A 55,812-nucleotide genomic window follows, 5' to 3' on the forward strand; every position below is an offset into this window, starting at 1 on the left:
CGGCCCAAACACCCATCACCTGATCGGGGCTCAGCAGCTTGCGACAATGAAGCCGGAAGCCTACCTGGTCAACACCGCCCGCGGCCCGATCGTGGACGAGGCCGCACTGGCGCAAGCGCTGCGCGAAGGCGCCATCGCCGGGGCCGGCCTGGATGTCTTCGAGAAGGAACCAGCGGTCCACCCGGAACTGCTGGAGCTGGAAAACGTGGCCCTGATGCCGCACCTGGGCTCCTCGACCGTGGAAACGCGCACCGCGATGGCGGTGCTGGCCAGCGAGAACACGCTGGCCGTGCTGCGCGGCGAGGACCCGGTCACCCCGGTGAACTAGGCGCCGTCCCCGCAGGGACAGCGCCATGGAACGCAACAGCTCGAGGACATCGGTGCCGATGTCCTCAAGCTGTTTAAGCAAGCGCTCCCGCGCAAGTTCCTGAGCAAGACCTGACTGCCATCCTTCATCCTTGAGGGCCATCACTTAGGCTGGCGTCATGACGGCCAACAGCAGCATTGATACCGCACAGCGCTACCAGCTAGTGCTATTCCGAGATGATCTGCGGACCGTGGACCATCCGGCCCTGCTCGCCGCCAGCGAAGCCGGACCCGTTGTTGCCCTTTATATCCTCGATGAGCAATCCCCCGGGATCAGGCCCCTGGGCTCGGCGGCCCGCTGGTGGCTACATCATGCACTGATCAGCCTGCGCGCATCGCTGCAGGAACTCGGCATCCCGCTAATCCTGCGCCGCGGAAACAGCCTGCACATCATCGAGGAATTCACCGGCCACGGCAACGTCGCCGCGGTACACTGGAACCGGCGCTATGGCCAGGCTGAACGCGCGCTGGACACCTTGATCAAGGACCACGTGCGCGCAGCGGGAATCCACGCGCAAAGCCACGCGGGCGCGCTGCTGCATGAGCCCTGGGAACTGCTCACCCAAGCGGGCACCGGCTACAAGGTCTTCACCCCGTTCCACAACGCCCTGCGCAGCACCGAGATCCGCCAGCCCCGCCCCGCGCCCCAACCGCAATCACCGCCACAACTTGAACTGCCCGGCAGCGATGCGCTGGCGAAATGGGAGCTGCTGCCCAGCTCGCCCGATTGGTCTGGCGGGCTGGCGGATGCCTGGACCCCCGGGGAACCCGCCGCCCAGGAACGCCTGGAGCAGGTGCTCGACGATATCGCGCAGCACTACGCTGACCGGCATGACCGCCCGGATCTTGACGGAACCTCGGCGCTCTCCCCGGCGCTGCGCTGGGGCCACCTGAGTCCCCATCAAGTGTGGAAAGAGCTCAGCGCCCTCGCCAGCAGCACTGGGCATGGAGCTGAAGGCGCGCTGGCCTTGCGCCGCCAAGTCGCCTGGCGGGATTTCTGCTGGCACCTCTACTACCACCACCCGCAGCTGCCCACCGAGAACCTGCGCTCGGAATTCGACGACTTCGACTGGGCTTGGCCCGATGACTCGCCTCGCGCAGCCCATTACACGCGCTGCTGGCAGCGAGGCCGAACCGGCTTCGGATTGGTGGACGCCGGAATGGCCCAGCTATGGCAGACGGGGTGGATGCACAACCGCGTGCGCATGGTCACCGCGAGCTTGCTGGTCAAGAACCTGGGGCTGCACTGGAAAGTTGGCGAACAGTGGTTCTGGGATACCCTGGTCGACGCGGATCTGGCCTGCAATACTGCCAATTGGCAATGGGTCGCGGGCAGCGGAGCCGACGCCGCACCCTATTTCAGGGTCTTCAATCCGCAACTCCAGGCCAAGAAGTTCGATCCGTCCGGCGCCTACGTAGCCCGCTATGCCCCCTTGGCGGCTGAGCCGGTGGTGGATCTGAAGGAATCACGGCAAGCGGCCCTCGATTCCTATCACCACATGAAATCCGGTCAGCGCCCGCATTCCCCGGGTACTGGCAGCTGATCATCCGGCGCCTGCGCGGCCCCAGCCAGCAGCCGACGCCATGACAGCACAAGCCGCCGCAGCATTGATCTCCAAATCAATGCTGCGGCGGCTCTTTGGACAGTATCCGACCAACAGATCCCATATCACCACGTCGTCGGAAAAGCCCAGATCTTTTCATTGCTGCGCCTGGCACCGGCCGTTCCAGCATCCTTCGCAGCCCGGCGGACTGGTTTGCCCGCCAAAGCCGAACCTGAACGCTGGCGTACTGCTACCGGCATGTGGTCATGGGCTCTCCTCTCCACATGATCGACTCGCAAACTTTCGCAGCGGCCTGCACGGTATGCCATATGAGCAGCGCTGTGGTCACCGTGCCCACGCCCCCGGGCACCGGGCTGAGCGCGCGCACCTTCGGCTGGACCGACGCCGCGTGCACGTCTCCCACCAGCTGCCCTGCTTCGTCCACGTTCGTGCCCACGTCGATGACCACCGAGGAATCGGCGACTTCTTGGGAGGTAAGCAGATTGGCACGGCCAACGGCCATGACGGTGATGGCCGCAGGCCTGGTGAAATCGGCCAGCTGGGCAGTTCGCGAATGGCAGATGCTCACTGTCGCATCGCGCTGCAGCAGCAGCTGGGCCAAGGGCTTGCCCACCACGGCAGAGCGGCCCACCACGGCCACATGCTGGCCAGCGATCGGAATCCGGTAATGCTCCAAGATTTCAACCACCGAACGCGCGGTGGCGGGGGCAAAGGCGGGTTGTCCTACGCTGAGCCGGCCAAGGCTCAATGGATTGGCTCCATCGATGTCTTTGGCCGGATCGATCAACTGCACCAGGGCCGCGGTATCCACGCCTTCGGGCAACGGAGTCTGGAGAATGATCCCGTGCACGGATTTGTCTTCATTCAGGGCCGTGATTGCCGCCACCAGCTGATCCTGGCCAGCTTCAGGCATCTGGAGCACCTGGCATTCAACGCCCTGCTGGGCTGCGGCCCGCTCGATGGAGCGCACATACCAAGCGGTGGCTTCGTTCTTCGTGGCCAGCAGAACGGCAACCTTGGCCTTGAAGCCGTCGCGGTTCAGGTTTTCAACCATGTGGGCGGTCTTGGCGCGGATCTCGTCAGCCACCGGTTTTCCGCTCAAGCGCCGGGCCGTCATGCCGAGACCGCCGAACGAACCGCGACGCTGAGCTCTTCTGCGTGGTTGATCATTTCGCTTGCCTTGGTGGTGGCTTGGCCCAGCCGTTCGCGCTCAGTTTCGTCCTTGATGGCAGCGATGTTCATTTCCAAGGTGGCCAAAGCGGTGCCCAGCGCGGCACGGGCCGACTCCGCCGCGGCAGCCACGTCGCTGCAGACCGAGCGGTTGCCAATAGGCAGCAGTTCCTGGGCCAGCGTGATGACCGCGGATGCCAGGTCAACGGTCGATACCAGCGGAGCGGCAGCCTCGATGGTGGCATGGCGGATGGCTTCGCGGCGGCTGGCCTTCTGCTCTTCGGTGTCCTTGGACAGGGCGTAGGCTGCACTGAGCAGGCCGAAAAGCCGCTCATCTTCCTGGGCCGCAAACAGCGCTTCGCGCATCAGCTGCTTGGCATTTTTCGCGATGAGCTGCGCTTGCTCTTCGACCTCGGCATACCGTGGGCCGGAGGTGAACTCGGCAACCATGGACACCAGTGCCGCAGCCTGCGCGGCGTGCAGCGCGGCCGCCGCACCGCCCCCGGGCGCCGGGGCTCTTGAGGCGAGGCGCTCAAGATAGCTGGTGACGGTTTCGGTAGTGATCATGGGAATTTTTCCTCGCTCAGAATTCGCGACAAGACAGTCCAAGGCCAAGGGAAGTCGGCGAGCTTCAGCAGCGCTTCAGCTTGCCAGCATGTGGGAGGCGGGAAAAATTCACCAACCCATTCCACTTAGTATCCACTTGGTATATCAGTTTATATTGAAGCCTAGAACACCACCTGAGCCGGGTCAAGGTTTTTGCGCCCGCCCGTCGCATCGGGTAATTTCAGGCGCGCTCGATAGCCAAGGAAGCGAGACACCCGGATTAGCTGCTCGCGCTATTCGATCCAGGTCTTACCCATGTCGACGAGCAGCGTCTGGAAGGCATTTTCCGCCGGCGCGCGGACTCGATCGCGGCGCTGGGCCAGAACGACGCTTCTGGCTGCCGCGCCCGGGCCCAAAGAAAGGATCTTGACCCCAGGGTGCGGATTCATGACCGCCGACTGCGGGGCCAGCGCGATGCCCAAGCCCACCGACACCATGGCCTGGGCTTCTTGGTAGTCGTTGGCCTGGAAGGAAATCTTCGGCGAGAAACCCGCGGCGTTGCAAGAACGCTCTAGCAGCTCGGCCACCGGATGCATATTCGCCCTCACAATCCACTGCTCGCTCGCAGTGGCAGCCATATCCACTTCCTCGAATTCGGCCAGCGGATGATCCGCGCCAACGACTAGAACAGTGGGCTCGGTGAACAGCGTGGTGAGCTCGAAGTCCGCCCGGTCCAGCGGCATCCACTCGTACTCCCACAGCAGGCCAAGAGAGATTTCCCCTCGCGAAAGCAGGCCCATCAATTCCTGCAAGCGGGTACTGCGCACATCCAGCTTGATTGACGGGTAGAGCTTGCGGAATTTGCTGATCACCAGCGGCAGGAAGGAGCTGCCAAGGGTCGGGAAGGTGCCCAGGCTCAGGCTGCCGCTTTTCAGTCCCGCCAGCTGGTCCAGGTCGGCAATCGCCGCGTCCATCTGCCGCAAGATCGAGCGGGCATGACCGGCAAGCACGTGCCCGGCATCGGTGGGCACCATGCCTCGGGCGCGGCGCTGCAAGAGCGGCTGGCCGACTTCTTCTTCCAGCTTGCGCAATTGCTGCGAAACACCCGACGGGGTGTAGAAAAGCTCATCGGCCGCGGCAGTCACCGACCCGCCCTCCACGACAGCGAGCAAGATCTGCAATCTTTTTATATCAAGCATAGCCAAACCCTTCAGTAAAACTTCACTACATTTCAGGAAGCTTACACTTCATGGATTCTCTTGAATACATTGAGAAGCATCAAGGACTTTCGAGCCGCTCCACATTGCTTTCAATAACAGTTCTGGCCTAAATGATCCTATTTGAAGCATTCCTACATTCCAATGCATTTCTTGTAACTACTAATAAAGTGACTGTTCGCGGATCATCGATAGCAGGCTTATGTGTCAACCGTCACATCTGACGGAAATCGCAGTTATCATAGATTGGTCCAGCCCAATGAAACACACAGTTAAGGCGACTTGGATGCGCGGGGGTACCAGCAAATGCTGGGTCTTCGAGCGAAGCGAACTTGACGTCCCAGGATTCACCACCGATGAGGTCCTGCTTCGGCTTTTCGGTTCCCCAGACCCACGCCAAATTGATGGAGTCGGCGGTGGAAGCTCAACGACGAGCAAAGCCGTCATCCTGCAACCCAGCGACGAGCCGGGCGTAGATGTTGAATACACCTTCGCACAGGTCGGCATCGACCAGGCGGTTGTCGACTGGGGAAGCAATTGCGGCAACTGCTCTGCCGTGATTGCCCCGTACGCGCTCAAGCACGGCTGGGTGGATCCCGAAGACGGCATCCTCACAGTCCGCATCCGCAATACCAACACCGGTCAGATCCTCGTCGAGCGGATGAACCTCGACGGTTCCGAAGCCGAAGTATTCATCCCTGGCGTCCCTTTCCCGGGACAAGCTGTGGACATCGGATTCCTTGACCCAGCCGGAGCCACCACTGGCTCGCTGTTCCCGGATGGCCAAGAACTATCGACGCTGAGTGTGGAAGATGAAGACCCGCGCACCCGCAGCGACATCTCCGCGACACTGATCGATGCCGGCGCTCCGGTAGTCATCATCGACGCCCAGTCCGCCGGACTGGACAAGGTAGATTTCAGCGATTGGCTCACCGAGTCCCTCACCGAGATGCCGCGGCTCGACCGCATTCGCCGCGCCGGCGCCGTCGCCATGGGCCTGGCCGCCACCGAGGCCGAAGCGCAACGCGCGATCCCCAAGCTGGCGATCGTTTCTGCCGCCGAGCTTGAAGACGAGGCCGACATCAAGGTCATGATGCTTTCGATGGGAGCACCGCACCCGGCGCTGGCCATCACCGGAAGCGTCGGACTGACCATTGCCGCGCATCACCCCGGAACCCTGCTGGCCCAGAAGCTGAGCAGCACCCCGGACGGAGCGTTGGCTCTGCAGACCCCGGCAGGGCTGATCACCACCTGGCAGCGCGAGATCGACGGACAGCTGGCCGTGGGCACGACCCGCACCGCCCGCGAGCTGGCCGAAGCAAGCTTGAGCTTTGATCCGGTTGGCGACCGTTCCGGCGACCCGACTATCACGCTGGCCGAAGGCTCGGCCAGCGACGGCCACGAACTCGAACCGGATCCGCAGCCGCATAGCCGGCGCACGGTGTTCGCCTCCGTGGCGGCCTTCGCGGTGCTCGGCCTGGGAGCCACCCTGGTCGGCGGCGGACTGCTGAACCCGCCAGCGACCACCGCCGACGGCGACTATGAGGGAGAGACCCTGGAAGTCGTGATCCCTCTGGCCGAAGGCGGCGGCACCGATACCTGGGCGCGCTTTGTCGGCCAGGAACTGGTCCACGATATTCCCGGGCAACCCGGATTCGCGCCGATCAACGAGACCGGCGGCGAAGGCATCACCGGCAGCAACCGCTTCGCTTCCTCGGCCGCCGATGATGGCACCGAACTGCTGGTGAGCACCGCGACCACCGTGGTGCCGTGGGTGCTGGACCGCAACGTGGTGAAGTATTCCTTCGAGGACCTGGAGCCGGTACTGGTCAACGGCACCGGCGGCGTGATCTACGCGCGCACGGCGGCCGGGGTCCAAAGCCCCAAGGACCTGATCGATCGCAAGAAGCCGCTGGTCTTCGGCGGCATCTCGGCCACCGGCCTGGATCTGACCACGCTGGTTGCCTTTGATCTGCTGGAAGCCGATATTTCGGCGACCTTCGGCTTCGAAGGCCGCGGTCCGGTGAACCTGGCCCTGCAGCGCGGCGAGGTGGATATCGACTACACGACCACCTCCTCCTACCAGTCCGCGGTGGAGCCCATCGCCAAGGAAGGCTCGGCCGAGGTGCTGATGTCCTTCGGCCAGCTTGATGGCAGCGGCAAGGTCGTGAGGGACCCGAATTTCCCGGACACCCCCACCGTGGCGGAGGTGTACAAAGACCTGCACGGCAAGGAGCCCAGCGGCCCGAAGTTCGAGGCCTACAAGACCCTGCTGGGCCTGACCTACACCTATCAGAAGGGTTTGTGGGCTCCGAAGGACGCGCCTGAAGAAGCAGTGGACCTGCTGCGCGATTCGGCCCATGAGCTTTCGGGCGACAAAAAGTTCAACGACAAGGCCGCCGAGGTGCTCGGCGGGTACCCGATCGTTGCCGACGAGAACCTTTCCCAACGCGTCAAAGACGCATACACCGTGACCGATGAGACCAAGGGCTATGTCACCACATTGCTCAAGGAATCCTACGGCATCGAACTAGATTAGGAGGCACCGCAATGTTGGATTCCGCACTGGCCGCATTGGCCTCGCTGGCCGATCCGAGCATGCTGCTCATGCTGTTGATCGGTGTTGTTTCAGGATTGGTCATGGGCTTGATCCCAGGCTTGGGCGGCACCGCAGCCGTCGCGATCCTGCTGCCTGTCACCTTCGGCATGGAGCCGGCCTCCGCGCTGGCCTTGCTGATCGGCGCCCTGGCCGTGGTCCACACCTCGGATACCGTCTCGGCGGTATTGCTCGGCGCCCCGGGTTCCGCCTCGGCATCGGTCACCATGCTTGATGGCTACGCCATGGCGCGCAAGGGCCAAGCCAAACGCGCCCTGTCCCTGGCCTTCCTCTCCTCCATGGCTGGCGGCATCATCGGTGCCATTGGCCTAACCCTGGCCATCCCGCTGGCTCGCCCGCTGGTGCTCTCCTTCGCCAGCCCGGAACTGTTCATGCTCACAGTGCTCGGTGTCGCGCTGGCCGCGGTGCTCTCCCGCGGCAACGTGATCAAGGGGTTGACCGCCGGCCTGGCCGGCCTGCTGGTGGGCATGATCGGCACCGCTCCGACCACCGCCGAGGAGCGCTTCACCTTCGGTTCGCTCTTCCTCGGCGACGGGCTGTCTCTGGTTGCTGTGGCGCTGGGCATTTTCGGCCTGGCGGAAATCGCGTCTCGGGCCAGCCAGCGCCGTGGCGATAAGCAGTCGGTGGAAGTCACCGGCGGCTGGGGTTCGGGCATCCGCGAGTGGCTGGGCCACTGGTCGCAGGTGCTGCGCGGCGGCTTGATCGGCATCTGGGCCGGCGTGCTGCCGGGCGTGGGCGCCACCGCTGGCACTTGGCTGGCCTACGGCCAGGCCGTGGCCACCGCCAAGGACAAGCGCAAGTTCGGCAAGGGCGACCCGCGAGGCATCGTCGGACCGGAAAGCGCCAACAACTCGGTGGAAGCCGGCGACTTGATCCCTACCTTCCTGTTCGGCATCCCAGGCGGCGTGCCTTCGGCCATGCTTCTGGGCATGCTGCTCACCTATGGCATCCAACCAGGACCGAGCATCATCAACGAACACCTTGATCTGATGTACATGATCATCTGGGCTTTCGCCATCGCTTCGGTGCTCGGCGCGCTGTTCTGCTTCATGACCGTGCGCCCGCTGTCCTCGCTGACCAAGGTCCCGTTCTCCATCCTGGCCGCCGGCCTCGTGGTGATCATGCTGCTCGGCTCCTTCCAGGATGGCGGACAGCTCGGCGACCTGTGGGTCATGCTCTTGCTGGGCGTGGCCGGCTGGGTGCTGAAGTCCACCGGCTTCCCGCGAGCGCCGTTCCTGATCGGCTTCGTGCTGGCCATCCCGATGGAACGCTACTACTTCCTGACCGACAGCCTCTACGAAGGCTTCGACTGGATGCTGCGCCCGGGCACCATGGTATTCATCGCCATCCTGGTCCTGCCGATTCTCTGGAATGTGTTCAAGTGGTTCCGTGCCCGCCGCCAGCTGGGCGCCGATGACGATCCGAAGTCGGACAGCGCCCCGGACGCCGAGGCACCGCTGAAGAACTCCGTGTGGTCGCTGGGCGCAGCCGCTGTCCTGCTGGTGGTCTTCGCAGGTTCTCTGGTGCTCTCCTCCAGCTACTCGCCGGATGCCAAGCTGGTTCCGCAGCTGGTCGGCTGGGTCGGAGTAATCATGTCCCTGCTCCTGCTGCTGACCGAGATCCGCACGCGAAAGCAAGCGGTCGCCGCATCACACCGCGTTTCCGTTGACGCCACAGCGTATCTGAGCGAGCAGCCAGCTCTTGCACCTGCCGGAGGGACTGCTGCCCAGGCCGGATCCGATTCGGCGGGCAAGCACGTGGCCATGGCCAATCAGGGTGCAGCCGGTGCTAGCGGAACATCGACGGGGTCCAGTGATGGTCCGATCCGGGGCCTGTTGGCAGCCGGCCTGGCCGCGGGCGGCAGCACGTGGGGACCGAAGTGGACCGCTGATGCTTCCTTTGCCCTGCGCACCTTTGCCTGGATGGGCGGATTCCTGATCCTGACTGCCTTGCTCGGATACCTTGCGGCGATCTCGATTTTCCTTCCGGCCTTCTTGCTGATCGTGGCCCGTGCCAAGCTCAAGACCACCATCATCTACACCATCGTGTTCTTCGTATTGATGCTGGCCCTTCCGTCCCTGCTACCGATTGATCTTCCCCAGGGCCTGCTGGCCTCGTGGCTCTGATCCAGTTATTACCTAGGAGAATTCCATGGCAATCCTCGCTTGTTTCAGCGATACCCCCGCGGGCAAGGCGGCCATCCGCCGGGCCTTGGCCGAAGCCCACAAGGCCCAGGACTCGTTGCTGATCGCTAACCTCGATCGGGAACCCATCACCGAGAAAAACCTCGGCATCGATATGAATGCCTTGCTGGATTTCGGGGTTCCGCTGCAGATCCTCTCGCAATCGGGGACCGTTCATGATCCTGCCGACTTTGTCCTCCAGTCGGAACAGGACCACCAGGTCTCGCTGATTGTGCTGGGGCTGCGCAAGCGCTCCAGGGTGGGCAAGCTGCTGATGGGAAGCATCGCCCAACGCATCCTCATCGAGGCTGACTGTCCGGTACTGGCGGTGAAGGCGCAGGACTAGGCCACGCTCATCGGCGAAAAATAAATGGCAGTTAAAGGTTCCGCATCTATCCGGTCTCATCCGGATAGATGCGGAACCTTTGCCATGCCCCGGGAACCTGCCGTGAGCCATGAGACTGGATTTCATCAACAAACTTGTACAAGTTAATTGTATTCTATAGCTATGCAATATTCTTCGGCGGGCGATGACGTACCCCAGCTCCTCTTTGACGCGATATTCCCCCTGCTGGGAATTGTGCATTCAGCAAGAACCATCTCCTCTGGAAAGGTCGGCATCCTGCGGGCTCTCGCGGCAGAAGAACACGTCAGCGCCACGCAACTGAGGCGGGCCATCGGGGTCAGCCAACAAGCGATCTCACTGACCACCAAGGAACTGGAATCGCTCGGATTCATCGAACGCCACAAGGATGAATCGGACCGACGCAAACTCTGGTTCCATCTCACCGAGGCCGGGCGCCAGAAGCTGCACACCGAAATCGCCCTCGGACGCCAAGCGCTCAAAGATGCAATCGGCAATGAACTCAGCGATGCGGAATTGAAACTGGTCCACGACGCCATCCCCGCACTGGCAAAAATCAGGAAGGCGACGTATTAATGAACCAAACAAGGCAAAAAGCGCTGCTTCCGACCCTGGTCTTCGCCGCTTTGGCCACAGCCATCGTCTCCTCGCTGGGAATGCTGCTGGTCCCCTCGATTTCTTCGCAGTTCAATGTCGACGTGGCCACCGCCCAATGGATGCTGACGGTCAATCTGCTGGCCGGCGCCATTGCCACGCCGATCCTGGGCCGCCTGAGCGACGGGCCGCATAAGAAGCGCCTGCTGATGGTTTCCCTGGGCACCATGTTCGTTGGCTCCGTCCTGGCTGCAGCGGCGCCGAACTTCCCGCTGTTCCTCACCGGCCGCGCCTTGCAGGGCCTGTCCTACGGCATCGTGCCCATCACGATTTCCATCGCACGCAGGTACATCGAGCAGAGCAAGGTCCAGCCCGCCATCTCATCGCTGTCCGTGACGGTCTCCTCCGGCATCGGCATCGGCTACCCGCTCACCGGCATCATCGCCGGACTGTTCGACTACAGCTTCGCCTTCTGGTTTGGCGCGCTCTTTGTCCTTGCCACTATCATCGTTGTCTGGAAGGTCCTGCCCTCGGGGCCGGATACCCAGGCCGCCTCCCACCGGTTCGACTATCTGGGGACAGTCCTGCTGGCCATTGGCTTGGGCTCCCTGCTCTTGGCCATTTCAGAAGGCCCGAAGTGGGGCTGGGGTTCGCTGCCGATTTTGGTGCTCCAGGTTGTCGCCGCCGTCATCCTGGCCGTCTGGGTGCTGGTTGAAAACAAGCTGGATCACCCATTGATCAACATGCGCACGCTCAAGCAGGGCGATGTCCTGCTGGCCAACATTTCTGCCATCGCGCTCGGCGCGGCACTGTACATCGGCATGTCGGTGGCCTCCCTGGTGGCCCAAGCCGAAGAATCCACGGGATATGGCCTGAGCCTTCCGGTGCTCTGGGCCGGGTTTGTCATCTTCCCGCTGTCCGTCGGAAGCTTCACGGCCAACCGGGTCGTCCGGGTCTTGGCCAAGAAGGTGGGCATCCAGATCATGCTGCCCATTGGCGCGATCATCATGTCCCTAGCCGGCACCCTGCTGTGGCTATTGCACTCGCAGCTCTGGGAGATCCTCTTGAGCATGCTGGTCTTCGGCCTTGGCATGGGCGCCAGCTACGCGGCGATGCCTGCGCTGATTGCCCGCAGCGTCGCGATCCAGGAATTGGGCAGCTCGGTCAGCTTCAACCAGGTGTTGCGCACCGTCGGCTCTTCCTTCGGCACCGCGATCTCGGCAGCCATCATCGCCACCCATGCTGGATCCAACGGAACTGCCACCCCTGCGGGCATCAACATGACGTTCATGATCGGCGCGGTCTTGTGCATCATCCTGGGCGTGGCACTGGTGGTCCATTCGATCATCCGCGCGTCGAAAGCCACCTATTCGGCGCCGTTGCGAGTCGACTGATCACGCCCGGCTTGTTTTCAGCCCGTTTTAGAGCTCCACGATCTCGAATTCCATCAAGTCCGCACCGTGGGCAACAGGCTTTTTGCCTTCGCTGCCTGCGTGGGCGGCACCCGAGCGCTGGTCCCGCCAGTTCTCGAAGTCCTCGCGCGTAGCCCACTGGGTGTAGACGAAGTAGCGGTCTTCGCCGCTGACCGGGCGAAGCAGCTTAAAACCTTCAAAGCCGGGCGAGGAGTCCACAGACTGCTTGCGAGCCGCGAAGCGCTTTTCCAGCTCTTCGCCGGCTTCTGCGGGAACCGATATGGCATTGATGACGACAATCGACATGGTCAACCTTTCGTGATTGCGCTTCACCGTGATGGAAGCAACTGGCCCCAGCCTACGCCCGAAATTTCTTCGCTCGCAGTTCATGGCGAAGTGCAACGACGATAGCTCTTCTTCGTTTTTCAGTCCGCGAATTCTCCGGGCCAGCAGATCTCGAATCGCTCCAGGATCAATTCGCCACCGGGTTTGCGCGTATCATCAGGAGACCACTGGCGGCCAATGGATAACTGGGTCCGGCGCCAGAACTTTTCATGCTCGCGCCGCCAGTATCCCAGGCTCAAATCCCCTTCGCCTTCAGCCGCCGCGAACTGCTCATCTACATCGAAGAAGCTGCCGCGCTGAACGCTGGTCACCCGCAAGATCGCCCGCGGTTCGCCGGCGCCATCACAAATGATGCAGTGGTCTTCTGGTTCCGGGATGCGCTCATCGTAGTGGGCGTATTCGCTGGCCAGCGAGGAGGTGGCCCTTTTGCTTCCGTGCAGGATCTCGTTCAAGAGCTCGTCGGCCAACGCCGGGTGGTCCCCGAAGGATTCAGCGACATGGCGCGGGGCTTGATCCTCGCTGATGCCGCGACTGGCCAGGTAGCCTGCCCACATCTTCGCGGCTGCTTCAGTGTTTACCGGTGGCAGTGCTTCAACGGTTTTTTCGGTCATGACTCGATCCTAGGGCGTTTCGGCACGGCCAAGTCACTTAGGCTCAATAAAGGTTCCGGGTGAAGGAAAGAATCCGTCAGCTGCCGTTGTCGAACTTGCTCATGGCCGGCTCGGAATTGCGCAGGCCACCGGGCCTGGCTGGCAGGTCGCGGCTTTGCGCACCGTGGGTCGGCGTGGTCCGGGCGGGTTTCAGATTGGTGCCAAGCCGAACTTCAACCGCTTCTTCCTCCACCGTGGACCGCGCGGTTTTGCGCTGGTGAAGATAGGTCTTGATGCCGAAGCTGATCAGGACAGCGAGGAGAACAGCCACGAAGATCAGGGAGGTGAACAGCACTTCGTCCAGCGACAGGTCACTGAGTTCTTTGGTCAGCAATGAGGGAGCAGAGTTCGTGTCCACACCCGTTCCTGTCATCAAAAGTAGCCGCTGCGTATTCCCCATAGGGTCCCAGCCTAAGCCGAGATCGCCGGGTTCATCCCGGTTCTCAGCTAATTGATATGGGTTCGTTACGCGGCACTCATTTCTTGCGTGTTAGATATGGCGATGCTCCTCCCGAACAGCGATGGTGATCGTGTTTGGAAGGAGCATCTCAAAGCGGCTATTTAGTTCTCCCGGCGAATCAGCTGGCCGTGCGGAGTCTGGAAATCGACATCGGTGCCGGCGATGATGGAGCGGCGCACCAGACCGTGCAACGCCTTGCCCTGGTAGGGGGAAATCGGGTTCTTGTGGTGCAGATTCTCGACGTCCACTTCAAAGGTCTCCTCTGGAGCAAAGACGGCGAAGTCCGCATCCCGGCCAGCCTCGATGACAGCCTTGTTGCCCAGCCCGGCAAGCTTGGATGGATTCACGCTCATCCATGACACCACTTGTTCAAGGCTGATTCCGCGCTTTTTGGCTTCGGTCCAGATCAGTGGCAGGCCCAGCTGCAGGGAGGCAACCCCGCCCCAGGCCACGCCGAAGTCGCCGTTTTCGACGTCCTTCAGGTCAACGGTGGACGGCGAATGATCCGAAACGATGCAGTCGATAATCCCCTCTTCCAGACCCTTCCACAACAGGTCGCGGTTGGCGTCCTCGCGGATTGGCGGGCAGCACTTGTAGGCGGTGGCGCCGTCGGGGATCTCCTCGGCCAGCAAGGTCAGGTAGTGCGGGCAGGTTTCCACGGTGAGCTTCACGCCTTCGGCCTTGGCCTGGCGGATCATCTCCAAGGCGTCCGAGCTGGACAGGTGCAGCACGTGGGCGCGCACGCCGGTCTTGCGGGCACGCTCGATGACCTGTTCGATGGCGGTATTCTCAGCGGCGCGCGGACGGGATTCGAGGAAGCCCGAGTACACCGCGCCGGAAGGCTGCGGCGAGTTATCGATGATGTCCGAGTCTTCTGCGTGCACGATCATCAGCGAATCGAAGGAGGCCAGCTCGGCCATGTCTTCTTCCATCTCGTCCACGCTCAGCGACGGGAACTCGTCGACGCCGGAGTGCAGCAGGAAGCACTTGAAACCGAAGACGCCGGCCTCGTGCAGTTCGCGCAGGTCCTTCTTGTTCCCTGGGACCGCACCTCCCCAGAAGCCCACGTTCACATAGGCGTTCTTGCTGGCGGCCTCGCGCTTGATATTCAGCGCGTCAAGATTCACGGTCGGCGGGATGGAGTTCAGCGGCATGTCCACAATGGTGGTTACGCCGCCGGCGGCAGCCGCCTTGGTGGCTGATTCGAAGCCTTCCCATTCGGTGCGGCCAGGCTCATTGACGTGCACGTGGGTATCAACCAGGCCGGGCAGCAGCACCTCGTCCTCGGCCACCTCGATGACGCGTTCGCCTTCGAGCTGGGCGCCGAGGGGCTCGATCGCGATGATCTTGCCGTCGCGGACACCAACTTCCCTTGGAGCGATCCCCTCGCTGGTCAATACCTGCTCGCCTCGAAGCACAAGGTCAAACGGTGTGCGCGTGGTTGCGGTTTCGTCCGGGGTGCGGCCAACGGTTTCATTGATGCTCATGAGGTGTTCCTACTCGTTAAAAGTGTTCATCTGCTCGGCAGCTCTATGCCAAGTTTAGGTGCTAGTGGCGCGGGGCACACCCGAAAGGTGAACCGGTGCCCCGCGCCAATAGTGTTGCGGGTCTGCAAGTCAGCGACGACTGCCTCTCAGGCACCCACGGTGGCTGCTGCACCCAATGGCACCAATGCGGTTGGCGCGTCATCAGGCTCGACAGCCAGGTCTTCAAACTCGTTCACGGCATCAAGCTGCGCGCCCATGGCGATGTTGGTGACCTTCTCCAGGATCACTTCGACCACCACTGGCACCTGGTGCTCGGCGGCCAGGGCACCGGCCTTGGCGAAGCCGTCAGCCAGCTGGCTCGGATCTTCGATGCGCACGGCCTTGCAACCCAGGCCCTCGGCGACCTTGACGTGGTCCACGCCGTAGCCGTTGGTCTCCGGGGAGTTGATGTTATCGAAGCCCAGCGAGACGTGATAATCCATCTCAAAGGGGCGCTGGGACTGGCGGATCAGGCCGAGATAGGAGTTGTTGACCACCACGTGGATGTAGGGCAGCTTGAACTGCGCGCCCACGGCCAACTCTTCGATCATGAACTGGAAGTCGTAGTCGCCCGAAAGCGCCACGACCTTCTGCCCCGGCTTGCCGCGCACCACGCCCAGGGCGGCCGGCCCGGTCCAGCCCAGTGGGCCCGCCTGTCCGGCGTTGATCCAGTTGCGCGGCTTGTACACGTGCAGCATCTGCGCGCCGGCGATCTGCGAGAGGCCGATGGTGGAGACATAGGTGGTGTCCTGGCCGAAGGCCGCGTTCATCTCCTGGTACACGCGCTGAGGCTTGATCGGGATGTTCTCGAAGTTGGTCTTGCGGTGCCCGGTGGACTTGCGCGCGGTGCACTCATCGGCCCAGGCGCTGTAATCCGGCAGGGTGCCGGCGGCCTTGCGCTCTCGGACCACCTCGAGGATTGCTTCGATGGCCGTTTTGGCGTCGGAGACGATGCCCAGATCCGGGGAGAAGACCCGTCCGATCTGGGTTGCTTCGATGTCCACGTGGATGAACTTGCGCCCGGCCCGGTAAGTGTCCAGGGCGCCGGTGTGGCGGTTGGCCCAGCGGTTGCCTAGGCCCAGGACGACGTCGGATTCCAGGAAGCTGGCGTTGCCGTACTTGGTGTGGGTCTGGATGCCCACCATGCCCGACTGCAGCCGGTGGTCATCGGGGATGACACCCCAGCCCATCAGGGTGGGCGAGACCGGGATGTTCAGCTCTTCGGCCAGCTGCACCAGCTGCTCGCTGGCGTTGGCGTTGATAATGCCGCCGCCGGCGATGATGATCGGCTTGCTTCCTGAAAGCAGCAGATCGACGATCTTCTCGGCCTGGCCGCGGGTGGCCTGCGGCTGCTGCAACGGCAGCGGCTCGTAGGCGTCGATGTCGAAGTCGATCTCGGCCATCTGCACGTTGATCGGCAGGTCGATCAGCGCAGGCCCCGGGCGTCCGGAGCGCATGATCTGGAAGGCCTTGGCGAAGGTGCCGGGAACCAGTCCGGGTTCGAGCACGGTGGAGGCGTATTTGGTCACCGGCTTGGCGATGGATTCGATGTCCACCGCCTGGAAGTCCTCCTTGTGCAGCACGCTGGTCGGCGCCTGCCCGGTGATGCACAGCATCGGGATGGAGTCGGCGATCGCGGCGTACAGCCCGGTGATCATATCGGTGCCGGCCGGGCCCGAGGTGCCCAGGCACAGTCCGATCTTTCCGGTGGCCCGCGAGTAGCCGTCGGCGGCGTGGCTGGCGCCTTCGACGTGGCGGTGCAGGGTGTGGCGGATCCCGCCGTGGGCCTTCATGGCCGAGTACAGCGGGTTGATGGCGGCTCCGGGAAGGCCGAAGGCCTCGGTAGCGCCTTCCTTTTCCAGGATCAGTACGATGGCATCTACTGCGCGCATCTTTGGCATATTGAACACGTCCTTCGGGAAGAAAAGAATGAGAACCTACAGCGGGCGGCGCGGCGCATGAGTCACCACAACGCCTGCTCCTTGAGCACCAGATGCCAGTAACGGACCGGAACGAAGTCCTCACACCCCACCGGCGGTATCGGCGGCGGCTAACCGTGTACTAAAGCCGCCGCCGACCGCGCATCAGGTGGCGTATGCCGCGATCTGAGGTGCAGGCGCTGCCAGCGCCGCCCACCATAGGAAGTTGTCACGGCCTTAGGCCGGAAGCGGGGCCTCGATCTTGCCGGCCAGGCGCTGTACGCCGCGGAAGAGGCCCGAGTGGTCCAGCGCCCCGTCGCCGGAGGCCACAGTGGAGGTGACCAGCTGGGCAACCAGCGCGCCCAGCGGCAGGACCACGCCTGCTTCGCGGGCGGCCGAGGTCACGATGCCCATGTCCTTGTTGTGCAGGGCAAGGCGGAATCCGGGGGCGAATTCGCGGTCAAGGATCTTCTGGGCTTTCTGGTCGAGGACCTTGGAGCCGGCCAAGCCGCCGCCGAGGACCTTGATAGCCGCGTCGGTGTCCACGCCGTAGGCTTCGAGGAATACCACTGCTTCGCTCAGCGCCTGGATGTTGGCGGCGACGATCAACTGGTTGGCGGCCTTGACGGTCTGTCCGGAACCCGAGGGGCCGACCAGCACGATGGTTTTCCCGACGGCTTCGAGTACCGGCTTGGCTGCGTCGAAGTCGCTGGATTCGCCGCCGACCATTATGGACAGCACCCCTTCGATGGCGCCGGCTTCGCCGCCGGAGACCGGGGCGTCCAGCGGGCGAAGGCCGGCTTCGCGGGCCTCGGTGGATAGTGCAACCGCGACGTCGGGGCGGATCGAGGAGTTATCGATCCACAGGGCTCCTGGTTTCGCGTTGGCGAAGACGCCTTCTTCGCCGGTGACGACCGCTTGGACGTCCGGTGAATCCGGGACCATGGTGATGATGACGTCGGCGTCCTTGACGGCGTCGGCGATCGAGCTGGCGCCAAGTCCGCCAGCGGCGATCAGGTCATTGGCCGCCTTGGGGCTGCGATTGAAACCGGTGACGGTGAATCCTGCGTTGACCAGGTTCTTCGCCATGGGCAGGCCCATGATTCCCAGGCCGATGAAGGCTACGTTCTGCGACATGTCTTACTCCAAAATCTGTGGTGTGCGGGGATTCAGGCGCTGGCCGAGGCGGTGTTGAGCCATTGGAAGGCGGTGGCCATTTCCTGCTTGTATTCCAGGGCGACCTTGCCCGTGTAGCCCAGTTCGACCGAGCGGTTGATCCAGTCGAGCAGCGGCAGGTTGCCGGTGCCCGGGGCGCCGCGGCCTGGTGCGTCGGCAATCTGGATGTGGCCGAAGTCCTTGGCGTGGGCTTCGATGACGGCGGCGACGTCGTCGCCGTTGACTGCCAGGTGGTAGAAGTCGGCCAGCAGCGCGATGTTGCTGTTGCCTTCGGCCTTGATCGCGTCGACAACCTTGAGGGCATCGGCCGCGGTTTTCAGCGGGTAGGCCTCGGTGCCGGAGACCGGTTCGATCAGCACGGTGCCGCCAATCTTGGCCACTCCTTCAGTGGCGACCGCCAGGTTCTTCAATGCCAGTTCGTCCTGCTCTTCGGGCGTGTAGTCCGGCAGGCGGTTTCCGTAGAGGGCATTGAAGGAGGTGCATCCGGTGGCTTCACCGATGGCCGCTACCACTGCAACGTTGTCCTTGAATTCGCTGCAGCGCCCCTTCCAAGAGACCAGGCCGCGGTCTCCGGCAGGCATGTCGCCTGCGAAGAAGTTCAACCCATCCAGCTGGACGCCTGCGTTCTTCAGCGAGGCGATGAACTGGTCAACCTGCTTGTCGCCGGGCACCGCTTCGGCAAATGGCCACCAGAATTCGACGCTGTCGAATCCTGCCTGGCCCGCTGCTTCGGCGCGTTCGAGCAGTGGCAATTCAGTAAGAAGAATCGAGCAATTCAGAGTGTAGGACACCGGATTTCCCTCCAAGACCAACGTTCCTAAGTTTCCGCTTTGTGGAAGTTAGGTTTTGCTTTATGAAAACACTAAGTCTCCACGCGAGGGGCTGTCAACCCCTTTGAACTCAACTTCTTGCAACCCTTCACTCGCGCCTGCGCGGCACCCCCAGACCCAAGGCGAAGGCAAGTAACTCATGCTTAATATGCGAAACCTATTTGTTAGAAATCGCGCTAAATCGAATCAATCACCCCTTCGTGATGGCGAACGAGTTGCGTCTATATTTCCGTCATATGAAATCAGGATTTTCTATTGCGGTAGCCGTTCCGCCGGACTTACAGTTGAGTGGCAGGTGATGTGGCACACATCTCGGAGTGAATATTTCTGACTCAGGAGCAGCCATGAGCGCACGACTCATCGGGAGTCCATCAGGACACCCAGACTGGCAGCAGGCCTTGGCCGCCCAGCCAGTTGTTGGCACCCCATCGGAGTTCTATCGGAACTTCGGCCAGCCGATCTACCCGTAACGCGCGGCCCGATCCGCAACGCGGACCTACGCAGCCAACCCACAACGAATAGATCGGCATGCCGCGCGCATGCCCGCTGAAGGCACACGTCTCCCCCACCCATAATGCCGGGTGGCTTCGCCCTGCCTTCAGCATGCTTTTGAGAAAAGGACCTCGCCATGAGGCAAGAACTCTCGGAGCCACGCTCCGTCCAAGTACCACCCGCAGCGTCAACCCATCAGGGCATCGACCGCGCCAACCCGCATGAACTCAGCCCCGGCCTGTACAACCAGGACCTGGCGCCCACCACCCGCAAGGGCCGTTCATGGAACGCCTACAGCATCTTCACCCTCTGGGCCAACGACGTGCACTCACTGGGCAATTACGCCTTCGCCATCGGGCTCTTCGCTCTGGGAATGAGCGCAGGACAGATCCTCGGTGCGCTGGCTATCGGCGCCATTCTGCTGTTCGCGTTGCTGAATTTCTCTGGCTTCATGGGTGAAAAGACCGGCGTTCCCTTCCCGGTGATGAGCCGCATCGCCTTCGGCATTACCGGGGCGCAGATCCCCGCCCTGATCCGAGGCGCGGTAGCCATCGCATGGTTTGGCATCCAGACCTACCTGGCATCCCAGGTGCTCTCGGTCATGGTGATAGCCGTGGCCCCGGGCGCGGCCAGCCTGCAGGACTCCAGCTTCCTCGGCCTGAACACCTTGGGATGGATCTGCTTTGTGGCACTGTGGGCCATTCAGTTGGTGATCGTCAGTTACGGCATGGAAATGATCCGCAAATACGAAGCCTTCGCCGGCCCGGTCATCTTGGTGACCTTCCTGGCCCTAGCCATTTGGATGTTCATTGAATCGGGCTTCAATATCTCGCTGAGCACCGGCGAGACCAAGAGCGGCGGCGCCATGTGGGCCTCGATGTTCGGCGCAGCCGCCCTGTGGGTTTCCATCTACGGAACCTTCGTCTTGAACTTCTGCGACTTCACCCGCGGAGCCAAATCCAAGAAGTCCATCGTGAAGGGCAACTTCTTCGGGATCCCGCTGAACATGCTGTTCTTCGGCGCCATCGTGGTGGTCCTGACCGGAACCCAGTTCTCCATCAACGGAAAGATCATCACCTCTCCCTCCGATGTTGTCTCGGCAATCCCCAACACCTTCCTGCTCTTGCTGGCCTCGGCAGCGCTTTTGGTGCTGACCATCGCAGTGAACCTGATGGCGAACTTCGTGGCCCCCACCTACGCGCTGACCAACCTGTTCCCGAAGAAGCTGAACTTCCGCAGCGCCGCCATGATTTCCGGCGTCATCGGACTGGTGATCCTTCCATGGAATCTCTACAACTCACCGGAGATCATCAACTACTTCCTCGGTGGCCTGGGCGCGCTGCTTGGCCCGCTTTTCGGCATCATCATGGCCGACTACTGGCTGATCCGCAAAGCCCGGATCAACGTCATGGATCTGTACCGTGCCAATCCCGAAGGCACCTACTACTTCACCCGCGGCGTGAGCTATCGGGCAGTAGGTGCCCTGGTGATCAGCTCCGTGATCGCGCTGGTGCTGGCCTTCGTTCCAGCCTTGCACGTTGTCGGTTCCTTCGCCTGGTTCCTCGGATCAGGTGCCGGAGCGGTGGCCTACCTGGTCCTGGCCAAGCGCCAGCATGACCTCGCAGACATCGACGGCGAACCTATCGCCGTAGCTCCAACCCACTAGGAGCGTCATGCGAATCCTCATTGTGAATGTGAATACCACTGCGTCCATGACCAAGGCCATCGGCGACTCGGCCCGCGCGGTCGCTTCGCCCGGCACGGACATCATCGAGCTGACTCCTGATTTCGGGGCGGACTCCTGCGAAGGCAATTTTGAAAGCTACCTCGCCGCGATGGCCGTGATGGATAAGGTGATCCGCTACCCGGAGCCCTTCGACGCGGTCATCCAGGCCGGCTACGGCGAACATGGGCGTGAAGGCCTGCAGGAACTGCTGGATGTCCCGGTGGTGGACATTACCGAAGCCGCCGCTTCCACCGCGCAATTCCTGGGGCACAAGTACTCCGTGGTGACAACCTTGGACCGCGCAGTCCCGCTGATCGAAGACCGGCTGAAGCTGGCCGGCCTGACCGACCGGCTCGCGTCGGTGCGAGCCAGCGGCTTGGGTGTCCTGGAACTGGAATCAGATCCGCAGCGGGCAGTGGCCGCCATCGTCGAGCAGTCCCGCATCGCGGTGGAGCAGGACAAGGCCGAGGTCATCTGCCTCGGCTGCGGCGGCATGGCCGAACTCGAAGAGCAGGTTCGGACTGCCACCGGCGTTCCGATCGTCGATGGCGTCCGGGCCGCGGTGACCATCGCCGAATCACTGGTGCGGATGGGCCTGAGCACCTCCAAGGTGCGCACTTACGCTCCCCCGCGCCCCAAGGTGCTGAGCGGTTGGCCGATCTCCGCCGAACTCATTACCAAGTGAATGCGCAGGCGTATCCCAGTTAGTGCACAGACTGCGCGTTTAGAGTTATAAGTACCTCATGAAGGTGCGAGTGATGACAAATGTTTGGTCCCGATGCTTCGGCATCGGGACCAAACTTTTTTGCGCTACAGCTTAGCTGGCGTCAACCAAGTCCTCGGCCTTTTCGGCCTGCTGGCGCGAGCGTTCCCCGACCAGTGCCACGCCAATAGCCAGCACGCCGGTGAACAGAACACCCAAGCCGATATGCACCTGCAAGAAGGCGGCACCTGCGGCCGCGCCAATCAGGATCAGCGCCACCGCCAGCAGCCGGCGCTCCCAATATTTGCCGCTGCCTCCGCCCAGGGGCGAGTCGGCGGCGAGGCCAGTCAGGGTGGAGGTCACCACCACCGTGGTCACATCCTTGACCGCCAGATGGCGGGCGGTGGCTGCCTGGAGGCCCATGGCCGCTGCAATGAATCCGGTCACCGACAAGGCGGCACCTTGGGAGACATGCTGCACTCCAGAGAACAGGGCAATAGAAGTCAGTGCCAGGCAGATGCCAACCACGGCAATCAGCACCGTGGTGCGTCGGCTCCAGCCTGCGGATTCCTGCTTGAGCACCCGTCCGGCAATCGCCGCACCGAGCACAAAACCGACCAGCGCCACGGATGGACCCAGGACCGGCAGTCCGTCGGCGCCCATGAGGGCCATGCCAAGAATCACGACATTGCCGGTCATGTTTCCGGTGAAGACCCGGTCCAGCCCCAGATAGCCGACAGCGTCGATAATTCCTGTAGAGAAGGTCAGCACGAGCATCAAGATCAGATGCATTTTCGCGGGGTCGTGGGGCTTGAGGGCGTTCGGCATGGTAGTTTTTCTTTCGCTTCGGTCGGATCAGAGCCTAGCGTAGGCCACCACCAAGCGATCCCCCACGCATATTGCGAGCGCGCTTCACATCCTCATTTTCGTTACGGGCAGCCGATGACCCGCAACGCGAAAAATCCCTGCAACCACGCGGATGCAGGGATTTTTTGTGTCGCGGTGGTTTAGCTGATGGCTTCAGCGATCGCGGTGGAACCGTCGTAGAAGTTCACGGTCGAGCGTTGTGCCGCTTCGGTATCCACGACGTGGGTGATCACCTCGGCGACATTTTCGCGAGAAACCTTGCCGTTTTCCGCTTCAGGAGCCTTGCCATCGATATTGCCGGTTTCATCGGCGATCGTGATCTTCTTGCTGGCAGGGTCCAGCGTCAGGGCTCCGGGACCAAGAATGGTGTAGTCCAGGTCGGTCTCGCGCAAGACGGCATCTGCATCATGCTTGGCCTTGGCGTAGGTGTAGAAGGAATTTTCCGGATCGAGATTATCGACATCCACCAGAGCCCGCGAGTAGGAGACCATGACAAATCGCGATACGCCGGCCTGCTTGGCCGCTTCCATGGAACGCACGGCAGCATCGAAGTCCACGGCGCGGGTGCGTTCCTTGTTTCCACCGCCGGCTCCGGCCGAGAAGACGATGGAGTGCGCACCGCTGAAGGCTTCAGCAAGCTGCTCTACGCCAGCGTTTTCGATATCAAGCACTATCGGGGTCGCGCCGGTGGCGGAGATTTCAGCGGAATGATCTGGGTTGCGAATAAACGAGTCGACGGCAAAGCCGCGTGCTACCAGTTTTGGCGCGGCCAGCAAAGCTACCTTGCCGTGGCCACCGATAAGGACTACTCGACGTTCTTCAGACATGTATTGCTCCTTCTGATCGTTGTTCACATCGCTACCTTCGGCATAACGGTCACACCTGTCGCGATATTCCTCGCCCAGTACACGCGTTGAAACTGGTAATCCGCTCCATGCCGGTTTCAATGCCCATTTGCCGGGCGTAACCTCGGTTCATAGACAGACACCTCGACACAGGACGAACGCTCATGAAGCAGAAAACCCTGACCCTGGAACTAAGCAATGATCAATTCGCAGACCTTGCCAATGCTCTGGAAGACCACCGGGATTATTTTAAGAAACGCGCAAATGAAGCCATGTTCGGCTTCGGATTGGACACCGGTTATTGGACCTCGCGCTCCGAGGATGTGCAGGAATTATTGGATCTGGTTCTGAACAATGCCAGGCAAACCCGATAGGGTTATCCGGCCCATTCTTCTTTGAGCATCGCGTAGGAATAGCTGTCCACCCATTGCCCGCTGCGATGCAGGGAAATGGCTTTTTCGAAACTTTCCCGGCGCATTCCCACGCGTTCCATCAACCGCGCCGATGGTTCATTGGCGGCGAAACACCCTGCAACGATTCTGCGTAGGCCCAGGTCTTCAAAGCAGAGTTTCATCGCGGCTTTCACCGCTTCGGTAGCGTATCCGCGGCCCGCGAACTCCGGGTCAAAGCTCCATCCGAGTTCTGCTTCAACAGCTTTGGCTTGCTCGGCGACTTCACGCTGGCCCCACGCGTCCTTGATATAGACCATGACAGTCCCGATCAGACGGCTGCCGCCCTGTCCATCGCTGAGCTCTACCGCGATATCTCGGTTGATCTTCCCCGACTCAAGGAATTGCTTGCGATAGGTTTCAAAATCTTTGGGTCCTGCGGTGATCCATTCGGTGACTTCCGGCAGCTTGCGATAGCTCCAGGTCGATTCCAGATCACCTTCGGTCAACCGACGCAGGGTCAGCCTCTTGGTGGTGACCGGCCAGGCGATGAAATCCAAGGATGCTGTCATGAGTGCATCCTATCGGACACTACTTGAGAGCTAAATAAAGAAGGTTTTTGATGGTTAATTTTCCCGAATACCTTCCAACTCAGGTGACTCCTGACGTGAGAAATTGGAATATTCGCGAACATTTTGATGTGGAAATACTACTCAAAGTGACGCAGTCAACACCAATAAGATTTGGCCTAATTAGATCAGATAAGGCTAAGCTAATTACTAGATCATTCACTCGCGCAACCAATGAAGGTTGCCATAAGAAAAGGACGTCATGGCCTCCATGAAGCTTCGCGCCGCTGCCCTTCTGAGCATTGCTGCGCTGTCTCTCACCGCTTGCGGATCCAACACCGATACCGCTGCCGACGCCAACGCCGGTGATGCCAAGACCGTGACCTTCACCGACAACGACGGCGAAAAGAGCGTAGCGGTACCGGCCAAGTCCGTTGTCGCCACCGACAACCGCACCTTCGAGACCCTGGACGCCTGGGGCATCAAGCTCACTGCCGGTGCTGTTTCGCTGATGCCAGATACCATCTCCTACACCAAGGACAAGGACATCCTGGATCTGGGCAGCCACAAGGAGCCAAACCTGGAATCCATCGTCACAGTGGATCCGGACCTGATCATCAACGGCCAGCGCTACACCCAGCACGCCGAGAAGTTCAAGGAACTGGCACCTGACGCCACCATCGTTTCGTTGGATCCACGCGAAGGCGAGCCTTTCGACTCGGAGCTGGAACGCCAGGTCACTACCCTGGGCGAGATCTTCGAAAAGCAGGACGAAGCCAAGAAGCTGGTTGACGACTTCGAAGCAGCCCAGAAACGCGTGACCGATGCCTACAACAAGGATGAAACCGTCATGGGCCTGATCGCCTCCGGCGGCGAGCTCGGCTACTCCGCACCAAGCACCGGCCGCACCGTTGGCCCGATGTTCGACTTCCTGGGCCTGACCCCTGCACTGGAACTGGAAGAATCCTCCACCGACCACGAGGGTGACGACGTCTCGGTTGAAGCTATCGCCAAGTCGAACCCGGACTGGATCATCGTCATGGACCGCGACGCAGCGGTCGGCACCGACGGCGAAGAATACAAGCCTGCCAAGGAACTGCTGGAAAACTCCGAAGCGCTGCAGAATGTCACCGCTGCCAAGGAAGGCCACGTAGTGGTCATGCCGGCTGACACCTACACCAACGAGGGCATCCAGACCTACACCGAGTTCCTCAACGGATTCGCTGACGCCCTGGAAGCTGCCAAGTAGCCTCCATGCATTTCCTGCAGCTTTAGTGGCGAAGCCGATTTTCGGCTTCGCCACTAAAGCTGCATTCCCACCACACTTTTCCACGGCGGCAATATGACAAGCACGACTGCGCCCGTGCGGACCAAATCCAAGGTCTTCACCGGCAAACTGGCATTAGGCATCCTCGGTGTCCTCCTGCTCCTGGCCCTCTCGCTATTCACCGGCGTCTACGACATTTTCGGCAAAGACGATGGCGCCCAGATGTTCACCATCACCCGCATCCCGCGCACCATCGCGCTGGTGCTCGCCGGGGCGGCCATGGCCATGAGCGGATTGGTCATGCAGCTGCTGACCCAGAACCGCTTCGTGGAACCGACCACCACGGGCACCACCGAATGGGCCGGGCTCGGCCTGCTGACCATGCTGGTGCTCTTCCCCAGCGCGAGCCTGCTGGCCAAGATGGGCGTGTCCATCATCTTCGCCTTCATCGGCACGATGGTCTTCTTCCTGTTCCTGCAGCGCGTCTCGCTCAAGGCCTCGCTCACCGTCCCGATTGTGGGCATCATGCTCGGATCGGTGATCGGCGCCTTCTCCACCTTCTTCGCCCTGTCCACGGACAAGCTGCAGTCGCTGGGCATCTGGATGGCCGGCTCCTTCACCTCGGTGATCCGCGGCCAATACGAAGTGCTGTGGATCGTCGCCCTGGTCGCCGTGGCCATCTACATCGTGGCCGATCGCTTCACCGTGGCCGGCCTGGGCGAAGAGATCGCCACCAATGTCGGATTGAACTACCGCCGGGTGATGCTGCTGGGCACCGCGCTGATCGCCATCGCCACCGGCGTGGTCACCGTGGTCATCGGCAACCTGCCGTTCCTGGGCTTGATTGTGCCGAATATCGTCTCGCTGATCCGCGGGGATGACCTGCGCAGCAACCTGCCGTGGGTGTGCCTGCTGGGCGTCGCCATCACCACGGTGTGCGACTTGATCGGCCGCACCATCATCATGCCTTTCGAAGTTCCAGTTTCCCTGATCCTGGGCGTGCTCGGCGCGATCGTTTTCATCTTCCTGCTTCTAAGGCAGCGCAAAGTTGGCTAATCTCATGACTTCCCCCGCCCGTTCGGCCCACCATCCCGGCCGCTCTTCCGGCCCCCTGCCCAGCGCCAAGGTCCGCAAGCGCTACTGGATCACCCTGGGCATCCTGGGTGCGCTGGCCGTGCTCTTCGCCTTCGGGCTGCTGGCCTGGGATAACCCCATGCCGGTGGGCTCCACCGGATTCTGGGTGATCGCCAAGCTGCGTGCCAGCAATATCCTGACCATGGTGGTCGTGGCTGCCTGCCAGTCCATAGCCACCGTCGCGTTCCAGACGGTCACCAACAACCGCATCATCACCCCGTCCATCATGGGCTTCGAAGCCCTGTACCGGGTGGTGCAAACCGGTGCGGTCTTCTTCCTTGGCGTTGCCGGGATTACCTTCTTCACCGGGGTCAGCCAGTTCATCTTGCAGGTGGCCATCATGGTTGGTCTGTCGGTGGCACTCTACGGCTGGCTGCTTTCGGGCAAGCTCGGCAATATCCAGATCATGCTGCTGGTGGGCATCATCATCGGCACCGGACTGGGCTCGATTTCCACCTTCATGCAGCGGTTGCTGACGCCGAGCGAATTCGATGTGCTCACCGCCCGGCTCTTCGGCTCCATGGCCAATGCGGATATGAGCTATATGCCCGTGGCCATTCCGCTGGTCGTCATTGCCGGCGGCTACCTGGTGCTGGCCTCCAAGAAGATGAACATCCTGGCTTTGGGCAAGGAAACCACCATCAACCTGGGCATCAACCACCGCCGCGAGGTCATGAAGACTCTGTTCTTCGTCTCCATCCTGATGGCCGTGACCACCGCGCTGGTTGGCCCGCTGACCTTCCTGGGCTTCCTCGTGGCAACCTTGGCCTATCAATTGGCCGACACCTACGACCACCGCTACATCTACCCGATGTCATTCTTGATCGGCTTTGTCGTTCTGGCCGGCGCCTACTTCATCATGAAAAACCTGTTCTACGCCCAGGGCGTGGTGGGCATCATCATTGAAGCCGTCGGCGGCATCACCTTCTTGATCTTCATCCTGCGAAAGGGCCGACTGTGATTACCCTCAACGCCGTCAGCAAGAAATACAGCTCCTCCGTGGCCATCGGCCCGGTGACCTTGGAAATCCCCACTGGCGGGCTGACCGCACTGGTGGGTCCCAACGGCGCCGGCAAGTCCACCATGCTCACCATGGTCGGACGCCTGCTGGGCATCGATGAGGGAACCATCGAGGTCGCCGGCTACGACGTCACCAAAACCAACTCCAAGGACCTGGCCAAGATCGTCTCGATCCTGCGCCAGGAAAACCACTTCGTCACCCGGCTGACCGTGCGACAGCTGGTGGGATTCGGCCGCTACCCACATTCCAAGGGCCGGCTGAACCAGTCGGATGAGGAGATCATCTCGCAGTCCATCGACTTCCTGGATCTTGGCGAGCTGGAAGGCCGCTACCTTGATGAACTCTCCGGCGGCCAGCGCCAGCGCGCCTATGTGGCCATGGTTCTGGCGCAGGATACCGATACGGTGTTGCTCGATGAGCCGCTGAATAACCTGGACATGAAGCACTCGGTGGTCATGATGCAGCATCTGAAGCGTGCCGCGGCGGAACTGAACCGCACCATTGTCATCGTGCTGCACGACATCAACTTCGCCGGGCACTACGCCGACTACATCTGCGCCATGAAACACGGCAAGGTCGTGCAGTTCGGCACTCCCGAACAGATCATGCAGGACGAGATCCTCACCGAGGTTTTCGAGACCCCGGTGAATGTCATCCCCGCCCCTAATGGCCCGCTGGCGGTGTACTACTAGAAACTGCGGGCAGCTAACTTTTCAGCGATGCCCCGCCGCAGATGGTCATGACCTGGCCGGTGATCGACTTGCCATGCTCGCCGCCGAGGAACAGCACCAGAGCTGCGACATCGGCAGGGTCCACCAACGCACCCAAAGGCGGGGTAACCGGCGGGACGCCAGCACGACGCGGATCCACCATCATCGGGGTGTTGGTCGGTCCCGGCGCCACCACATTGCAGGTGATGCCACGGGGAGCCAGCTCCATCGCCCAACTGCGTGATAGCCCGGCGAGCGCCGACTTGGTGGCGGCATATTGGCTCTTTCCGGCCACGCCCGTCATGGTGCGGCTGCCCATCAGGATGATCCGCGAACCATCAGCCATTTTCGGCGCCAGCGAATTGACCAGCACCATCGGCGCCTGCACATGTACCGCGTGCATGCCGGCCAGATCCTCGGCCTTCAGCTCGCCCAGCGCACCGGTGACCATGAACCCGGCGGCGTGCACCAACAGGTCCGGGGCCTGAAGCTGCTGCGCGACTTCCTGGACTTGGGCCAGATCGCCCAGGTCGGTGCCCCGCCAGCTGAACCGGTCATCCTTTATGGCCGGGGCCCGGCGACTCAAACCCATCACGTCGTACTCGGCTTCCAGCAAGACAAGGGCGATGGCTTCCCCGATGCCCGAGCTGACACCGGTCACCAGCGCACTAGGCATCATCGCCTGCTTCCGGGGCACTGACCCACGAAGGGTCGATGCGTACATATTTAATGGCTTGGCGGAAGTAGGTATAGGCCAGGTGCAAGGCCCCATCCTGACCTTCATGGATCGAAGGGTAGGAGAATTCCCGGTTCAGTCCTTCCCGGGAATTATTGGACAGGCAGTAGCCGTCGCCCACTTCGAGGTTCCGGCGCGCTGGCCAGCTGCGGCCCTGGTCATCAGAGATCGCGACCGTCAGCGGTGCACGCGGGGTACCCCAGAAGGCCTTGCGCACACCAGGTTCTTCGGTAGCCACCGGCTCAAAGGTCACCGGGCCATCCACGGAGGAATCCAAGCCCTCATCGTCGATCTCGTCGTAGAGCGAGAGCCGGCGTTCAGTGTGCTCATCGGCTTGGGAGTGGTTGTAGATCAGCGCCAAACGTCCATCGTTCATGGAAACGAACTGGATCGAAGAATTGTTATTCGGCAGTTCGGTCGCCTCGGGAACACTCCAGGTGACTCCCCCGTCCTCGGAGCGCGAAGCATAAATCCAGTCGGCCCAGCGGCTGCGGTACAGGGCAAGCAAACTTCCGTCGGCGAGCGCCGCGACATTCATGTGCACGCACCCGGTGGAACCGTCGATAATCTGCTCGCTCCAGGTGGCTCCGCCATCGGTGGACACCATCAGCGCCGAGTCATCGAAGTCCCCCACCCATTTTTGCCCGGGCACCGTAGCGCAGCGGAAGACCGGAACAAAGAGCCGCTGGCCGACCTGTACCGGAGGCTGGCGGACAAAGACTCCCCCATGCTCGGTGGCTGCGAACAGAGTTTCGGGCTCCGACCAAGTGCTTCCGTGGTCGGTGGAAATGCGCCGGCGCACTTCGGAGGTGTCCTGGTTGCCGGCGTGCTGGGCGGTGTAGAGCAGCCACAGCTCATCATCGTGGCGGTAGAGGATTGGGTTCTGCTCGGAACGGGTCGAGTCGAAGGACACCTGTTGTGCCGGCGACCAGTTCTTCGCCCACTGCCCATCGGCCAGGCGTTCCAGGGTGGAGAAGTAGATGCTGATATCAGCCACTCCCTCCTGGGTGCCTCCGAACCAGACGCACCCCAGATTCCCGTTGTCCAGGGTCATCAGGTTGGCGGCGTGGGATTGCACGGTGGGCGCAGGCAGGTAGGCGTAGGCCAGCGAACTGTCCTCGTGGACCTGCCCGTCGGGGGTGATGGTGGAAAAATCGGTCAACGACATTGTCTGTTTCCTTGCTGTGGGGTGGTGGCTAAGAGCGGGCCTGCTGCAGGTGGGCCGCCGCCGTTGCTTCCAGATGGGTCAGGTCCGAGGCCACGGTGGCGAAGGTGTACCCCTCGCCCAGGCGCTGCTGGGCCAGTTCCCCGTTGGCGTTATGGATGCCCGCGGCAATGCCAGCCTTGTTGGCCGCATCGCTCACTCGCTTTAATGCGGCTTCGAATTCATCCCTGATCGCCGGGTCGCCGGGGAATGCGGCGCCGATGGCCAGAGCCAGGTCGCTCGGTCCGACGTACAGTCCGTCCAGCCCCTCAACGGCGGCGATTTCCTCAACGTTCTCCAACCCGCCGGGGGTTTCGATCATGGCGAAGACCATGGTGGTGGCATCGGATTCGGCAGGGACTGGGCCAACCCGCAGCGCCGAACGCATGGGGCCGTAGGAGCGGATCCCGTGAGGCGGGTACTTGGCGGCCTTCACCGCGTTGGCCGCGTCTTGCGCGTCGTTCACCAGTGGCACGATCACCGCGACAGCTCCGGCATCCAGTGCCTTGCCGATGGCGGTCGCGTTATTGGCTTCGACGCGGACCACTCCGGCGGCCTGCGCGGAGGCATCGATAGCCATCAGGCCGGTGAGCATGCCGTTGTAGCCGATCAGCCCGTGCTGGGCATCCAGGGCGACATAGTCGTAGCCCAGACGCGCGATGCGTTCGGTGGAGACCGGTGAATCGAGCACCACCCAGTAGCCGAATGCTGGCTCGCGGTCGCGGATCTTGCGGGCGAATTCGGTGGCAACTGCTGAAGTCATGGTGTTGGTATCTCTTTCTGTATTAACGGTTGTAGGCGGGCATCGGGCCGTGCAGCGAGGCGGTGGCCTCGGCGGCGGCGTCGGCCAGGGCTTGGTCCAGCGGCCCCTTGTTGATGGCGGCAATATTGGATTCGAGCTGGCTTGCTTTGGAGCCGCCGAGCAGCAGCGAGTCGACGCTGTCGTGGTAGGCCAGCCAGCGCAGCGAGAGCTCAATCAGGGTGATGCCCGCGTCCTTGGCCAGCGCGCCCAACGCTTCGATGCCCTTGAACAGGTTCTCGTCCCAGTAGCGTTCGGTATACATGCTCGCCAGCCGGGAGCTGCCAAAACGGCCTTCCTGCGGCTGCTGTCCGAAGTTGTGGCGCCCGGTGAGCAGACCGCCGCCGAGCGGGTTGTAGACCATGGTCTGCACCCCGCAGGACTGGGCAAAGGGCAGGTATTCGGTCTCGATGCGTCGGGCCACCAGGTTGTAGAGCTGTTGCGCCACCACCGGTTGCGGTGCGCCCACAGCCTGCGCCACGTGCGTGGCTTCGGCGATCTGCCAGGCGGCGAAGTTGGAGACGCCCAGGGAGAGGATCTTTCCTTCCTGATGCAGCTTGGCCACTTCGCCCAGGGTGTCTTCCAATGAGGTCGAGTAGTCCGGCTGGTGCAGGTAGAACAGGTCCAGCCTGTCCGTGTTCAGCCGCCGCAGGGAGGCTTCAACGCTTCGACGCAAGGCCGCCGGGGACAGCACAGAATCATCACCGGCATCCGCATGCGGCATGCCCGCCTTGGAGGCAAGGAACACCGAATCGCGTTTGCCTTCCAGCAAGGTGGCCAGCAGTTCTTCGGTGGCACCACCAACATATGCGTTGGCAGTATCAATGTGCGTTATTCCGGCGTCCAGTGCCATAGTGAGCATCTGCTCGCTGGCCTTCGCATCAGCGGTGTCGCCGAAAGTCATGGTTCCCAGAACCAGGGCAGCCGGGGTGTTCTTAGCCATCGTCTTTGCTTCCTTCATCGTTTGTTGCTGTTTAGCTGGTGAGCCCGGCCAGGACGTGGCGCGGTTTCAAGCCTTCCATTTGGCTTGGGTCCAGGGCTGCACGGCGCAGCTTGCGGGTGTACTGTTGCGCCGGCGAGGTGAGCACCTGTTCGGTGCTTCCGACCTCGACGAGCTTTCCTCGTTGCATCACCATGACCTGCTGGCTGATCTCCTGCACCACGCCAAGGTTGTGCGAGATGAACACGTAGGAAATGCCGGTGTCTTCCTGGATCTCGGCCAGCAACTTGAGCACCTGGGCCTGCACCGAGACATCCAGCGCGCTGGTGGCCTCATCGCAGACCAAGAGTTCAGGCTTGGACGCCAAGGCCCGGGCAATGCCGATGCGCTGGCGCTGGCCGCCGGAGAATTCATTGGCCCGCTTATGCAAGGCGCCTTCGGGAAGGCCGACCCGATCCAGCAATCGCAGGGCTTCCTTGCGGCGTTCGGCAGGTGTCCCGGACTTCTGGATCTTCAGCGGCTCGGTGATGATCTGCTCGGCGCTTTGGCTTGGATCCAGCGAGCCGTAGGGATCCTGGAAGACCATCTGGAATTTGCGGCGCAAGGGGCGCAGCTGCTTTTCGTTCAGCGGCACCAGGTCGGTTCCGTCCAACAGGATCTGCCCCTTGGCCGGCTTGAGCAGGCGCATGATGGATTTGGCGATGGTCGACTTTCCGCAGCCGGATTCGCCGACCACGGCCAGGGTTCTCCCACGTTCAAGGTCAAAGGAAACGTCGTCGACCGCACGGAAGATCCCATTGCGCGTGTTGTATTCGACGCTCAGGTTCTTCACCGAGAGGAACGGTGCTGGCTGGTTCATGAGGCTCCCTCTGCTTCCATTGCTGTTTCGTCCCAGGCTCCCAGCCGAGGCACTGCGGCAAGTAGCTTGCGGGTGTAGTCCTGCACCGGCGCATCAACAATCTGGGCTGCCGGGCCGGACTCAACGAACTTGCCCGAGTTCATCACATGAATTGTGTCGGAAACCAGTCGTGCCACACCAATATCGTGCGTAATCATCAGGATTGAAATCCCACGTCGCTGCTGCAATTCCAGCAGCAGGTCGAGGACGCCGGCCTGCACGGTGACATCCAGGGCACTGGTTGGTTCATCGGCCACCAGCAGCTCGGGCTGGCTAGCCAAGGCGATAGCGATGAGCACACGTTGCAGCATGCCGCCGGAGAGCTGGTGCGGGAACTTCTTCAGCTGCTCTTCAACCAGCGGAATGCGCACCTGTTCGAGCAGTTCGATGGCCTTTTTCTGGAGCTCTTGCTTGCCAGTGATCTTCCCTGCAACCTTGATCGCTTCACGCAATTGCGAGCCGATGGTCGCCACCGGGTTCAGCGCGGTCATCGGGTCCTGCGGGATCAGCGCCAGGCCGCGGCCGCGGAACTTCGCGATGGCCTTGGGATTGGCCACCACGTCTTCGCCCTTGATGCGTACCTGGCCGGACAGGGCGGCCAAGCCTTGGGGCAGCAGCTGGAGCAGGCCCATGGCGGTGGTGGATTTTCCGGAGCCTGATTCACCGATGATGGTGACCGTTTCGCCCTGGCCGATGCGGAAGCTGACGTTGTTGACCGCTTTGAATACGCCATTGTCGGTCATCAGTTCCACGCTGAAGTTGGACACTTCCAGTACTGCGGTGTTTTGCTCGCTCATCACTTGCCTTCTTTCTTCGAAGTCCGGCGGAGGTTTCCATCGCGCAGGGCATCGCCCAGCAGATTGACCCCGACCACCAGGACGACGATGAACAGGCCTGGCAGGGTCACCATCCACCATGAGGTGGTGATGTAGTCCTGGCCATCGGAGATCAGGCGGCCCCAGGTGGAGAAGGGGCGCTGCGGTCCGGCGCCGAGGAAGGACAGGGCGCTTTCCAAAAGCACTGCCTGGGCCAGCAACAGCAGGATGACCAGGCTGGCTTGCTTGAAGACATTCGGGATCACGTGCTTGGCAAGGATTTCCAGTTTGCGAAGCCCCAGGGTCTTGGCGGCATCTACATAGGGCTTCTCGCGTTCGACCAGCACGAGGGATCGGGTCAGGCGGGCGACTTCTGGCCACTGGGCAATGGCGATCACGCCGGTGATCACCGGAATCGACGGGCCGAAGAGGGCTACCACCAGCAACAGCATCATCAGCAGTGGCAGGGATAGCTGGGCTTCGAGCACGCGGGAGATGATCACGTCGGCCCATTTGCCGTAGAACCCGGCGATCGATCCGAGGATCACGCCCACGGCGCCGGAAACCACAACCGCCAGCACGCCGATCATCAGCGAGGTCTGGCCGCCGAAGAGCACGCGGGAGAGCAGGTCTCGGCCCAGCTGGTCGGTGCCGAAGAGGTGTCCGTCAACCAGGGGCGCCAGGCGACGTGCGCCCAGATCCTGCATATTCGGATCCGCGATGGGCAGGAAGTTCGCCAGCGCGATGGGCAGGACCACCAGCAAGGTCAGAATGGTGCCGAGCCACAGCTTGATCCGGGTCGAGCGGGCGCGCCGGGCGGCGGCCGACTTCTTCAGCATCGCCTTGGTGACCGCAGAGCGACGTTCCGGCTGAGGAGTCTGCGTGGGGTTTTGGATGGTTGCGCTCATGCCGAAGCTGCCTTTCCGAGGCGGACCCGTGGGTCCAGCAGTGGGTAGGCCAGGTCGATCAGCAGCTGAACGGCGACGGCCAGCAGGGCGGTGATCAGCACGGTGGCCTGGATCAGGGGGTAATCACGGGTCTCCAAGGCCCGGACGATCAGCGAACCCACGCCGGGCCAGCCGAAGACGACTTCTACAACCACCACGCCGTTGAGCATGGCAGCAAAGCGCGTGCCCAGCGCGGTGAAGACCGGGATTCCGGCATTTCCCAGCGCGTAACGCCAGGTCAGTACGCGCTCGCTCACCCCGCGGGAGCGGGCGATGTTCAGGTATGGCGCGTTGAAGTTGGTGACCATCTCCCGCTTGACCATGCGCGAGACCAGGGCGATCTGCAAGATCGCCACGGTGATGGTGGGCAAAACCAGGCCGCCCCAGGTGGTGAAGCCCGAGGCTGGGAACAACGGGATGATCACGGAGAATCCGGTCAGCAGCATGATACCGGTCCAGAAGTCGGGCATGGACTGCCCGGCGATGGTCAATACGTTCACGCCGAGTTCGGCGTCGGTGTCGGAACGGCGGGCCATCCACATGCCCAACGGGATGGCGACCAGCGCGGCCAGCAGGATGGAGCTGGTGGCCAGGGTCAGGGTGTAGGGCAGCCGGTCCATGACTACCTGCACGGCTGGCGCCTGGAAGGAGTAGGACTGGCCGAGGTGCCCGGTGAACAGCTGTCCGATGAAGATCACGTACTGCTGCAACAGCGGCTTATCCAGGCCGAATTGCTCGCGCACGGCGGCCAGCTGCTCGTTGGTGGCCAGCGGACCGGCGAAGGAGGCAGCCGGGTCGCCCGGTGCCATGCGGATGAGCAGGAAGACTACGGATACGGTGAGGAACACCGTGAGCAGTCCCTGCCCGATGCGCTTGGGAAGATAGGTCAGCATGGCTCAGCTCTCCAATCCCACTCGGGCCAACGGATAGGCGTTGGCGGCGGATAGTTCCAGGTTTTGCACGCGGTCACGGCGGGCAAGAATCGATTTGGGGGTGAAGGCCCAGGCGCAGGGCCACGTGTCCCAGACTGCTTGCTGGGCGACCTTCAGGTAGGCGGTGCGTTTGGCATCATCGACTTCCGAGGCCGCGCGCGCGATCTTGCGTTCGACATCGTTGTTGACGTAGCCCTGATAGGTGTCGCGGGTCTTTTCCTTTTCCGCGGTGCCGGCATACATGCCCTGCAGCATGGTGATGGCCAGGCCGGTGGGGCTGGAGAAGCCGTTGCCGAGCAGGTCCCAGTCCCCCTCCTTGCCCTGGCGCCACTGCAGGATGTTGCCACCTGGCTCGAACTGCTGGAGTTCGGTTTTCACTCCGATATCCCCCATCATCTGTACGAGGGCTTCCATGATGGCGGTATCCGAAGGGAATTCACCGGTCTCCCAGATGATCTTGAGCTTCAGGTCCTCGACGCCGAGGTACGCGAGCATGGACTTGGCCTTGCCCGGGTCATAAACATAGTCCCCGGTTTTGGCGTATCCGGACAGGCTGGTCGGGGTCACACCCGCGGCCTGTTCCACCGTGTCGATCAGGACATCGTGCACCAGCGCCTTGCCGTCGATGGCGAAGGACAGTGCTTGGCGTACCTTGGCATCGGAGAGCGGGTGGGTCTTGGGCTTGCGGAAGTTGTAGAAGATCTGGTTCAAACGCAGCGAGGAGGCGGTCTCGATGGTGACGCCTGGCAGCCCCTGCAGTTGTTCCATGGAGTTCGGCGAGATGGAGTCGATGACATCCACTTCGCCACTGCGCAGGGCGATCACCCGGGAGGATTCCTCGGGAAGGAAGCGCACGTTGACCTGCCGGATCGGTGCTGGCTCGCCCCAATACTTCTCATTGCGGATCAGCGTGTAGGTGCCGGCGCCGCGGTCATAGGACTGGACGACATATGGGCCGGTTCCCACGCCGGTCTGCAGTTCTTCGGCCTTGTTGTCCTCGGCGGGAGAAATCAGGATCAGCGCCATCAGCGCATCCAGGATAGGGATGGGTCCCTTGGAATCAAGGTGGAACGTCCGCTCATCAACTTCGGTGACTTTGGGGAACTCCGGGAAGAAGCTGGCGACGAAGGAACCTTGGACCTTGGCGTACATTTCCAGCGCGGTGGCCACGTCCTTGGGCTTGACCGGGCGTCCGTCGGAGTAGGTGATGGATTCGCGCAGCTTGACGGTCCAGCGGGTGGGCGATGTCATCACCATGGATTCGGCGAGCACCGGGATCGGGGAGATGTCCGGGCCGATGGCGGTCAGGCCCTCGCGGACCGAGCGCTGGACGGTGACGGCGGCATCAAACTGGTTCAGCTTGTTGTCCAGCGAAACCAGGGAACGGTTCAGAGCCAGGGTCAAGGTGTCCTTGCCCGGCAATCCGGTGGGTCCCGCGCAGGCGGTGGCGCTCATCCCCACTGCCGCAAAGAGCCCAGCGGCTCCTGCCAGCTTCAACAGCTGGCGCCGCGACATCCCAGGGGTTGAGAATCGTGCGGTCATCTTCGACCTCCCAATCGACTTTATGGAGCGCTTTGCCCGTTGATTGAAGGGCCATCCACTCGCTGTGATGTGTATCTCATGTCACTTTGTCACGATTGCGCGAAATGCGCAATAGGCATAGCGCATTTCGCGCAACTGTGTCATGATGGCTCCAGAAGCACACCGGCCCCCAGAGCAGTCCGGAACTAATTCCAAGGAGGTGACAAGCACTCAAATGACCACGAACCAGCAGGATTTCCTGATAATCGCCGACGATTTTTCTGGCGCATGCGAAGTATCTTTACCGTGGAGCGACCATGGATTTCCGACCCGGGTCTCCCTGGGCTTCGACTCAGCCCCTGCGGACAATACGCATCGCGCCACCGTCGTGGACACCAATACCAGGTACTCGACACCCGCTAACGCGCATCGACTCCTGAAGGAACTGAGCCAGACCCTGCCCGAGGGCACCATGGTCTTCAAGAAGATCGATTCGCTCTGGCGAGGCAACCTCAATGCAGAGCTGCGCGCCCTGGCCGATGCTGGCTACCGACTCATCATCGCCGGCGCCCTTCCCCACCTGGAACGGACTGTCGAGAACGGGCGGCCGCTGATAGCCGGCCAGCCCTTGTCATCCACCGGCGCCTGGCAGGTCGAAGCCCAGCAGGCACCGGAAACCATCGCCGAGCTCTTGGGCGATCTGGCCTCGGCAAGGACTCCAAGCCCGCATGAAACCGGGGCGTTCCGCGACCAGCTGGCCGCCGCAGTGAAGTCCGCGCCAGCGGTGATCGTGGACTGCGCCACCGATGAGGATCTGCATGAAATCGCCGATGCCTGGCTGGCCTTGCGCACCACGGACCCGGAGCACTTCCAGCGCAGCATCCTCGTGGGCACCGGCGCACTCAACGCGGCACTGGCCAGCAAGCTAGCCGGCCATTCGGGGCATGCAACCGATAACGCCGGGCAAGATCATGCCCCGCAGAGCAGGGAACCGCACCATATCCTCGGTGTCATCGGATCAGCCTCCGGCCCCTCAGGACAGCAGCTTGAGATTGCCCGGAATCACGGGCTCCCCTGCGGCGAAACCACCAGCGAATTGCCGTCGCCCGCGCCAGGCGAACCGGTCATTCTGCGCGCAACGCGCAGCGCCAGTGATCCACACCAGGTGCTTGCGCACCTGCGGAAGCAAGCAGGGCATTTCCTTGCCGAGCACCCCGATGCGGACCTTTTCCTCACCGGAGGCGAAACTGCACGAGCCATCCTCGATGACCTCGGCGTCGATTCCCTGGCCCCGCTCCAGCAGCTGGAGCCCGGGGTTGTCATCTGCCAGACCCCCGATGGCCGGCTCGTTGGAACCAAACCCGGTTCCTTCGGCAGCCCCAACATCCTCGTTACAGCCTTAACCACCCTGCGCAGCCTACGCGCCCCTTATTCCCAGGAGCTTGATTCCATGAGCACTACCACCTTGGACACCCGCCCATTCATCGCCGTCACCATGGGAGACGGCTCAGGCGTCGGCCCCGAAGTCACCGTCGGAGCACTGCTGGACGCCAACGCGTACAAGATCAGCCGTCCCGTGGTGATTGGCGACTGCCACCGGCTCTCGATGGGCGCCGAAGCACTGGGCCTGCAGGCCGAGATCGTGGAGATCACCGAGATCGCCCAAGCCCAGTTCATCCCCGGCCGCATCAATGTCATCGATCCCCACCTGCTTTCCGAGGATCTTGAATGGGGCAAGATTTCCGGCGAGGCCGGCAACGCGGCCTACCACTACATCCGCATAGCCTGCGAGCTGGCCATGCGCGACGAGGTCCAGGGCATCTGCACCGCGCCGCTGAACAAGGCCGCGCTGCACGAGGCAGGCCACATCTACCCGGGGCACACCGAACTGCTCGCGCACTTCATGGGTGTTGACGAGGTATCGATGATGCTCTCGACCCCCAAGGTCAAGGTCATCCACGTGACCACGCATATCGGCCTGATCGATGCGATCAAGAAGATCGAGCCCGGCCTGGTCGAGCGCACCGTCCGCCGCGGCCATGAGGCCTTGGTCCGCGCCGGCAACCCGAATCCCAAGATCGGCGTCTGCGCCATCAACCCGCATGCCGGAGAAAACGGGCTGTTCGGCTATGGCGAAGAAGAAGAGAAGATCATCCCTGCAATCGATAAGCTGCAGGCCGACGGCATCAATGCCATCGGCCCATTGCCCGCCGATACCGCATTCTTCCTGGCTGGCCGCGGCGACTACAACCTCATTGTCGCCATGTACCACGACCAGGGCCACGGCCCGGTGAAGGTCCTTGGCATCGAGGCCGGCGTAAACATCACCGTGGGCCTGCCGGTCATCCGCACCTCAGTGGACCACGGGACCGCTTTCGACATCGCAGGCAAGGGCATTGTCGAGGTAGGCAGCATGATCGAAGCACTGCAGCAGTCGGTGAACTTGGCTTCGGTTCCGGTCAAGTAAACGAACTGGAGCAATGCCGATACACTCGGCGTAGTAGATTCAACGAATCAGGAAGGGAAAGGTTCCCATGTCAACCAGCGCCAAGGTACGCCAAGGGCAAATCCTCGAACTGGCCAATACCAGCGGGCTGGCTAGCGTCGAAGAACTTTCCGAACGATTCGGCGTCACCGCATCCACGATCCGGCGCGACCTCTCCCGGCTCACCGGCGAAGGGAAGATCGCGCGCACCTATGGCGGTGCCATGCCCCTGACCGCTCCTGTCATCGAGTCAACATTCCGCCAGCGGAATATGGAGAATGCCGCCGCCAAAAGCGCCATCGGACGCAAGGCCCGATCTTTGGTGGCCGAGGGGCAGACCATCCTGCTCGATTCGGGATCTACCGTGGCATCGCTGGCGCATGAACTGCGTGATGCCAACGAGCTCACTGTCGCCACAACGTCCCTGGTAGTGGTTGAGGAACTCGCCGAGGCCGAATCGGTGCACGTTGAGTGCCTCGGCGGCACCTTGCGCCATCGCAGCGCGGCCTTTGTGGGGCCGCTCGCCGAGTACTGCCTAGAACGAATGAGCTTTGATTCCGTGTTCCTCGGGGCTGATGCGGTGACGCCTGATGCCATCTGCGAAGCCGACCTGGTACAGACCCGACTCAAGGAAAAGATGGCTTCACGGGCGCAGCGCGTTTTTGTGCTGGCCGATAGTTCCAAGCTCAATCAGCACCCGTTCCACGCGTGGGCGAAATTGCCCGAGGGATGGACTCTGATCACCGATGCGCAGGCCAGCTCCAGCCAACTCGCGCCCTTCAAAGAGGCCAAGGTCGAGGTCATCGTCGCGGGCTGACCCCGGGAGGGCCACCGCGCACAGCACTCAAATTCCCCATATCCCTCATGCCGTTGCAACGCACCCAGTGCGTTGCAACGGCATTTTAGGTTCTTCCAGATCCGCGCTACTGCGTCATTGCGCACTCGTAAATTCTTTGTCACCGCGCTCCGGACGGTGCTTCTGCAAATTTATTTTCACCCGTAACAGCGAAAAGCTGTAAGTGATACTTCAATGAATTGAATGCTTTGTTCAATCTCTAAAATCAGTGGTTCGAATGATTGATATCAGGCCTTTTACAAGAGGTCTAACTTCAGATTTTGAGGCGCATAGACCCGCAATCTAAACAAATTAAGCACTCCTACAATGTGTTGCATCTTATGTACGTGGACTACAAATGTGATGCAGATTATGGTTTTTCGTAGCCGGATGACGACGAATCCGGACCGAGTGACCGGGAGCGAATCGCGCGGCACAACGAGATGTAGGAATGACGATGAACATACAAGCTGAATGGATGCGCGGGGGAACCAGCAAGTGCTGGGTTTTCGAATCCGAGCATCTGGACGAAACGGCCACCAGCCTCGATGAACTACTGCCAAAGGTTTTCGGCAGCCCTGATTCACGACAGATCGACGGCGTCGGCGGAGCCACCTCGACCACCAGCAAGGCGGTCATTCTGCACCGTTGCGACGACTCCGAGGTAGATGTCGAATTCACCTTTGCCCAGGTAGGCATCGAAGAAGCCACCGTGGACTGGGGAAGCAACTGCGGCAACTGCTCGGCAGTGGTCGGCCTCTACGCCATCGAACAGGGATGGGTTGTTCCCGACTCTGACATCACCCGTGTCATCACCCGCAATACCAACACCGGCCAGATCATCATCCAGCGCGTGGATACGCCAGGCGGCGCACTGCCTATCGTTCCCCAAGCGCAGATGCCCGGCGTTGCAACCGCCGGCTACAAAGTAGGCCTCGGGTTCCGCGACCCGGCAGGCAAGACCACCGGCAGCCTGCTGCCAACGTCGAACCCTACTGACATCCTGATCGCCGCTGATCGCGCATGGACCGTATCCTTGATCGATGCCGGAGCCCCGGTGGTAGTTCTGCGCGCAGAAGAGCTCGGCCTTGACACCGCAGATTATGATTCATGGATGGCCGCTGTCGACTCGCAACTCAACGTCTTGGACCAGGTACGCCGCGAAGCTGCGGTGCGCATGGGCCTTGCCACGACCCCGAAACAGGCAGCCCGGGCCATCCCCAAGCTGGCGATCGCCGCCGCACCGCAGGACGATCAGAGCGATGCCAGCGTCATGATGCTCTCCATGGGCAGGCCCCACCCGGCATTGGCCATCACCGGCAGCGTCGCACTGACCCTTGGCGCGCAGACCCCGGGCACGGTCCTGGGCGAGATCACCGGCGGCGAGCCACGGGCCACATTGCGCCTGCGCACCCCGGCCGGTGTCATCGAAACCTGGAGCGAAGTACGCGAAGGATCCATGTACGTCGGCGTTGACCGCACCGCACGCTCCATCGCAACCTCCACCATTCACCTCCCCGAGTCCCTCGGCAGCGTTGCCGGGACCGACCTAGCAAGCGCCAGCCGCTAAGGAGTCAGACCATGTCTAAAACTGAGCTCGACGTTGCGCCAGTGACTGATCGCGAAGACGTTGAATTTAATACCGTTGATCCGCGCCGCCAAAAGCGCCGGAACCGCCGGAACATCTTGATCGTTGCGGCCGTCGCCGCCGTAGTTGCACTGATTGCCCTGCTGGTTGGACCGTCAATGGCCGGCTCCTCGGCCCCCGCCGATCCGGGCAGCAGCCTGACTTTTGAGCAGATTGTCCCGCTGGTCGTCCTGGTGCTGATGTTCATCATCGCCACCAAGTGGCCTGTGAACATCGGTGTGATGGGGCTGGTTGCCTCCTTCGGCATCGGCTACTTCATGCTGGGCATGGACGATAAGGAAATCCTCGCGGACTTCCCGGCCAGCATCGTGCTGACCATCATCGGTGTCACCTACTTCTTCTCCATGGCGCAGCACAACGGCACCATCGATGTCATCGTGCGCAACTGCGTGCGCATGGTTCGCGGCAAGACCATGATGCTTCCTTGGGTCTTCTTCCTGGTTGCTGCGGCGCTGACCTCGCTGGGCACCTTTTCCCCTGCCGCCGTCGCCCTGCTGGCACCAGCAGCCATCGGCTTTGCCTACGAGTCGCGCATCCACCCGCTGCTGATGGGTGCCTTCATCATCAATGGCGCCCACGCTGGCGGATTCTCGCCGCTGTCGGTCTCCGGTGTCCTGGTCCATGACATCGCCATGGAAAATGGCTTCCCGGTTTCGGCCAATGCCCTGTTTGTCGCCAGCTTCGCGATCAACCTGATCCTCTCGATCCTGACTGTGATCGTCTTCGCCTTCATGGGCAAGCTGCGCACCGCCAAGGGCGAGGCCTATGCGGCAGCGGCGGATACCCGCTCCACCCGTCCGCAAGGTCAGCAGATCTACACCCTGGTGCTCATTGGCGTCATGCTCTTCTGCGCTTTGGTCCTGCGTCTGCCCATCGGCTTCGTCGCCTTGAGCGCAGGCCTGCTCCTTGCCCTGCTGAACATCAAGGACCAGCAGAAATTCGTTGCAGGCATCTCCTGGTCCACCGTGCTGCTGGTGGCTGGCATGATCACCTATGTATCGTTGCTGACCCACATCGGCGTGATCGATACCTTGGCCCACATGGCTCTGGCGCTGGGTGCGCCGATCTTGATCGCTTTGGTCCTCTGCTACGTGATCGGCATCGGCTCGGCTTTCGCCTCGTCCACGGCACTGCTTGCGGCGTTCATTCCGCTGGCCGGCCCGTTGCTGTCCGTCAGCTCGCTGAGCGTCTCCGGCACGGTGGCAGCTATCGCCATCTCGGCCACCGTGGTTGACGTTTCCCCGTTCTCCACCGCTGGCGCACTGGTCGTGGCCAACGTGAAGGAAAGCGATCGCACTCGCACCTACAAGCAGCTGATGATGTACGCAGGTGCCGTGGTGTTGATCGCACCGGCATTGTCCTGGCTGCTGCTGGTGCCAACCGGCATCATGTAAGCATTCCACCAGGTACAGCTGTGGGCGGGGCCCGAAAAGGATCCCGCCCACAGCTGTACGTTCTAGCGGCGCTTGCCGGTCACCAGTCCCCAGACGATCAATACGATCAAGGAACCGCCGATAGCTAGCAACCAGGTGGACAGCGACCAGAACTTGTCAACGCCGACACTGAAAATGGCCGACCCGATCCAACCACCAAGCAGTGCACCGACCACGCCCAGCAACAGAGTTGCCAGCCAACCGCCGCCCTGCTTTCCGGGCTTGATGGCCTTGGCGATCGCACCGGCTATGAGCCCAAGGATGATCCAACCAAAAATTCCCATTTATTCTTACTCCCCAAGTGATGTGGCACGATCAGCGTGCCGTAAGTGATTATTTCTTGCTATTCAGTGCAGGCTCAGATGAGCACGGCTTTCTCCGAATCCTGTTTTTCCGGTTTCTGAAAACTGAACGAAACGTGTTTACTGGCGAAGGGTGCTCCCAGCACCATTTCAAGGTCCGGAATCACGCGTTGGTTCACCAGATCGATGCCACGATTCGCCGGAGTATCGGCGCGCAAGGTGAACCGGGCATAGAGCACAGGTTCGGTTGCGCTGCCACCGATCTGGACATTCGCATCCACGATTTCCGGTTGTGTTTGCGCGGCGGTTTCCACTGCCTTGGCGATAACCGAAGTTTCGATCTCGCTCACTCCCTCGTTGCGCGATTCGTATCTGAATTTATGTGCCGACGGACGACGTGGAATGGCAGTGATCAAGACGGCCAGCGACAGCACCATGCCGATCACCCCTACGGCCAGGCCCAGCGGCAACAGGTACTGCTGATCAACCGGCAGGCTGTTACCAATCTGAGCCCGGCCTAGGTCGGTGCCTTCAGGGAACCCCCACCAAACTGCGGCTAGGCCAAGAACCCCGGCAGCCAGGAGCAGCAGTCCAAGGATCACCAGAATGGTTCGTTGACGCACTCCATGCGTTGTAAACATTTTTAGTTTCCCCCTCGCCGCTGCACCGAAACTTTGACCTTAGGAGCACGTTGTACTGGCAACCCATCAATCACGCCCTGTACCCGCGCCTGAACGTTCTCTCGCACGCGCTGAACCGAATGCGCCGGAGTCTGCACGGTAACGCGCACCAGCTTTGGGCTGGTTGTCACGCTCGCGCGGGTCACCGAATCGGTACGTTCAACCTCATACCCCACCAAGGTTGATATTCCACGGCATGAGATTGCCTGTTCCGACCTGGCGGAAGGATCATCGCTGTTGAGCAGGATGGTCTGCCGGCGCCCTGGAATGAGCGCGCTGAGCAACAGCAGCAAACCGAGCACCGCGAGAACCACCATGACGATCACTGCCAGGTTGTCATTGAAGCGCAGGTTGCTGACCGTTGTAATGCTCTGTTCGGCAGCGGCGGGCCATTGGCCGTTGACCAGACGCAGGATGCAAGAAAGCGCCAGGAGAACGCTCGCGGCCAGCACGATGACAAAGCTGATCATCAAGGCCAGCGTGCGAGCACTGCGAACGTGCCAGAATCTGTTCATCGCAGTCTCCTATTTCTCGTTTCTTCATCCGGGGCCGACATCCAGCTCACTCGGATATCGGTTTGCACTTGTTCAACGCCGAGGTAGCGGCGCAGATCCGCGGCGACTATGTTTCTCACGTCTTCGCAGGCTTGCTGGACATTGCTCGGATAGCTCAAGCCAAGGTCCAAGTCGATAACCACAGTCTTTCCGAGCACTTCGGCCTTAGCCTTGGGCCGGCTATCAAAATCCTTGTACTTGCCCAGTCCCAAGATCCCGCCGGCGGCCGAACCGACCACCGGCACCTTGTAGGCCGCTTGGGCAGCGATTTTTGAATAGACGGCAGTGTTCACCGTGGTGCTTCCACGGTGTGTGGACAGCTCTGCCATCTGCTTCACCGCCGACGTTTGCTGAACACTTGACCGAGATCAACCCTGTCCTGTAAAAGCCAACCCACCCCCGCGCCGATGATGGTAAAGAACGCCACCACCACAAATTGGGTGAATGAACCGAAAGCAATCAGCAATCCGGCTAGGCAGCCTATAGCCAGTCCCCACTTGACGTGTAACATGATCTGCTCCTTAGATGCGGACAGTTATTTCAGGCCGTCGCGGGTTTCAGCGTCGTCGTCATCGTCTTCTGGCAGGTGCACGTCGGTAACTTCAACATTGACCTCGATGACTTCCAGACCGGTGGCTCGCTCAACCTGCGCAATGATGTTTGAACGGATCTCATTGGAGACCTCAACGATGGAGAAGCCGTAGGAAACGACGATCGACACGTCGATGGCGGTCTGCTGCTCGCCCTTTTCGACGCTCACTCCACCCGCGGCATTAGCCTGTGCGCCCGGGATGCGTTCAGCCAGCGAGTTGAAGGTTCGGCGGGCTGCATTGCCCATCGCGTACACGCCAGAAACTTCGCGGGTGGCGATGCTGGCGATCTTCTGAACAACACGGTCTTCGATGGTCGTCTTACCCAGCTCGGTGTGCAGCGGACCGCGCAGTTCTTCGTGGCCCTGCATCTCATTGGCAGCCTTGGCTTTAGCCTGGCGTTCCAGTTCTTCGCCGGTTGGCTTGATGATTGGCCCTTGTGAATCGCGTTGCACCATGATGGTCTCCTCATTCATTGAACGGATATTTTTGTGCCTTACACTCATACAGACGAGAGCTACAAAGAAATCCTCACATATTTTCAGTGTGATATAGATCACTTAAGGAGGGGTGTTTGGAACCGACCCGGCTGACCGTGCTTGTTGGTCGTTCGATGGAGGGTGATCCCGAAGCTTTTGGTGAACTTGTCACCGCGCTGACACCCGGCCTGCGTCAATACTGCAAGACTTTTTTCAGCAGTTGGCATGATGCGGAGGACGCTACCCAGGACGCATGGATCCGCGCTTGGCAGTCATTGAGCTCACTGCGCGAACGAGTCGCGTTTAAGACTTGGCTCTACCGGATGGCACGAAATATTTGCCTCGATCGCATCCGCCAACGTGCCAATGACCAGCAAAACGTGGATGATGAAGTGCTAGAGCAAACCCCGATCCCCGACCGCGAATTGCCCGAAAATGTTGCCGTGCAGCGCGATGAAATTGCCGACGCCTGGCAAATCATCAACGGATTGCCGTCGGCGCTCCGCCAGACCTTTGTTCTGGTGGCGCTCCAAGGCATGAGCTATAAGGAAGCGGCCCTGGTCACCAACGTTTCAGAATCGACTGTGCGAGGGCGACTTGCACGGGCACGCAATGCAATCAGTGAGGCGGTGTCATGAAAACCCTTGCCTGCGGACGTACGACCGAGGACGTCCTACTAAACCCAGATGAACCGGCAGACCTGCACGAGCTGCAGTGCCGGTGGTGCCATGCTGAACGCCAACGACTGAAGGATCAAAACGGGTTCATCACCCAATTGCTGCAGACCTCGACCCCCGAGCACGAGCCAGATGCTTTTTCGCAGGGCATCTTGGGAAAAATTGCCAGCTTCGCGCCACGACAACGCACGTGGGATGTACAGGAAGCCGGTACGGGAAAGAAACGACGACTCTCCTCACTGGATCTGATCAAAGCCATTCGAAAAGTCTTCGCTGACTCGACAGAATCGCAGTTGAACTACACCGAGATCAAGGCGACTGATGCAAAAATTCCGCATCTTCAGTGGAAAGTGCAGTGTCATGTCAGCATGGCTGAAGACAGCTCGGTGAGTACCATCGAACAGCAGGTTCTAGGTTTCGTTCGTGATGCCATCAGCCCGCTGATCCTGTGGAACGAGATAGTCGTTGACTTGGTTGTCGAGGACCTTCATGGCCAAGCCATCGAATCTGTCACTTTACGCGAGGAGAACTAGAAGAACGGTTGACCGGCGCTATTGCCTGGTGGTTCTCCGGTTCAAGAGGTAGATCAGGTAGACGCCGCCGAAGCAGACAGTCACTACGCCGACCGGCAATTGCACCGGCGCAAAGAGACGTTGGGCCAGCAGGTCACTGCCAGCCAAGAGTAGCGCGCCGACTAGTGCCGTAGGAACTAGTTGCAGCTTGCTTCCGCGCCCAAGACGGCGAGCAATTTGTGGAGCCACCAAGGCGACAAAAGCGATGGGGCCGGCTAACGAGGTCACTCCCGCCACGAGAAATACTGCCAGCACCACAAGCAGTAATTTGGTGCGCTCCACTCGCATGCCCAATGCCCGGCACAGGTCATCGCCCAGCTGCAGCATCTGAAGTCGCGAAGAACTGGCCAACAGCGCGATGGAAACGAGCACCACAAGAATTCCCGCAGGTGCCACGGACTGCCAGGTCAATCCGTTGAGGCTTCCAGCGCCCCAGACCGCAGCAGCCATCGCCACGTCCAGTTCTGCGCGCAGCACCAAAAAGTGGTTAAACGAGGCCAGCACCGATGAAATGCCGATACCCACGAGGATCAACCTGAATCCGGCCGTCCCGTTACGCCAGGCCAGCAGGTAAACCAAGAATGCGGTGAGCAAGCCACCAACCAAAGCACCCACACTGGTGGCAACAAAACCGCCGCCGAGCACTGTGAGCGTGACCAGCGCACCGGTATAGGCACCGGTGGAAAAGCCAATAACGTCCGGCGACCCCAAAGGATTTCGCGTCAGCGATTGGAAGACCGCACCTGAAAGACCCAGCGCGGCACCAAAGAGCAACGCAGCCACCGCACGCGGCATCCGCCACTGCCAGATGACCATATTTTCGACACCCTCGCCCGAACCGAGGAGCACTTTGAGCACCTGCCATGGCGTCATCTGGTATTCGCCGCCCGAGATGGCCAGAACCGTGACCACTAGGCAGAGCACCAGCAAGATCACCAGCGTACTGGGGGCACGGAGCTTGGTTCGCAGCCTCATAGTGCCGCCGCCTTGCGTCCACGGGCAATCATGATCAGAAGCGGTGCTCCGAGGAAGGCGGCCACTACACCCGCCTGCAGTTCGCCAGGCAGCAATATGCGGCCGAGCATGTCAGCACAGAGCAGGAGCATCGGAGCAATCAATGCGGTAAAAGCCAAGATCCACCCGGTATGCGCGCCAGCCAATCTGCGGGCGGCATGCGGGGCCATCAAGCCGATGAATCCAATGGCGCCCACGGCCGCGGTGGACGCGCCGGCCAGGATGGTGATCGCGAGCAGAACCAATATTCTGGTCCGTCCCACACGAGTTCCCAAGGACCGCGCGCTATCTTCACCGAGCGCCATGGAATCAAGGGGGCGGGCACACATGGCAGCGATGGCAACACCCAGCACAATGCATCCGGCAAGGGTGAGCACGATGGAAGAATCACGTCCCTGCAAGGATCCGATCGTCCAGGCCCGCAGCTGGTCGAAAGCCTGGGGCTTCACCAGCGATAGTGCGGTTCCCACACCGGTGAGCACGGCGCCAATGGCGACTCCAGATAGCACCAGCCGCACCGGGTCGCTGGACCCGGGCCGTGGCGTACCGACCACGTAAACCACTGCGGTGGTCAGCAGCGCACCTAAAAACGCAAAAATGACATAGCCGTTAAATCCTTGTACCCCGAGGAATCCGACCGAAACGACGATAGCCAGGGACGCTCCGGCGTTCACTCCGAGAATTCCGGGTTCCGCCAGCGGGTTTCGGGTCAGGCTCTGCGCCAAGACTCCGGAGACGCCCAGTCCTAATCCGGCGAGAACTGCCAGCAGGGCTCGCGGCAACCGCGATTCAACAACAATGCTTCGCTCTACGGTTGACTGCGAATCCGCTAAAGCCTGAACGACAACATCTATCGGCAGCGCCCGCGATCCGACGGCCAGCGAAGCCACGACCAATAACACCAAAGTCACAGCTAGCCCGCCAAGCAGGGCCAGTTGTCGGCCGGTGCCCGCGGTTTTGTGCGCTGGGGCAGTGGGCCGAGTGAGATTAGCGCTAATGACCGGCGCCCTTCGTCAAAATTTCTACAGGAACGAGATTACTTTACCGCGAGCTACCGAATATTATCGTCACAACCTTTGGGCAGGCTTAGTAAATTAGGGTATATTTAGCGTGTGAATTTCTCCAAGATGGGCGCCGCATGGCGCCGCACCCTCATTTCAGCCACCGCCATTGCGCTGGTTGGCCTGACCGCCGGCTGCGGCGCGTCCACCACGACCGATGCCAACTCCGGCAATAAGGACGTTGCTATCGGCGGCGAACACTTCACCACCGCTGACGAGGAAACTGCCAAGTTCGGCTCCGACGCGGAAGCTGGCCAGTTTCCCCGCACCATCACCCACGCGAACGGCACCACTACCCTGGAATCCAAGCCACAGCGCGTCGTGGTTCTGGATACCGGTGAATTGGATGCCGTGATTTCCCTGGGCATCACCCCGGTAGGCATCCCGTCCACCGAGGGCTCCAGCCCCATTCCTGGCTACCTTGCCGATAAGGTCAAGGACGCCAAGACCATTGGCACCATCCAGGAGCTGAACCTGGAATCCATCGCGGCCCTGAAACCAGATCTGATCATCGGCTCGCAGCTGCGCGCTGACAAGCTGTACTCCCAGCTCAACAACATCGCGCCAACGGTCTTCTCGATCCGCCCTGGCTTCCCTTGGAAGGAAAACTTCCTGCTCGCCGGCGAAGCTCTCGGCGAGGAAACCAAAGCCGTGGAAACCTTGAACGCCTACCAGGACAAGGCCACCGCGCTGGGCAATGACATCGAGGGCGACCCGGAGATCTCCCTGCTGCGCTTCATGCCAGAAAAGATCCGCCTCTACGCCAACAAGTCGCTGATCGGCGTGATCCTGAAAGACGCCGGCCTAAAGCGTCCCGATAACCAGAACATCGATGACCTGGCAGCCGAGATTTCTGCAGAGAATCTCACTGATGCCGATTCGGATTGGATCTTCTACACCTCCTACGGAACTCCTGAGGCCACCGGCGAAAAGGCCGCCCTCGAGGGCCCACTGTGGAAGAAGCTGAAGGCTGTCCAGAACGATCAGGCCTTCCGCGTGAATGACGACGTGTGGTTCCTGGGCTTGGGCCCAACCGGCGCCTCGCAGATCCTCGATGACCTGCGCGGCTACCTCATCAAATAGGTAGTCCCATTCCCGCACCGGATGTACTGCAACCCTGAAGCTTGTGCTCAGCCCGAGCATAGAAAGCGCGGGTAACGTAGTAACTACCTCATTGAAGGTGCGAGTGATGATCGTTGAAATCCCCGCCGGCCCAGCCGGCGGGGATTTCACTTTAACTTCGAGTTCAGCGCGGGCCTAGCTCTCCAGCCAGCTCACTTCCCCGGTCACCAAATCATAAACACCTGGCACCACTCGGGTCCGCTTTTCTTGAACGGTTTTGCGGATTATGACTGAGCACTCTAGAAGTTGCTCAGCGACGGCGAGCGCGTTGGCCTTCGCCACCTTATTCACCGCGTCACTTCCCGATCCCTCTACTTTAGCCTTGCGGTCCACTGAAGCTATTTGTTCAGCAAAGCCATCCATTTCTCAGGGGAACTGCGGGTCCTTTGGATCTTTTCCACGGCTTTCAGCGTTCCGGTTACTGCACCGCAGGCAGTATGTCCGAGGATCACCAGGAGTGGACCCGAGTACGGGCTAGAGACTGCAAATCCCATGCTACCCACCAAGGCGTCATCAAGCACCGCCCCAACCGTACGGGTGGCAAAGAGGTCTCCGATCCCCTGGTCAAAAAGCAGTTCAGGGGTCACCCGGGAGTCCACGCAACCATGGACAAGGCGAAGGGGCCCTGGTGTTCGACTTGCTCGTCACGTCGATGTGAGCCCTGGATGGGATGCTGCACTTCGGGTTGTCCGGGCAGTCAGGCTGTGCGTAACCGGCAGCCTGCAACTCAGCGATAACAGTCTTGAGCTGTGGGATGGATGCCAAGATGCTTGGGAGTTTGATGATGTTGGCTTCTGGGGACTTGGCTAGATCGCCAAGTTCTGCCAGAGCATCGCCGATGCACTGTTCTTCGGTGACATAGTCAGGGAAGGTAGCAGTAATGCGGCCTGCCAGCGAGATATCGCGGGCCGCAAGTTCCACGCCTGCGGTCGACGCGAAGGCATCAACGATTCGCAAGAACGAGTGGGTTGTCAGCATCAGGGCTTCGTCGGTGTGGGTGTAAATAATTTGGCCATTGGTAAGGCATCTCCCTCAATGTCGTGCGGCAAGTTCTGTGCACGGCCCCTGACTCAACGTCCTTAGATTTACCCGATATACGCACGGGGCACACTTCAGCACGTCACAGGACCGCAGCCTGACCGCCAGCTTTAGGGCTTTAACAAGGGGAATCAATAGTAAACAGAGGCGCAACATTCAGTTAGTAGCCAGTAACTGAATTGCCAAAGAACGCCCCGACGACAACCACGGACGGCCCATGCATTCAATGAGGCAGCCGCGCCATGCCTTGCCCAGGCGACCCCGGGACCAGTGACTTTCAGTGCCCCGGCGCGAGGTCGCGATACCCTACCAAGCGACATTCATGATAGCTATTCTCATTATCATACAAGACGTGTAATCAAAAATTTATTTCAACTCCAATTGCCGAAGAAAAACTTACCTTAACATTTCCGCTGAATTATGTTCGGTCAGGAATGAATATCAAAGAATCTGCACAAGATACTCATGGCTCTTTGTAACTTCCCCGCAATTTATATGACAAGAAACTGTAAATATCTAATGCTGTAGTTGTAGTCGACGAGGATCCAGATTGCCGCATCACCGCGCCTGCCCTTCCGTCGCATCGACTGAATCAACGACGAAACAGGAGTACACAGTGTCCTTGCCCGGAACCGCAAAACACCCTACGACCGGCAGTCCGCCGCCCCGCACCGCAGGCCACTGGCGACCTGACATCGCCGCCTCTCTGGTTGTCTTCCTAGTAGCCCTGCCACTGTCTCTCGGAATCGCCACCGCATCCGGAGCGCCGATCATGGCCGGCTTGATCGCCGCAGTCATCGGCGGCATCGTCGCCGGTTCCCTCGGCGGCTCCCCCCTGCAGGTCAGCGGCCCCGCGGCCGGGCTCACCGTGATTGTCGCCGGGCTCATCAATCAATTCGGATGGCAGGTCACCTGCGCCATCACAGTCTGCGCGGGAGTATTGCAGATCCTCTTCGGGCTCAGCCGACTGGGTCGGCTCGCCCTGGCGATTTCGCCCGTGGTGGTTCAGGCGATGCTCGCGGGCATCGGTGCCACCATCGTGCTGCAACAGGTGCACACTCTGCTTGGCGCCCAGTCGCGCAGCCACGCCTGGGAAAACATCGCCGCACTGCCGGAAAGCCTGATCGGAATGCACTGGCAGGCGGCACTCCTGGGCCTGTCCGTCATCGCCGTCATCCTGATCTGGAAGCGCCTGCCCGAGAAATTCCGCAAGGTGCCGGCCCAGCTGGTGGCGGTAGCCGTAGTGACCCTCTGCTCCCTGCCCCTGGGCGGCGCCGTCGAGCGAATCAACATCACGGGCAATCTGCTCGAAGTGATCGCCCTGCCGGCGCTGCCCACCGGAGGGTGGGGGCTCTTCGCCATCGGTGTCGTCACCATGGCCCTGATCGCCAGCGTCGAATCGCTGCTGTCTGCAGTCGCAGTGGACCGCATGCAGCACGGACCGCGCACCAACTTCAACCGCGAACTCATGGGACAGGGTGCAGCCAACATCAGCAGCGGCCTGCTCGGCGGTCTTCCGGTGACCGGTGTGATCGTGCGCAGCGCCACCAACGTTGCTTCCGGCGCGCAAACCCGCGCTTCTGCCGTGATGCACGGCGTCTGGGTGCTGTTGTTCTCGGTGTTCTTCGCACCGCTGATCATGCAGATCCCGATCTCGGTGCTTGCCGGGCTGCTGATCGTCGTGGGCATCCAGCTGATCAAGGTCGCCGACCTGCTCAATGCACGCCGCTCCGGCGAAACCATCGTGTACCTTGCAACCTTTGCAACGGTAGTCTTCGAAAACCTGCTGGAAGGGGTCATGCTGGGACTGGCACTGTCCTTCCTGATGGTGCTCTGGCGCGTTGTGCGAAGCAATGTCCACGCCGAACGAATCGACGACACGCCCGAAGGCGCCCAGCGCTGGCATGTCATGGTCGAGGGCTCGTGCAGTTTCCTCTCCATGCCTAGGCTCAGCTCTGTGCTCACGGGAATTCCCGAAGGCAGTGAGGTGATCGTGGACATCGAAGCCGACTTCATCGACCGCTCCGTCGCCGAAACCCTGTCCGCGTGGAAGATCCGCCACGAGGCCACGGACGGCCGCGTGAGCATCGAGGAGCATGGCACCGCAGCCCTGCAGAAAGCCCTGGACGGCCCGCCGCAGCGCGGCCGCCTGCGTTCGGCGATCAGCAGTGGAATGGCCCCGTGGAACAGCTGGCAGCGCACCCATGCGGGCAACGCTGCTGAGCGAGGAGAAAGGGCCTTGATTCGCGGCATCGAGCAGTACCACCGCCGTCACGCCCGCATGGTGCAGCCGGACATGGAGGAACTCGCTGCAGAGCAGAACCCGCGGACATTCTTCCTGACCTGTGCGGACTCGCGCGTCATCCCGAACCTCATCACCTCCAGCGGCGCCGGAGACTTGTTCACCGTGCGAAATGTGGGAAATGTAGTCGGAAGCGTGGGTTCCGACCCTTCGGTCGAAGCGGCACTGGAATTCGCCATCAATGAGCTGGGCGTACGCCACCTCGTGATCTGCGGCCACTCCAACTGCGGTGCCATGGATGCCCTGCTGAAGCAGCCGGAGAAAGCGTCATCCGCCACCCCAAGCCCTGTGGAAGGCTGGCTGCGACGACTCCGCGAGGTTCGCGGCATTTACAAGGCCGGACACCAGGTCGGCACTGCAGCACAGCGCGCCGGCTACGGGGAGACCGATCAGCTGGCCATGGTGAACGTCATCCAGCAGATCGAACAGCTGGCCGCGCATCCGATGATCGCGCAACAGGTCAACGACGGGTCACTGATTCTGACCGGCCTCTTCTACGACATCGGCGCCGCGCGGATGGTTCGAGTCACCGACGAGGGGCTCGAAGAGATGGGGCACATGCCCGGTGAGCTGACCGCAAAAACCGCCGGATAATCGAAGGGAAATCGAGGCTCAACCCATAAGTGCGCTGGCCAGGCCCTCACAGCGCACACAGAAGGTTTCCGCCCTGGCCGGTTCCCGGCCAGGGCGGATTTCCTTGTGCAGGCCACTGCCGGGCCGCGGTTCACGGAGAGCGGCGCCGCGAATCTTGACTACCGCCGGGTCTGGGATGTGATGAACCAGCTCACCGCGGATCACCTGGAAGAAATCAGCACCCGGGTGGCGGCAAGGATCGTGGCAGAGTACGGCCTGGATACCTCGTCGGCGGCCCTGGACATGACGAAGTGGGCAGCATCGAAGAGACCGTGCTGCTCTACCACGACGGAGCCAAGGGCCGACCCCGCGCCCAACGCCCGCTCACCGACCACTCCACGACCACGGAGAAACTCGCCAAACTCTTCAACCTCGAGACCTAAGCCCCACGCGATAACCGACCGGAAGGCCCCGCCTAGGTAATACGCCTCGAAAACGCCTTGACCAGCACAAACACCACAAAAACAGGTCGCCTTTCGGAAACTCCCCCTAGAAGTCCTGCGCTTGCGGCGAGTAGCTGTCGTCGGCTGGTAGTGGCAACGGCGGTGTCGATGGGTCGTGGCATGGTACTTTCCGGTCGCGATTCATGGGCACCTGAATATCATTAACTCAGATTTAGTAGTAAATACCATCATGAATTCTCGTCTTCTGCATTTGATTCATAAATGAAATACCAACTACTTCGCACGCCCCGTGGAGCCTGAACATCACCCCGAACGAATCAAAAGTGATTGACACCACAGTTGTTCTCGGCTTGGATAGACACTGTCAATCGATTGATTGGGAACACAAGGTGGTGTCCATTGGAACTGGGTAAAGTCCAGCAAGCAGCGGTGTCCTGCTTTGCGCAACGCGGATTTGCCGCAACCGGCATCCGCGAGCTGGGCACCGCGGTGGGACTGAATTCGGCAACGCTCTACCACTACGTCGGC

At 61.2% G+C, this 55,812-nt stretch carries 56 protein-coding genes and 1 pseudogene (2 of these 57 running past the window's edge); 25 read left to right on the top strand and 32 right to left on the bottom strand.

Going from position 1 to position 55,812, the window contains the following annotated elements:
• Both D3791_RS07050 and D3791_RS07055 read left to right on the top strand, forming a co-directional pair.
• Positions 1-328: the end of a 2-hydroxyacid dehydrogenase gene (locus D3791_RS07050; RefSeq protein ID WP_172511731.1), read on the top strand. 632 nt of this gene lie to the left of the window's left edge; the window shows 328 of its 960 coding nt (coding positions 633-960); its start codon lies beyond the left edge, outside the window; it ends in the stop codon at positions 326-328.
• 157 nt (positions 329-485) lie between these two features.
• The gene (locus D3791_RS07055; protein ID WP_172511732.1) at positions 486-1,910 is read left to right on the top strand and encodes a cryptochrome/photolyase family protein; all 1,425 of its coding nucleotides are present in this window, start codon (positions 486-488) and stop codon (positions 1,908-1,910) included.
• A gap of 250 nt (positions 1,911-2,160) precedes the next feature.
• Here the strand turns inward: D3791_RS07055 and D3791_RS07060 are convergent, their stop codons facing one another.
• The 3 genes from D3791_RS07060 to D3791_RS07070 form a co-directional block, all read right to left on the bottom strand.
• A complete protein-coding gene (locus D3791_RS07060; protein ID WP_172511733.1) occupies positions 2,161-3,048 on the bottom strand; it encodes a bifunctional 5,10-methylenetetrahydrofolate dehydrogenase/5,10-methenyltetrahydrofolate cyclohydrolase in 888 nt (295 codons plus the stop codon).
• Entirely contained in the window at positions 3,045-3,668 is a 624-nt protein-coding gene (locus tag D3791_RS07065) for a cyclodeaminase/cyclohydrolase family protein (RefSeq protein WP_172511734.1), read from the bottom strand. The genes D3791_RS07060 and D3791_RS07065 overlap by 4 nt, the downstream gene beginning before the upstream one ends.
• Before the next feature lie 272 nt (positions 3,669-3,940).
• A complete protein-coding gene (locus D3791_RS07070) occupies positions 3,941-4,846 on the bottom strand; it encodes a LysR family transcriptional regulator (RefSeq protein ID WP_022874737.1) in 906 nt (301 codons plus the stop codon).
• 277 nt (positions 4,847-5,123) lie between these two features.
• Between D3791_RS07070 and D3791_RS16740 the strand changes: the two genes are divergently transcribed.
• The 5 genes from D3791_RS16740 (at position 5,124) to D3791_RS07100 (ending at position 12,016) form a co-directional block, all read left to right on the top strand.
• Positions 5,124-7,403 (top strand): PrpF domain-containing protein, encoded by a 2,280-nt coding sequence (locus D3791_RS16740; RefSeq protein ID WP_281350626.1) that lies wholly within the window; start codon positions 5,124-5,126, stop codon positions 7,401-7,403.
• An 11-nt stretch (positions 7,404-7,414) separates the two neighbouring features.
• Positions 7,415-9,607 (top strand): tripartite tricarboxylate transporter permease, encoded by a 2,193-nt coding sequence (locus tag D3791_RS07085; RefSeq protein ID WP_172511735.1) that lies wholly within the window; start codon positions 7,415-7,417, stop codon positions 9,605-9,607.
• Positions 9,608-9,632: 25 nt separating this feature from the next.
• Positions 9,633-10,010, top strand: coding sequence for a universal stress protein (locus D3791_RS07090; RefSeq protein ID WP_022874735.1), 378 nt, complete (start codon positions 9,633-9,635; stop codon positions 10,008-10,010).
• Positions 10,011-10,244: 234 nt separating this feature from the next.
• On the top strand, positions 10,245-10,604 hold the full coding sequence (locus D3791_RS07095) for a MarR family winged helix-turn-helix transcriptional regulator (RefSeq protein WP_172511736.1): 360 nt from the start codon (positions 10,245-10,247) through the stop codon (positions 10,602-10,604).
• Entirely contained in the window at positions 10,604-12,016 is a 1,413-nt protein-coding gene (locus D3791_RS07100; protein ID WP_172511737.1) for an MFS transporter, read from the top strand. The genes D3791_RS07095 and D3791_RS07100 overlap by 1 nt, the downstream gene beginning before the upstream one ends.
• A gap of 27 nt (positions 12,017-12,043) precedes the next feature.
• Here the strand turns inward: D3791_RS07100 and D3791_RS07105 are convergent, their stop codons facing one another.
• From D3791_RS07105 to D3791_RS07135, 7 genes are all read right to left on the bottom strand, one after another.
• On the bottom strand, positions 12,044-12,340 hold the full coding sequence (locus D3791_RS07105) for an antibiotic biosynthesis monooxygenase family protein (RefSeq protein WP_172511738.1): 297 nt from the start codon (positions 12,338-12,340) through the stop codon (positions 12,044-12,046).
• 119 nt (positions 12,341-12,459) lie between these two features.
• Complete coding sequence (locus D3791_RS07110) at positions 12,460-12,990, bottom strand: ASCH domain-containing protein (RefSeq protein WP_172511739.1); 531 nt, start codon at positions 12,988-12,990, stop codon at positions 12,460-12,462.
• A gap of 76 nt (positions 12,991-13,066) precedes the next feature.
• A complete protein-coding gene (locus tag D3791_RS07115) occupies positions 13,067-13,387 on the bottom strand; it encodes a hypothetical protein (protein ID WP_022874730.1) in 321 nt (106 codons plus the stop codon).
• Positions 13,388-13,590: 203 nt separating this feature from the next.
• Complete coding sequence (gene allB, locus D3791_RS07120; protein ID WP_172511740.1) at positions 13,591-14,976, bottom strand: allantoinase AllB; 1,386 nt, start codon at positions 14,974-14,976, stop codon at positions 13,591-13,593.
• Positions 14,977-15,122: 146 nt separating this feature from the next.
• On the bottom strand, positions 15,123-16,916 hold the full coding sequence (gene gcl / locus D3791_RS07125) for a glyoxylate carboligase (RefSeq protein WP_172511741.1): 1,794 nt from the start codon (positions 16,914-16,916) through the stop codon (positions 15,123-15,125).
• 255 nt (positions 16,917-17,171) lie between these two features.
• Positions 17,172-18,071: a 2-hydroxy-3-oxopropionate reductase gene (locus tag D3791_RS07130; protein ID WP_172511742.1), complete on the bottom strand. Its 900-nt coding sequence runs from the start codon at positions 18,069-18,071 to the stop codon at positions 17,172-17,174.
• A 32-nt stretch (positions 18,072-18,103) separates the two neighbouring features.
• Complete coding sequence (locus D3791_RS07135; RefSeq protein ID WP_172511743.1) at positions 18,104-18,901, bottom strand: hydroxypyruvate isomerase family protein; 798 nt, start codon at positions 18,899-18,901, stop codon at positions 18,104-18,106.
• 383 nt (positions 18,902-19,284) lie between these two features.
• Between D3791_RS07135 and D3791_RS16825 the strand changes: the two genes are divergently transcribed.
• The 3 genes from D3791_RS16825 to D3791_RS07145 all read left to right on the top strand — a co-directional run bounded on the left by D3791_RS16825 (position 19,285) and on the right by D3791_RS07145 (position 21,843).
• Positions 19,285-19,410, top strand: coding sequence for a hypothetical protein (locus D3791_RS16825; protein ID WP_022874725.1), 126 nt, complete (start codon positions 19,285-19,287; stop codon positions 19,408-19,410).
• 158 nt (positions 19,411-19,568) lie between these two features.
• Positions 19,569-21,098 carry an NCS1 family nucleobase:cation symporter-1 gene (locus tag D3791_RS07140; RefSeq protein ID WP_172511744.1) on the top strand — a complete coding sequence of 510 codons (1,530 nt, stop codon included), beginning with the start codon at positions 19,569-19,571 and terminating at the stop codon, positions 21,096-21,098.
• Between the two features lie 7 nt (positions 21,099-21,105).
• A complete protein-coding gene (locus D3791_RS07145; RefSeq protein ID WP_172511745.1) occupies positions 21,106-21,843 on the top strand; it encodes an aspartate/glutamate racemase family protein in 738 nt (245 codons plus the stop codon).
• Positions 21,844-21,975: 132 nt separating this feature from the next.
• Here the strand turns inward: D3791_RS07145 and D3791_RS07150 are convergent, their stop codons facing one another.
• Positions 21,976-22,689 (bottom strand): YoaK family protein, encoded by a 714-nt coding sequence (locus tag D3791_RS07150; protein ID WP_022874722.1) that lies wholly within the window; start codon positions 22,687-22,689, stop codon positions 21,976-21,978.
• Between the two features lie 179 nt (positions 22,690-22,868).
• Positions 22,869-23,555: an SDR family oxidoreductase gene (locus D3791_RS07155; RefSeq protein WP_172511746.1), complete on the bottom strand. Its 687-nt coding sequence runs from the start codon at positions 23,553-23,555 to the stop codon at positions 22,869-22,871.
• A 182-nt stretch (positions 23,556-23,737) separates the two neighbouring features.
• Here D3791_RS07155 and D3791_RS07160 point away from each other — a divergent pair, with 182 nt between their 5' ends.
• Positions 23,738-23,947, top strand: coding sequence for a hypothetical protein (locus tag D3791_RS07160; protein ID WP_172511747.1), 210 nt, complete (start codon positions 23,738-23,740; stop codon positions 23,945-23,947).
• Between the two features lie 2 nt (positions 23,948-23,949).
• Here D3791_RS07160 and D3791_RS07165 read toward each other — a convergent pair whose 3' ends face one another.
• Positions 23,950-24,534 carry a GNAT family N-acetyltransferase gene (locus D3791_RS07165; RefSeq protein WP_172511748.1) on the bottom strand — a complete coding sequence of 195 codons (585 nt, stop codon included), beginning with the start codon at positions 24,532-24,534 and terminating at the stop codon, positions 23,950-23,952.
• Positions 24,535-24,793: 259 nt separating this feature from the next.
• Here D3791_RS07165 and D3791_RS07170 point away from each other — a divergent pair, with 259 nt between their 5' ends.
• The 4 genes from D3791_RS07170 to D3791_RS07185 all read left to right on the top strand — a co-directional run bounded on the left by D3791_RS07170 (position 24,794) and on the right by D3791_RS07185 (position 28,645).
• Positions 24,794-25,780 (top strand): siderophore ABC transporter substrate-binding protein, encoded by a 987-nt coding sequence (locus D3791_RS07170; RefSeq protein WP_172511749.1) that lies wholly within the window; start codon positions 24,794-24,796, stop codon positions 25,778-25,780.
• 93 nt (positions 25,781-25,873) lie between these two features.
• Entirely contained in the window at positions 25,874-26,854 is a 981-nt protein-coding gene (locus D3791_RS07175; RefSeq protein ID WP_172511750.1) for an ABC transporter permease, read from the top strand.
• A gap of 4 nt (positions 26,855-26,858) precedes the next feature.
• A complete protein-coding gene (locus D3791_RS07180) occupies positions 26,859-27,893 on the top strand; it encodes an iron chelate uptake ABC transporter family permease subunit (RefSeq protein WP_172511751.1) in 1,035 nt (344 codons plus the stop codon).
• On the top strand, positions 27,890-28,645 hold the full coding sequence (locus D3791_RS07185; protein ID WP_172511752.1) for an iron ABC transporter ATP-binding protein: 756 nt from the start codon (positions 27,890-27,892) through the stop codon (positions 28,643-28,645). Before D3791_RS07180 ends, D3791_RS07185 begins: the two co-directional genes overlap by 4 nt.
• Before the next feature lie 13 nt (positions 28,646-28,658).
• Here D3791_RS07185 and D3791_RS07190 read toward each other — a convergent pair whose 3' ends face one another.
• From D3791_RS07190 to D3791_RS07230, 9 genes are read right to left on the bottom strand one after another with little or no spacing between them, the layout of a single operon-like run.
• Positions 28,659-29,339 (bottom strand): SDR family NAD(P)-dependent oxidoreductase, encoded by a 681-nt coding sequence (locus D3791_RS07190; RefSeq protein WP_343034531.1) that lies wholly within the window; start codon positions 29,337-29,339, stop codon positions 28,659-28,661.
• Entirely contained in the window at positions 29,332-30,567 is a 1,236-nt protein-coding gene (locus D3791_RS07195; RefSeq protein WP_022874713.1) for a sialidase family protein, read from the bottom strand. The genes D3791_RS07190 and D3791_RS07195 overlap by 8 nt, the downstream gene beginning before the upstream one ends.
• Before the next feature lie 28 nt (positions 30,568-30,595).
• On the bottom strand, positions 30,596-31,366 hold the full coding sequence (locus D3791_RS07200) for an HpcH/HpaI aldolase family protein (protein ID WP_172511754.1): 771 nt from the start codon (positions 31,364-31,366) through the stop codon (positions 30,596-30,598).
• 22 nt (positions 31,367-31,388) lie between these two features.
• A complete protein-coding gene (locus D3791_RS07205; protein WP_172511755.1) occupies positions 31,389-32,345 on the bottom strand; it encodes an aldo/keto reductase in 957 nt (318 codons plus the stop codon).
• Between the two features lie 31 nt (positions 32,346-32,376).
• Entirely contained in the window at positions 32,377-33,201 is an 825-nt protein-coding gene (locus D3791_RS07210) for an ATP-binding cassette domain-containing protein (RefSeq protein ID WP_172511756.1), read from the bottom strand.
• Positions 33,198-34,037, bottom strand: coding sequence for an ABC transporter ATP-binding protein (locus tag D3791_RS07215; RefSeq protein ID WP_022874709.1), 840 nt, complete (start codon positions 34,035-34,037; stop codon positions 33,198-33,200). The genes D3791_RS07210 and D3791_RS07215 overlap by 4 nt, the downstream gene beginning before the upstream one ends.
• Entirely contained in the window at positions 34,037-34,963 is a 927-nt protein-coding gene (locus D3791_RS07220) for an ABC transporter permease (RefSeq protein ID WP_022874708.1), read from the bottom strand. Before D3791_RS07220 ends, D3791_RS07215 begins: the two co-directional genes overlap by 1 nt.
• Complete coding sequence (locus D3791_RS07225) at positions 34,960-35,895, bottom strand: ABC transporter permease (protein WP_172511757.1); 936 nt, start codon at positions 35,893-35,895, stop codon at positions 34,960-34,962. The genes D3791_RS07220 and D3791_RS07225 overlap by 4 nt, the downstream gene beginning before the upstream one ends.
• Positions 35,896-35,898: 3 nt before the next feature.
• The gene (locus tag D3791_RS07230; protein WP_172511758.1) at positions 35,899-37,476 is read right to left on the bottom strand and encodes an ABC transporter substrate-binding protein; all 1,578 of its coding nucleotides are present in this window, start codon (positions 37,474-37,476) and stop codon (positions 35,899-35,901) included.
• Positions 37,477-37,690: 214 nt separating this feature from the next.
• Here D3791_RS07230 and pdxA point away from each other — a divergent pair, with 214 nt between their 5' ends.
• The 4 genes from pdxA (at position 37,691) to D3791_RS07250 (ending at position 43,817) form a co-directional block, all read left to right on the top strand.
• Positions 37,691-39,922: a 4-hydroxythreonine-4-phosphate dehydrogenase PdxA gene (gene pdxA / locus D3791_RS07235; RefSeq protein WP_172511759.1), complete on the top strand. Its 2,232-nt coding sequence runs from the start codon at positions 37,691-37,693 to the stop codon at positions 39,920-39,922.
• Positions 39,923-39,989: 67 nt separating this feature from the next.
• Entirely contained in the window at positions 39,990-40,757 is a 768-nt protein-coding gene (locus D3791_RS07240; protein ID WP_022874704.1) for a DeoR/GlpR family DNA-binding transcription regulator, read from the top strand.
• A 475-nt stretch (positions 40,758-41,232) separates the two neighbouring features.
• Complete coding sequence (locus D3791_RS07245) at positions 41,233-42,345, top strand: PrpF domain-containing protein (RefSeq protein ID WP_022874703.1); 1,113 nt, start codon at positions 41,233-41,235, stop codon at positions 42,343-42,345.
• Positions 42,346-42,356: 11 nt separating this feature from the next.
• Complete coding sequence (locus D3791_RS07250) at positions 42,357-43,817, top strand: SLC13 family permease (RefSeq protein WP_172511760.1); 1,461 nt, start codon at positions 42,357-42,359, stop codon at positions 43,815-43,817.
• 62 nt (positions 43,818-43,879) lie between these two features.
• On the opposite strand, the gene D3791_RS07255 is transcribed toward D3791_RS07250, so the two are convergent.
• The 6 genes from D3791_RS07255 to D3791_RS07280 all read right to left on the bottom strand — a co-directional run bounded on the left by D3791_RS07255 (position 43,880) and on the right by D3791_RS07280 (position 46,458).
• A complete protein-coding gene (locus D3791_RS07255) occupies positions 43,880-44,140 on the bottom strand; it encodes a GlsB/YeaQ/YmgE family stress response membrane protein (RefSeq protein WP_172511761.1) in 261 nt (86 codons plus the stop codon).
• A gap of 74 nt (positions 44,141-44,214) precedes the next feature.
• Positions 44,215-44,799 carry a hypothetical protein gene (locus tag D3791_RS07260; RefSeq protein ID WP_172511762.1) on the bottom strand — a complete coding sequence of 195 codons (585 nt, stop codon included), beginning with the start codon at positions 44,797-44,799 and terminating at the stop codon, positions 44,215-44,217.
• Between the two features lie 2 nt (positions 44,800-44,801).
• Positions 44,802-45,353: a DUF6286 domain-containing protein gene (locus tag D3791_RS07265; RefSeq protein WP_172511763.1), complete on the bottom strand. Its 552-nt coding sequence runs from the start codon at positions 45,351-45,353 to the stop codon at positions 44,802-44,804.
• Positions 45,350-45,721, bottom strand: coding sequence for an Asp23/Gls24 family envelope stress response protein (locus tag D3791_RS07270; protein WP_172511764.1), 372 nt, complete (start codon positions 45,719-45,721; stop codon positions 45,350-45,352). Before D3791_RS07270 ends, D3791_RS07265 begins: the two co-directional genes overlap by 4 nt.
• A gap of 5 nt (positions 45,722-45,726) precedes the next feature.
• Positions 45,727-45,903: a hypothetical protein gene (locus tag D3791_RS07275; protein WP_098945523.1), complete on the bottom strand. Its 177-nt coding sequence runs from the start codon at positions 45,901-45,903 to the stop codon at positions 45,727-45,729.
• 24 nt (positions 45,904-45,927) lie between these two features.
• Positions 45,928-46,458, bottom strand: a complete 531-nt coding sequence (locus D3791_RS07280) for an Asp23/Gls24 family envelope stress response protein (protein WP_425483155.1) — start codon at positions 46,456-46,458, stop codon at positions 45,928-45,930.
• A 98-nt stretch (positions 46,459-46,556) separates the two neighbouring features.
• Between D3791_RS07280 and D3791_RS07285 the strand changes: the two genes are divergently transcribed.
• Both D3791_RS07285 and D3791_RS07290 read left to right on the top strand, forming a co-directional pair.
• Positions 46,557-47,099, top strand: coding sequence for an RNA polymerase sigma factor (locus D3791_RS07285; protein ID WP_172511765.1), 543 nt, complete (start codon positions 46,557-46,559; stop codon positions 47,097-47,099).
• The gene (locus tag D3791_RS07290; RefSeq protein ID WP_172511766.1) at positions 47,096-47,671 is read left to right on the top strand and encodes a hypothetical protein; all 576 of its coding nucleotides are present in this window, start codon (positions 47,096-47,098) and stop codon (positions 47,669-47,671) included. Before D3791_RS07285 ends, D3791_RS07290 begins: the two co-directional genes overlap by 4 nt.
• Positions 47,672-47,689: 18 nt before the next feature.
• On the opposite strand, the gene D3791_RS07295 is transcribed toward D3791_RS07290, so the two are convergent.
• Together D3791_RS07295 and D3791_RS07300 are read right to left on the bottom strand one after the other, a co-directional pair.
• A complete protein-coding gene (locus D3791_RS07295) occupies positions 47,690-48,685 on the bottom strand; it encodes a FecCD family ABC transporter permease (protein WP_172511767.1) in 996 nt (331 codons plus the stop codon).
• Entirely contained in the window at positions 48,682-49,635 is a 954-nt protein-coding gene (locus tag D3791_RS07300) for an iron chelate uptake ABC transporter family permease subunit (RefSeq protein WP_246242417.1), read from the bottom strand. Before D3791_RS07300 ends, D3791_RS07295 begins: the two co-directional genes overlap by 4 nt.
• Positions 49,636-49,836: 201 nt before the next feature.
• Between D3791_RS07300 and D3791_RS07305 the strand changes: the two genes are divergently transcribed.
• Positions 49,837-50,868 (top strand): ABC transporter substrate-binding protein, encoded by a 1,032-nt coding sequence (locus D3791_RS07305; RefSeq protein WP_425483156.1) that lies wholly within the window; start codon positions 49,837-49,839, stop codon positions 50,866-50,868.
• Positions 50,869-51,245: 377 nt separating this feature from the next.
• Here D3791_RS07305 and D3791_RS16910 read toward each other — a convergent pair whose 3' ends face one another.
• Positions 51,246-51,506 carry a carbonic anhydrase gene (locus D3791_RS16910; RefSeq protein ID WP_172511768.1) on the bottom strand — a complete coding sequence of 87 codons (261 nt, stop codon included), beginning with the start codon at positions 51,504-51,506 and terminating at the stop codon, positions 51,246-51,248.
• A gap of 82 nt (positions 51,507-51,588) precedes the next feature.
• Positions 51,589-51,915: pseudogene (locus tag D3791_RS07315) on the bottom strand (NADP-dependent isocitrate dehydrogenase); the annotation flags it as partial.
• Positions 51,916-52,561: 646 nt separating this feature from the next.
• Here D3791_RS07315 and D3791_RS07320 point away from each other — a divergent pair.
• From D3791_RS07320 to D3791_RS07325, 3 genes are all read left to right on the top strand, one after another.
• Positions 52,562-54,841 (top strand): SulP family inorganic anion transporter, encoded by a 2,280-nt coding sequence (locus D3791_RS07320; RefSeq protein ID WP_172511769.1) that lies wholly within the window; start codon positions 52,562-52,564, stop codon positions 54,839-54,841.
• Between the two features lie 290 nt (positions 54,842-55,131).
• Positions 55,132-55,263: a hypothetical protein gene (locus D3791_RS16830; protein ID WP_281350627.1), complete on the top strand. Its 132-nt coding sequence runs from the start codon at positions 55,132-55,134 to the stop codon at positions 55,261-55,263.
• A gap of 420 nt (positions 55,264-55,683) precedes the next feature.
• On the top strand, positions 55,684-55,812 hold the 5' portion of the coding sequence (locus tag D3791_RS07325) for a TetR/AcrR family transcriptional regulator (protein ID WP_172511770.1). It continues 507 nt past the right edge of the window; only the first 129 of its 636 coding nucleotides appear in the window; it begins with the start codon at positions 55,684-55,686; its stop codon lies off the right edge, out of view.

This window comes from Glutamicibacter mishrai (assembly GCF_012221945.1).
In the GTDB taxonomy this organism is placed as follows: Bacteria; Actinomycetota; Actinomycetes; order Actinomycetales; family Micrococcaceae; genus Glutamicibacter; species Glutamicibacter mishrai.

What these genes read in the sequence shown, in the direction of transcription:
- D3791_RS07150 (WP_022874722.1), bottom strand. Translation starts at nt 22,689, where the DNA reads ATGCCGAACGCCCTCAAGCCCCACGACCCCGCGAAAATGCATCTGATC.
- D3791_RS07205 (WP_172511755.1), bottom strand. Translation starts at nt 32,345, where the DNA reads ATGGCTAAGAACACCCCGGCTGCCCTGGTTCTGGGAACCATGACTTTC.
- D3791_RS07255 (WP_172511761.1), bottom strand. Translation starts at nt 44,140, where the DNA reads ATGGGAATTTTTGGTTGGATCATCCTTGGGCTCATAGCCGGTGCGATC.
- D3791_RS07175 (WP_172511750.1), top strand. Translation starts at nt 25,874, where the DNA reads ATGACAAGCACGACTGCGCCCGTGCGGACCAAATCCAAGGTCTTCACC.
- D3791_RS07170 (WP_172511749.1), top strand. Translation starts at nt 24,794, where the DNA reads ATGGCCTCCATGAAGCTTCGCGCCGCTGCCCTTCTGAGCATTGCTGCG.
- D3791_RS07195 (WP_022874713.1), bottom strand. Translation starts at nt 30,567, where the DNA reads ATGTCGTTGACCGATTTTTCCACCATCACCCCCGACGGGCAGGTCCAC.
- D3791_RS07130 (WP_172511742.1), bottom strand. Translation starts at nt 18,071, where the DNA reads ATGTCGCAGAACGTAGCCTTCATCGGCCTGGGAATCATGGGCCTGCCC.
- D3791_RS07110 (WP_172511739.1), bottom strand. Translation starts at nt 12,990, where the DNA reads ATGACCGAAAAAACCGTTGAAGCACTGCCACCGGTAAACACTGAAGCA.
- D3791_RS07065 (WP_172511734.1), bottom strand. Translation starts at nt 3,668, where the DNA reads ATGATCACTACCGAAACCGTCACCAGCTATCTTGAGCGCCTCGCCTCA.
- D3791_RS07145 (WP_172511745.1), top strand. Translation starts at nt 21,106, where the DNA reads ATGCGAATCCTCATTGTGAATGTGAATACCACTGCGTCCATGACCAAG.
- D3791_RS07215 (WP_022874709.1), bottom strand. Translation starts at nt 34,037, where the DNA reads ATGAGCGAGCAAAACACCGCAGTACTGGAAGTGTCCAACTTCAGCGTG.
- D3791_RS07265 (WP_172511763.1), bottom strand. Translation starts at nt 45,353, where the DNA reads ATGAACAGATTCTGGCACGTTCGCAGTGCTCGCACGCTGGCCTTGATG.
- D3791_RS07275 (WP_098945523.1), bottom strand. Translation starts at nt 45,903, where the DNA reads ATGTTACACGTCAAGTGGGGACTGGCTATAGGCTGCCTAGCCGGATTG.
- D3791_RS07210 (WP_172511756.1), bottom strand. Translation starts at nt 33,201, where the DNA reads ATGAACCAGCCAGCACCGTTCCTCTCGGTGAAGAACCTGAGCGTCGAA.
- D3791_RS07240 (WP_022874704.1), top strand. Translation starts at nt 39,990, where the DNA reads ATGTCAACCAGCGCCAAGGTACGCCAAGGGCAAATCCTCGAACTGGCC.
- D3791_RS07105 (WP_172511738.1), bottom strand. Translation starts at nt 12,340, where the DNA reads ATGTCGATTGTCGTCATCAATGCCATATCGGTTCCCGCAGAAGCCGGC.
- D3791_RS07295 (WP_172511767.1), bottom strand. Translation starts at nt 48,685, where the DNA reads ATGAGGCTGCGAACCAAGCTCCGTGCCCCCAGTACGCTGGTGATCTTG.
- D3791_RS16825 (WP_022874725.1), top strand. Translation starts at nt 19,285, where the DNA reads ATGAGCGCACGACTCATCGGGAGTCCATCAGGACACCCAGACTGGCAG.
- D3791_RS07155 (WP_172511746.1), bottom strand. Translation starts at nt 23,555, where the DNA reads ATGTCTGAAGAACGTCGAGTAGTCCTTATCGGTGGCCACGGCAAGGTA.
- D3791_RS07250 (WP_172511760.1), top strand. Translation starts at nt 42,357, where the DNA reads ATGTCTAAAACTGAGCTCGACGTTGCGCCAGTGACTGATCGCGAAGAC.
- D3791_RS07245 (WP_022874703.1), top strand. Translation starts at nt 41,233, where the DNA reads ATGAACATACAAGCTGAATGGATGCGCGGGGGAACCAGCAAGTGCTGG.
- gcl (WP_172511741.1), bottom strand. Translation starts at nt 16,916, where the DNA reads ATGCCAAAGATGCGCGCAGTAGATGCCATCGTACTGATCCTGGAAAAG.
- pdxA (WP_172511759.1), top strand. Translation starts at nt 37,691, where the DNA reads ATGACCACGAACCAGCAGGATTTCCTGATAATCGCCGACGATTTTTCT.
- D3791_RS07180 (WP_172511751.1), top strand. Translation starts at nt 26,859, where the DNA reads ATGACTTCCCCCGCCCGTTCGGCCCACCATCCCGGCCGCTCTTCCGGC.
- D3791_RS07055 (WP_172511732.1), top strand. Translation starts at nt 486, where the DNA reads ATGACGGCCAACAGCAGCATTGATACCGCACAGCGCTACCAGCTAGTG.
- D3791_RS07280 (WP_425483155.1), bottom strand. Translation starts at nt 46,458, where the DNA reads ATGAATGAGGAGACCATCATGGTGCAACGCGATTCACAAGGGCCAATC.
- D3791_RS07260 (WP_172511762.1), bottom strand. Translation starts at nt 44,799, where the DNA reads ATGTTTACAACGCATGGAGTGCGTCAACGAACCATTCTGGTGATCCTT.
- D3791_RS07230 (WP_172511758.1), bottom strand. Translation starts at nt 37,476, where the DNA reads ATGACCGCACGATTCTCAACCCCTGGGATGTCGCGGCGCCAGCTGTTG.
- D3791_RS07090 (WP_022874735.1), top strand. Translation starts at nt 9,633, where the DNA reads ATGGCAATCCTCGCTTGTTTCAGCGATACCCCCGCGGGCAAGGCGGCC.
- D3791_RS07085 (WP_172511735.1), top strand. Translation starts at nt 7,415, where the DNA reads ATGTTGGATTCCGCACTGGCCGCATTGGCCTCGCTGGCCGATCCGAGC.
- D3791_RS16740 (WP_281350626.1), top strand. Translation starts at nt 5,124, where the DNA reads ATGAAACACACAGTTAAGGCGACTTGGATGCGCGGGGGTACCAGCAAA.
- D3791_RS07200 (WP_172511754.1), bottom strand. Translation starts at nt 31,366, where the DNA reads ATGACTTCAGCAGTTGCCACCGAATTCGCCCGCAAGATCCGCGACCGC.
- D3791_RS07290 (WP_172511766.1), top strand. Translation starts at nt 47,096, where the DNA reads ATGAAAACCCTTGCCTGCGGACGTACGACCGAGGACGTCCTACTAAAC.
- D3791_RS07270 (WP_172511764.1), bottom strand. Translation starts at nt 45,721, where the DNA reads ATGGCAGAGCTGTCCACACACCGTGGAAGCACCACGGTGAACACTGCC.
- D3791_RS07070 (WP_022874737.1), bottom strand. Translation starts at nt 4,846, where the DNA reads ATGCTTGATATAAAAAGATTGCAGATCTTGCTCGCTGTCGTGGAGGGC.
- D3791_RS07225 (WP_172511757.1), bottom strand. Translation starts at nt 35,895, where the DNA reads ATGCTGACCTATCTTCCCAAGCGCATCGGGCAGGGACTGCTCACGGTG.
- D3791_RS07160 (WP_172511747.1), top strand. Translation starts at nt 23,738, where the DNA reads ATGAAGCAGAAAACCCTGACCCTGGAACTAAGCAATGATCAATTCGCA.
- D3791_RS07190 (WP_343034531.1), bottom strand. Translation starts at nt 29,339, where the DNA reads ATGCCTAGTGCGCTGGTGACCGGTGTCAGCTCGGGCATCGGGGAAGCC.
- allB (WP_172511740.1), bottom strand. Translation starts at nt 14,976, where the DNA reads ATGAGCATCAATGAAACCGTTGGCCGCACCCCGGACGAAACCGCAACC.
- D3791_RS07220 (WP_022874708.1), bottom strand. Translation starts at nt 34,963, where the DNA reads ATGAGCGCAACCATCCAAAACCCCACGCAGACTCCTCAGCCGGAACGT.
- D3791_RS07140 (WP_172511744.1), top strand. Translation starts at nt 19,569, where the DNA reads ATGAGGCAAGAACTCTCGGAGCCACGCTCCGTCCAAGTACCACCCGCA.
- D3791_RS07165 (WP_172511748.1), bottom strand. Translation starts at nt 24,534, where the DNA reads ATGACAGCATCCTTGGATTTCATCGCCTGGCCGGTCACCACCAAGAGG.
- D3791_RS07060 (WP_172511733.1), bottom strand. Translation starts at nt 3,048, where the DNA reads ATGACGGCCCGGCGCTTGAGCGGAAAACCGGTGGCTGACGAGATCCGC.
- D3791_RS07100 (WP_172511737.1), top strand. Translation starts at nt 10,604, where the DNA reads ATGAACCAAACAAGGCAAAAAGCGCTGCTTCCGACCCTGGTCTTCGCC.